Consider the following 55,285-nt stretch of genomic DNA (forward strand, 5'->3'; position numbering starts at 1 on the left):
GTTTCAGTCATGCGCGGGCCAGCCCGGTTTGCCCTGTGGGGGAATCTCTTCCATACTTTTTACGCGCCCGAAAACAGGATGAATTGATTCATTCTGTTAAACAGTCAACCTCTGAACACGGGAGATCAGGATGAAGCTCTATATTTATGACCACTGCCCTTTCTGCGTTAAAGCGCGAATGATTTTTGGCCTGAAAAACAAGCCGGTTGAGCTGGTAGTGATGCTCAACGACGATGAAGAGACGCCGAAACACCTGATCGGTCAGAAAATGGCGCCGATTCTGCAGAAACAGGATGGCAGCGCGATGCCTGAGAGCATGGAAATTGTGCACTATGTCGATCAGCAGGATCGCAAGCCGCTGATTACCGGCGCGCTGAATCCGGCGATAGCCGAGTGGTTGCGTCACATGAACAGCTACGTCAATAAACTGCTGCTGCCGCGCATCGCAGACGCCGCGTTTGCCGAATTCGCCACGCCGGAGGCGCGTGACTATTTCCGCACCAAAAAACAGGCCAGCATCGGTGATTTCGATACGCTGAAAAGCCACTCAGCCGGGCTGATTAAAAATGTCAGCCAGGATCTGCGCAAGCTGGACAAATTAATCGAACAGCCCAATGCGGTGAACGGCGAGCTGTCGGAAGATGATTTTAACCTCTTCCCGCTGCTGCGCTCGCTGACGCTGGTAGCGGGTATCGACTGGCCCGCACGGGTCGCTGACTACCGCGATAATATGGCCAAACAGACCCAGGTGAATCTGCTCTCCTCGATAGCCCACTAACCCTGCCCGGATGAGAGACGCTGCGGCGTTTCTCATCTCTTTCCTGATGACACCCGCCACGCATTCAGGCAGGCTATGGCCTGTTTACTGGCTCTGATATTCAGGATAAAGAACGATGAAAAAGGGTTTTTTCGGGCTGACAGCCCTGTTGATCGCACTGCTGGTGAGCGGCTGTAATCAACTGACGCAATACACGATCAGCGAACAGGAAGTGAATCAGGCGCTGCAGAAGCACAACAACTACGAGAAAGATATTGGCGTTTCCGGACTGGTTAACGCGCACATTGTGCTGAACAACCTGAGCAGTCAGATTGGTCGTGAAGATCCGGGTAAAGTGACACTCTCCGGCAACGCAAAAATCAACGTGACCTCGCTGTTTGGCCCGCAGCAGGCCGATATGCAACTGAAGATGCGGGCTCAGCCGGTCTATGACCAGCAGCAGGGTGCCATCTATCTGCGCGATCTGGAGATTGTTGATGCGCAGGTTGCACCGGAAAAAATGGCCTCCATCATGAAGACGCTGACCCCTTACCTGAATCAGTCGCTGAAAAGCTATTTCGATCAGAACCCGGCTTATACTCTCAGCGCTGATCGCAGTAAAGGTGAGTCGCTGGCGAAGAAGTTTGCCAAAGGGCTGGAAGTGAAACCCGGCGAACTGGTCATCCCCTTTACGCAGTAACCCCAATCTCCGCGCCCCTGGCGCGGTTTTTCTTTATCGGCATAAAAAGCAGGTGCAAACGGTTGCCTGAATCCTTATGCTTATACCCCGGCCAAAACAGCCCTTTTGTTTCCCTTCTGCCGGAGCTTCACTGATGACAGCACAACCTCAGCAACTTACCCTGCGTCGCCCTGACGACTGGCATATTCATCTGCGTGACGATGAGATGCTCAAAACGGTCCTGCCCTATACCAGCGCGGTGAATGGTCGTGCCATTGTGATGCCTAACCTGGTGCCGCCGGTGACCAGCGTGGCGGCAGGTGAAGCGTACCGCGACCGCATCCTGGCGGCGCTGCCGGCCGATCACGCCTTTACGCCGCTGATGACCTGCTATCTGACGGATTCGCTGGATCCCGATGAGCTTGAGCGTGGCTTCACCGCCGGTCTGTTTACTGCGGCCAAGCTTTATCCGGCGCACGCCACCACTAACTCCAGCCATGGCGTGACCAATATCGCATCGATCGCCCGCGTGCTGGAGCGGATGCAGAAGCTCGGTATGCCGCTACTTATCCACGGCGAAGTCACCGATGCGCATATCGACATCTTTGACCGCGAAGCCCGGTTTATCGAAACAGTGATGGTGCCGCTGCGCAGCCAGTTTCCGGCACTGAAAGTGGTGATGGAGCACATTACGACGCAGGATGCCGCTGACTATGTCGCTGATGCCGATGAGACGCTGGGCGCGACCATTACGCCACAGCATCTGATGTTTAACCGCAACCACATGCTGGTGGGCGGGATTCGTCCGCACCTCTACTGCCTGCCAATCCTTAAGCGCAACGTGCATCAGGAGGCGCTGCGCAAAGTGGTGGCCAGCGGGAATCCTCGCTTCTTCCTCGGCACCGACACTGCGCCGCACCTGCGTCATCTCAAAGAGGCCAGCTGCGGCTGTGCCGGCGTCTTTAATGCGCCGACGTCGTTGCCCGCTTACGCCACCGTTTTTGAAGAGCTGAACGCGCTGGCGCATTTTGAGGCGTTCTGTTCTGAGAATGGCCCGCGTTTCTACGGCCTGCCGCTGAATGAAGGGACGATTACCCTGGTGCGTGAACCCTGGCAGGTGCCAGAATCAATCGCGCTCGGCGGCCACTCCCTGGTGCCGTTCCTGGCAGGTGAAACCCTGAACTGGCGCATCGCATAATTTTCCTTGCCTCCGGCCCGCTGATACTGTAAATATATACAGTATCTTAACCGGAGGCTATTATGCGCGTTGAAATTACCGTATCCAATACCCGACCTCTTCCTGCTGGCGCGATTGAAGCGTTAAGCGATGAATTATCGCGCCGCATTGATGAACAGTTCCCTGACTCGACCAATCACGTCAAGGTACGTTACGCCAGTGCCAACAATCTCAGCGTGCTGGGCGGTGGAAAAGAGACGCGCGACCAGATCAGCGAAATCCTGCAGCAGACGTGGGAAAGCGCTGACGACTGGTTCATTACTGATTAACCGCCACTGTGCTTTTTTTCCGGGTGTCGCCACCCGGTTTTTTTATCTTTTCTCCCCTCTCGCACTTCCCCCTTCCAGCATCTAGACTCTTAATGATCAATGCCCTATCCTTGCGCTCGTCACGCATAACAGGAGGTGCGCACCATGACTACTGATAAACCGGAAGAGGCGATGACCTTTGGTGAGTTGTTAGCACTGATTGGTGATCAACAGCGTCGTTTAACGGTGCTGGAGAATGCTTTTTCCAGTCTGATTTTCTGTCTTGACGATCGTGCCAGTCAGCTGCTGGTGCACAATCTGTCGCTGGAAGCCCAAAATCAAAACCATGATGAACAGCTTCAGCAGCACTTTGCCCGTCTGGCAGAAACACTGCAAAAACGCGGCGGCGGCATCGTGCCGGAAACCCCGACACTCTGAGTACGCTCACGCGGCTCAACCCGCTTTTTTGCCTGCCCATTGAATAGTGATTAAAATGCCTGCCATCAGGCATTTTATTTTTTCCTCCCCGCCTTTCAAACGCAAATATTCTGTGAGAAGCTGACTCACGGCCTTTTAAAGCAGTGATTCCCTGGTTTACTGTTATAATTGTTTCGCTATTGAAATAAAAAAGCCGCATTGAACCTCACCATGCACTTCGTTTAACGAGTAATAAGGAGGTTATAATGGACAGAAGAAAAGACGTTATTCAGACTCATCCGCTGGTGGGCTGGGATATCAGTACCGTTGATAGCTATGACGCCATGATGATCCGCCTGCACTCGCTGTCGTCGCAGGATCAAAAAGAAGAAGAAGCGGATGTTGGCCCGACTTACTGGCTGACAACGGATGTGGCAAGGCAGTTTATCTCGATTCTCGAAGCGGGCATCGCCAAGATAGAATCAGCCGAGCAGATAGAACGACTCCTCAATAAGCATTAATTTCTGCCGCATCAAAGAGGCGCCCTCAGGGGTGCCTTTTTCGTTTCTGTTTCTGGTATGCTTTTGATTATCTGACTCTTAGAGCGTAGTTACCATGATTTATGATCTTATCGTCGTCGGCAGCGGCTCAGTGGGCGCGGCCGCAGGCTACTATGCCACTCAGGCGGGTTTATCGGTACTCATGATCGACAGCGCCCATCCTCCCCACACCCAGGGCACGCACCATGGCGAGAGCCGGCTGATTCGTCACGCCTACGGTGAAGGTGAACGCTATGTTCCCCTGGTCCTGCGGGCGCAGACGCTGTGGGATGAGCTGGAACAGCGTGCCGGTGAGCGCATCATGCATCGCAGCGGCGTACTCAACCTTGCGCCGATTCAGTCGCCTTTTATCCAGAACGTTATCGACAGCGCCGCCCGCTGGCAGCTCAACATTGAGGTGATGCAGCCCGATGAAGTGCGCAAGCGCTGGCCGCAGATCAATGTGCCAGAGGGGTATCTGGGTGTCTTTGAGCCGAAGTCCGGCTATCTGAAATGTGAACAGGCGGTTCGCAGCTGGATCCAGCTGGCGGAACAGGCAGGCTGTGCGCAGCTGTTTAACTGCCCGGTCTCAGAGCTGGGTCGCGATGGCGATCTGCAGCAGGTTACCACCCTCGATGGTGTCTACCGGGGCCGCAAAATGCTGGTCAGCGCTGGCACCTGGGTCGGTAAATTAGTCCCTGACCTGCCGGTCGCCCCAACCCGCAAAGTGTTTGCCTGGTATCAGGCTGATGGTCGCTACAGCGAAAATAATAAGTTTCCCGGCTTTACCGTGGAAATGACGGATGGCAGCCAGTTTTATGGCTTCCCGGCGGATAACAATGCGCTGAAAGTGGGTCGTCATGATGGCGGTCAGCTGATGCAGCAGCCTGAAGATCGTAAACCTTTTGGTGCGGTAGCCGCCGATGGCAGTGAAGCCTTTGGTTTCCTCCGTCAGTTCTTACCTGGCGTGGGTGTCTGTCTGCATGGCGAAGCCTGCAGCTACGATTTCAGCCCGGATGAAGACTTTATTATCGATACCCTGCCGGGTGAACCCGATCGCTTATTAATTACCGGCCTCAGCGGACACGGGTTTAAATTTGCCAGCGTATTAGGTGAACTGGCTGCGGAATTTGCCCGGAATAAACCGTTCTCCTTTGATCTGACGCCGTTCCGCCTTTCACGCTTCTGACTCTGATAACGGGTGGCATCAGGCGGGTGCCACCCGATTGACATTAACTGACGGAAACTGAACGTTACTGACATATCAGCCCTGTTTTATTTCGCCCTTAGGGTTAATTCACGCCTTTTTTAGTTGACGAACATCCCCTCAGTAAACAGTCATTCAGAAATATTGCGCATCTCCCGCCCTTTTTATTCAACCTTTTCACGATCGAAATTTAAATTTATAGAAGCGTAAGGACGATTGCTTTTATATTTCATAATGTGGATGCTTATTTCAGTTTATTTCTTCAAGAAAACTACATTATGTTATTACGCAATTCACCTCATCAGTTTGGACTGATTGCCGTGCTGCTGCACTGGTCAATGGCGCTGGCGATCTATGCCATGTTTGCGCTGGGATTATGGATGGTTGGCCTGGGCTACTACGACAGCTGGTATCACGACGCGCCGGAGATTCATAAAAGTATTGGCGTAATTCTGATGCTGACGCTGATGGTTCGCCTGCTGTGGCGCGTTATTTCACCGCCGCCCAGACCGCTGAGCAGTTATTCCCCGCTGGTGCGCATCAGTTCAGTGGTGGCGCATCTGTTGCTGTATACCCTGCTGCTGGCCATTCTGATCAGTGGCTATCTGATCTCCACCGCCGATGGCAAACCGATCGCTGTATTTAACTGGTTTAGCCTGCCTGCGCTGTTCAGCGGTGCAGGTGAACAGGCTGACCTGGCGGGCGATATTCACCTCTGGCTGGCCTGGACAGTTGTGATCCTGTCGGTACTGCATGGTCTGGCTGCGGTAAAACATCATTTTATCGATCGCGATATCACCTTTAAACGGATGTCAGGTTTACGCATCCCTTCTCCCTCTGAAAAGGATAAATAATATGTTCAAGAAGACTCTGCTGGCGATGACCGGTGCCAGCCTGCTGCTCGGTTCGATGACCGCCAATGCTGCGGACTATAAAATCGATAAAGAGGGCCAGCACGCCTTTATTCAGTTCCGTATTCAGCATCTGGGTTACAGCTGGCTTTACGGCACCTTTAAAGATTTCGATGGCAGCTTTACCTTCGATGAGAAGAACCCTGCCGCAGATAAAGTTAACGTCACGATTAACACCAGCAGCGTTGATACCAATCACGCTGAACGTGACAAGCATCTGCGCAGTGCTGACTTCCTGAACACCAGCAAAAACCCGCAGGCCACGTTTAAATCCACAGAGGTGAAGAAAGAGGGTGATGAGCTGAAAATTACCGGCGATCTTACGCTTAATGGTGTGACTAAACCGGTGACGCTGGAGGCGAAAATGCTGGGTGAAGGTAAAGATCCGTGGGGCGGCTACCGCGCTGGCTTTGAAGCCGAAGGGGAAATTGCGCTGAAAGATTTCAACATCACCAAAGATCTGGGGCCAGCGTCGCAGACCGTTCAGCTGATGATCTCGGTTGAAGGTGTGCGTCAGTAAAATACTACGCCGCCTGAAGCTGACTTCAGGCGGCGACGGTTATTTCTTCACTGGCGAGGGAATGGTCATGTTTAACAGGCCACGAGACTTGTTAAAGATCTTGTTGCCATTCTCACGTCCCGCCCGGCGAGCGCGCTGCTCTTCCGGAGAGAGTTTTGCCTCTTCCTGACAGATCGGGCTGCAGCAGTTCTCAAACTTCTCTGCACAGCTTTTGCACTGAATAAACAGCAGATGACAGCCATCATTCACGCAATTGACGTGGGTATCACAGGGTTCGCCGCACTGATGACAGTTCGACAGCACGTCGTCGGAGATCCGCTCACCCATCCGCTCATCAAACACAAAGTTTTTGCCTTTGAAGCGTACCGGTAATCCCTGCTCACGCGCGCGTCGGGCATACTCGATGATACCGCCTTCGATGTGATAGACATCCTCAAAGCCGTTATGCCGCATCCAGGCGCTGGCCTTTTCACAGCGGATGCCGCCGGTGCAGTACATCACGATCTTTTTGTCTTTCTTATCCTGCAGCATATCAACCGCCATCGGCAGCTGATCGCGGAAGGTATCAGCAGGCACTTCCAGCGCATTGTCGAAGCGACCCACTTCATATTCGTAGTGGTTACGCATATCCACGAACAGAGCGTCAGGATCGTCCAGCATGGCGTTCACTTCCGCCGCTTTTAGATACTGACCCACATCGCTGGCATCAAAGCTGTCGTCTTCAATACCGTCCGCGACAATGCGGTCACGCACTTTCAGACGCAATACCCAGAACGATTTCCCATCATCATCCAGCGCAATATTCATGCGCAAGTTGTTGAGCGCCGGATCAAAGTCGTACAGCCACGCTTTCATCTTTTCATACTGGCTGGCGGGCACGCTGATCTGCGCATTAATCCCTTCGTGCGCCACATAGACGCGGCCAAACACCTTGAGTGCCGTCAGGCCAAGGTAGAGCGCGTCACGGAATGCTTTAGGATCGGCAATCTGGAAATATTTATAAAAAGAGACAGTGGTGCGCGGCTCGGTTTCAGCCAGCATGCGCGCCTTCAGCTCTTTATTGGAAACGAGGTTATGTAACACTGGCATGGTGTTCTTTCCTGTTATCAATAGGAGAAATTTAGCGGGCACATGATACCTGATTTCACCGTGATGCAAAGGCCAGTGTCAGAAATGATCATTAATTGCTGTTTTTTCCGGCGCTCTCTGGAATGTTAACGCCTGCCTGCAGTAGCCTGTTCTGTCCGTGATATTTATACGCACGATAAAAACTGGCACAATAGCGAAAATCAATGAGATATCAGCACCGCACGGTGCGCGACGCAGGAAAAATAACTTTCACATGACCCAGTTGCCTCAGTTTTCACGAGAACTGCTTCACCCGCGCTATTGGCTGACCTGGCTGGGTGTCGCTTCTCTTTATCTTTTGGTGCTACTTCCCTATCCCCTGCTCTATATTCTCGGCTGCAATATTGGTCGTATTGGGATGCGCTTTATGAAGCACCGCGTCAGTGTTGCCCGGCGTAATCTGGAGTTAAGTTTTCCGGATATGCCGATCAATGAACGCGAGGCAATGGTTAAGCACAATTTCGAATCGGTTGGCATGGGATTGATTGAAACCGGCATGGCGTGGTTCTGGCCTGACTGGCGCATCAATAAATGGCATAAACCGTCGGGGCTGGAGCATATTCAGCAGGCCCGCGACAGTCAGCGCGGCGTGCTGCTCATCGGCATGCACTTTCTGACGCTGGAAATTGGTGCGCGCATGTTTGGTATCCATAATCCGGGCATTGGCGTCTATCGCCCTAATGACAACAAACTGATCGACTGGCTGCAGGTTAAAGGCCGGATGCGTTCCAATAAAAGCATGCTGGATCGTAAAGATCTCAAAGGCATGATCCGCGCCCTGAAGCACGGGGACATTATCTGGTATGCACCCGACCACGATTATGGCCCGCGCAGCAGCGTCTTTGTGCCTTTCTTTGGGGTGGAAAAGGCAGCCACCACCATAGGCACGCATCTGCTGATCCGCACCGGTAAACCGGCTGTCATTCCTTTCGTACCGCGTCGTCTGCCTGGTGGCCGGGGTTATGAACTGATGATACTGCCTGACATCAGCGGCGAATTTACGCTGGAAAGCGATGTAGCAACCGCAGCCAGAATGAATCAGGTGGTTGAAGAAGGCGTGCTGCTGGCACCTGAACAATATATGTGGCTCCACCGCCGTTTCAAAACCCGCCCCGAGGGCGAGCCGTCCCGCTATTGATCTGTTCGCGCTGAATGTCCGTCTGGCATTTAGCGCGTTTTACCCCACTCCCTGCTAAATAAATCAGTGTCTCATGACTCACTCTGCCTGTAAGCGAAACCGCAGGTCCGGCTATTAATAAACCCCCGTATTCTTTATATTATTACCCTCTGGTTAAAATTAAAGTTACTAATGAATTAATCGGCCGCGAGGCCGTATTCAGCCTGTTTTGCTTTTTATATATTAATATTACAGTGCTCGCTGTTAAATACATGATGGTACTGATTATCCTTTATGCCAGGCCGAATCCTATTTAGCCGCTCTTAATGGTGTCTCCCGGCTTATGAATCACTGAAAATTAACTTATTTTACAAGCTATTGCCGCACTGATTTGGCTTATATTCCATTTTACATTTTTTTAACAGCCTGATAGACCGTTATGGAATTTGAAGTCATTTAACCTTCCCGGTAATTTCTGTCGTGACAGTCAGACCTTTAACCGCTCTGACCAGAATTATAAAAAAGACAACACAGCAAACCTCTAATGGGACATATAATATGAACAAAGGTCTCTACTATTACGTCACAATGGGTACCGATCTGGACAATTACCATTATCTTCATCGTAAGGGGTGCAAACGTATGCCTGACAAAGAAGAGGTCATATTCATCGGCACTTTATATAATCTGAGTCAGGCACTCTCTATCGCCAGAATTAACTTTAAGAAAGTGAAGCCCTGCATAAAATGTTGTATCCGTTATTCAGCACCCGTGATTCACGACTCCGTTCAACCCGTACTGCACTTCCCGCAAAAGATGATCTGACCCTGACTGGCGGGAAATGGTTTATTTCCCGCCAGTTGCACCGGCCCGCCCTTTCCCTCCCCTGAATTTCGTCTATCCTTCACTGAAATCAAATGAATCTGCAGTTAATGAACCCGGTAAGGAGAAGATCGATGAGCATGTACAGTACGTTAGAGGAAGCGATTGATGCTGCACGTGAAGAGTACCTCGCTAACAACCCTGAGGTAGATGAAGAAGAAGCATCGATCAGCCAGTTTGGCCTGCAGAAGTATGTGATGCAGGATGGCGATATCATGTGGCAGGCTGAGTTCATGGCCGATGAAGGTGAAGCTGGCGAGTGTCTGCCTTTCCGCAGCGGTGAAGCCGCACAGGCCATTTTTGATGCTGACTTCGACGAAGTTGAACTGCGTCAGGAGTGGTTAGCGGAAAATACTCTGCACGAGTGGGATGACGGCGAATTCCAGCTTGAGCCGCCGCTGGACACCGAAGAGGGTGAAGCCGCAGCGCAAGAGTGGGAAGATGATAACAGCGACTCCGATCGCAGTTACTCGTAAGGACCGTGACTGGCATCCACCGGTAACAACAGGGTGTCAACCACCAGCGACAGCGGCAAATCGAGGATCGTTAAGACCCGCCACCCGCTGTCGCGTACATCCCACTGTACGCCCGGATAGTACTGATTACCGTGCCCCTGCCCGGGGATGGTGCGACTGATAATACTGCCGCATCCGCTTAAGCAGAGCACGGCTACGACGACAACCCCCGCCTTTAAGAACACTTTCACCACTGATATCCGCCATGAACAGCCGTTGAGATTGTCACGCGCTGCTCGCGGTGACTGCCAGCAATTAATTTATCAGCGAATCGCTGTTTTAATCCGATAAAAAAAGCGGCATCGCTGCCGCTTTTCAGATTACGCGTTTTTTGCCAGCGCGTTAGGGTTGAGGTTGAGTTTCTGATAACTCTCTACCCACTGATGATACTTGTCCGCATTTTCCCACAGTCGGGTATGCACACGGGCCAGCACCACCGGATCGCTGATCAACTGCAGCCGCTGTTCGCGACCCAGTTTATCCGGCGAATCGCTCAGCGCCTGATCCACACGACGGTCACGGGCATAGTCCAGTAACTGACTCTGGCGGTGGCGCGATGTTGCCAGTGCGGTTGCCAGTGCGTTAAAGGCAGGATGGAACAGGGCATGCATAAAGCCATTTTCCAGCGCGCGCTCACGGTTCAGCACCACATAGCGATCGGTATCCACCAGCTCCTGCGGCGGCGAGTACTCTTCCGGGATCAGGAACAGTTTGGCTTTCTTGCTCTTGATACCCAGAGTTGAGCGGCTCGACATCACCGAAACGAACGGTGACAGGATCAGTGAGAAGACAATCGGAGCCAGCCACCACAGGAAGTTAAGATCCAGCAGTCCCATACCCGTTGCCCACACCAGACCCAGTGCCATCTGCGAACCGTGACGTTTAAACGCCTCGCCCCACGGAGTGGCATCGTCATCACGCTGCGGTGAGTTCCACACCACTTCCCAGCCGAGGAAGGCACTGACGACGAACACGGTATGGAACAGCATACGCACCGGTGCCAGCAGCACCGAGAACAGCGTTTCCAGCACCAGTGAAGCCAGCAGGCGCAGAGGACCACCGTAGGCCTTCGATCCTTTAAACCAGATCAGCACCACACTCAGCATCTTCGGCAGGAACAGCAGCACCATGGTGGTGGAGAACAGCGCGATCGCCAGCTCCGGACGCCACTGCGGCCAGACCGGGAACAGCTGCCTCGGTTGCAGGAAGTAGGTCGGTTCCATCAGCGTATGTACCACCTGTAAGGCAGTGGAGAGCGCCAGGAACATAAACCACAGCGGCGCCGACAGGTAGGACATGACACCGGTCAGGAACACCGCACGGTGAACCGGGTGCATCCCTTTAACCAGGAACAGGCGGAAGTTCATCAGGTTACCGTGACACCAGCGACGGTCACGCTTCAGCTCATCCAGCAGGTTCGGTGGCAGCTCTTCATAGGAACCCGGCAGGTCATAGGCAATCCAGACGCCCCAACCAGCACGACGCATCAGCGCAGCTTCTACGAAGTCATGCGACATGATCGAACCGGCAAAGGAGCCCTCGCCCGGTAACGGAGCCAGTGCACAGTGCTCAATAAAGGGTTTCACGCGGATAATCGCGTTGTGACCCCAGTAGTGAGACTCGCCCAGCTGCCAGAAGTGCAGACCGGCCGTGAACAGCGGACCGTAGACGCGGGTCGCAAACTGCTGACAACGCGCATACAGCGTATCCATACCCGATGCTTTCGGCGACGACTGGATGATCCCGGCATTCGGGTTCGCATCCATCATGCGCACCAGACCGGTCAGACACTCACCGCTCATGACGCTATCGGCGTCCAGCACGACCATGTAGCTGTAGTTGCTGCCCCAGCGACGGCAGAAGTCATCGATGTTGCCGCTTTTACGCTTCACACGACGACGACGACGGCGATAGAAGATCTTGCCTGCCCCGCCGACATCCCGCACCAGTTCCATCCAGGCTTTCTGCTCGGCAATGGCGATATCCGCATCGTAGCTGTCGCTGAGGATGTAAACGTCAAAGTGTTCAGCGTTACCGGTGCGAACCACGGATTCCCAGGTCGCTCGTAAACCGGCATAGACACGCTCAACGTCTTCATTACAGATCGGCATAATCAGCGCGGTACGATGTTCCGGATTAAGCGGCTCATCTCCGACCGTTGAATACGAGATACTGTATTTGTCACGTCCAATCAGCAGCTGCAGGAAGCCCATCAGGGCCGTCCAGAAGCCAGCCGAGACCCAGCAGAAAAGTATGGCGAACAGGAACAGGATTCCGGTCTGCAACAGATAAGGCAGGATCTGCATCACGGACTGCTGCCAGTTCTGATTGATCATCTCCATCGGGTCCAGAAGCGTCCAGCCCTGATAAGGCAGAATACTCTTCATGTACCAGGTGGCGACCACGGTCTGGAAAAGGGTCAGGATCAACAGAATGTAGCGGCGAATGGAACCCACATGACGCCACTTCTCTTCGGCACGCCGCTCTTCCGCGTTGGTATAACGCGGAATCGTTTTGTGTCCGCGCAGTGAGTCCCAGGCGCGGGCGACCGGGTTGGTACGCCAGGCTTCCGGGAACATCAGTGAGCGTTTGACCTTCGGCATCGCCTTCAGCGTGGTGCGGTCGAGATAATCTTTACCCAACTGCTGACCGCCAGCCAGCGAATCGGGCCAGGCCATTTCAACCCGCGATGAGACCGATTTTAACGGCGCATCATCGGGACGATCACTGGCTGCGACATCCCTGCCCAGCGCATCATGGATGAAGTGGAACTCGCCGGCATTCTGCAATGAGACGCTCAGGCGAGCCTTCCCTGCCGCATCCAGCGGCAGAGATTCCACATAACGTTGAGGTGTAAAAGTCGATTTATTCATTGGCAGGTAACTGATAGCTCCAGGTTTCCGTCAATGTCTTGTCGCCGCTAACCAAGGCCGCACGCATTTCGGTGGACTGCTTGGCATCTTTCACACGCAGACGCAACACCAGACGCCAGCCTTTGGTGACCGGGTTATAACGTACGCTCTGCTCAACCACATCAGCATTTTTACCGACGCTGACCTGCGGTGCCACCTGACTGTTTTCCGCCATCTTGCTCATGTCTTTACCCACGAAGTCGATGGTGAAAGCCACGGTGCCATCCGGCTGACGCACCAGATTAGACTGCTTCACGTCACCCGCTGAACGCAGGGTATTTTTGACCCAGGCGGTATCATCAGAGTGCAGCTGGTTTTCGTCGCGCGAGAAGTGCAGACGATACTTGAAGTTCATCTCTTTGCCAGGCTCTGGCAGCGTCTCTGGCGTCCAGAACGCAACGATGTTGTCGTTGGTTTCGTCTGCCGTCGGGATTTCAACCAGTTCAACCCGGCCTTTACCCCAGTCGCCGATCGGCTCAACCCAGCCGCTTGGACGCAGGTCGTAGCGGTCATCGAGATCCTGATAGTTGTCAAAGTCACGCCCACGCTGCAGCAGACCAAAACCTTTTGGATTTTCGATCGTGAAGGTGCTCACCGCCAGATGACGCGGGTTATTCAGCGGACGCCAAATCCACTCCCCGTTGCCATTGTGGATAGAAAGACCATCAGAGTCATGCAGTGCCGGACGGAAGTTGTTTACCGTCGAAGGCTGGTTCTGACCAAACAGGAACATACTGGTCAGCGGTGCGATACCCAGTTTGCCGACGTTATCACGCAGGTAAACTTTAGACTGCACATCAACCGTTGACGCTTCACCCGGATGCAGCACAAAGCGATACGCACCCGCCGCACGAGGCGAATCGAGCAGTGCGTAAATCACCAGCTGTTTGTCCTGTGGTTTAGGACGCTGAATCCAGAACTCTTTGAAACGCGGGAACTCTTCACCAGACGGCAAGGCCGTATCGATGGCAAGACCACGCGCCGACAGGCCATAAACCTGACCGGCACCGATTACACGGAAATAGCTCGCGCCCAGGAAGCTGGCGATCTCATCGTTTTTACCCTTGTTGTTGAGTGGGTAAAGCACTTTGAAACCGGCAAATCCGAGGTTTTTCACCGCTTCCGCGTCATGTTTTACATTACCGAAATTGAAATAATCGGGGTTGTATTTAATCTCGCGCACCGCGCTGCCGGTCACTTCGCTGATCTGCACCGGGGTATCGAAATACATGCCCTGATGATAGAACTCCAGCTTGAATGGCGTGCGCAGTTTTCCCCAATACGCTTTATCGTGGTTAAACTGGATCTGCTGATAATCAGCAAATTTCATTTCACGAAATTGAGAGGGTAAATTGCTTTTAGGCGCTTCGAAGCTTTTCCCTGCCAACGCTTTGGCTTGTTTGGCTACATCATCGATGTTAAACGCCCAACTGTTATTGGCGTACAACGCCAGCAGAACTGCAGTACCAATCCAGCGTACCTTCATCAGTCCGGCTTTATTTTTTTCTTTAGTCAGCACATCCCCCCCTTTCGTGTGCTTAAATCAAACCCGTTTATCTTAAAGGATTATTCGGTTTTCCGACAGCTTATGCGCAACATTGTTCCCGCATTTCGTCTGGCATTACGCTACTTTTAGGACAATTAGACACTACGGATTCCACTGATAGTATACCTGGTTTATCCCAGGTAGAATTTTCACAGAGCATAATTCGGTTTCAGGGTGAAACCGGCCAAACGTACTAACGAACTGGAACTTTATGAGTACTGTAAAACCTGAACGTGAATACTTCCTCGACTCCATCCGCGCGTATCTGATGTTACTGGGGGTGCCGTTTCACGTTTCCCTCATCTACTCTACGCAGAAATGGGCAGTAAACAGTCATGAGGCGTCGTTATGGCTGACGCTGCTGAACGATTTTATTCATGCGTTTCGTATGCAGGTGTTTTTTGTCATCTCGGGCTATTTCTCCTACATGCTGTATCTGCGCTATCAGCCGCGTCGCTTCCTGAAAGTGCGACTGGAGCGTGTGGGGATCCCGCTCCTTACCGCCGTTCCGCTGCTCACGCTGCCGCAGTTTTTCATGCTGAAAGCGTGGACCGATAAGCTGGCTGACTGGCCCCGCTTCACGCCCTATCAGAAGTTTAATAACCTGGTGTGGGAGCTGATTTCGCATCTGTGGTTCCTGGTCGTGCTGGTGATGCTGACTACGCTGGGCATGGTGACGTTCCGCTGGCTGCGCGATCAGCATCGCACCATTGATTACTCCCGGGTTGGCTGGGGCACACTGACCGCTGGCGTGCTGGCGTGGGCTCTGGTGTGGTGTGTCTTCCGTCGTCTGGTATTTATTTTCCAGCCTGACTGGCTGATGGATGGCCTGTTCAACTTTATTGTGATGCAGACGCTCTTCTATCTGCCGTTCTTTATGCTGGGCGCGCTGGCGTGGAAGCATCCACCGCTGAAGCAGCTGTTTGTGCGGTTTAATCCGGTGATGTGGATCGGCGCGGTGGTGATGTTTGTCGCCTACTGCACTAATCAGCGTCTGAGCAGCGGCGATGGCTGGCTGTATGAGCTGGATGCGATTATCACGACGCTGATGGGCCTCTGCATGCTGAACGTCTGTTTCTGCTTCGGTCATAAACTGCTGAACGCTCATTCGCCGCGCATCATGTATCTGGTCAATGCGTCGCTGTTTATCTATCTGGTACACCATCCGCTGACGCTGCTGTACGGCATTTATGTCACGCCACGCATTGAAAATAACACCCTGGGCTTCTTCGTTGGCCTGCTGATGGTGTTTGGCATCGCGTTTCTGCTGTATGAGATTCACCTGCGCATCCCGCTGCTGCGGTTCCTGTTCTCCGGGAAATTTGAGCGCAAACAGGCCGGACAAGGGAATTGATGGTATTGCCTGAATACAGTTAACAACTCAAAGCGATGGGATTACACCCTCATCGCCTTGAGTCCAGCGAGCAGGCTCAGGGAGCCAGTGCCCTCCGCAAAGACGCAAAAGATGCCATCCATGGCAGGCTCAGCGCGGGCCATCCATGGCCCGCGATGCTTTGCTATGGGCACTGGCTCCCATCGCTTTACGTCCGGGAGTCGTCTGTGGTGAGCAATCTGTGGTTATGTGAGCCGACTGCGGGGAACACTCCAGGACTACAGGAGCCACTCAATCGGCAGTCGCCACACCAATCGCACCTGAAGCCGTTGCCACCATGAGCAGCCCGGCTCGTGCTTGTGCACAATCTGCTGCGGCTCATCCGGATACTCCAGCCAGTTGACCCTTCCCCACTTATCCAGCCTGAGCGTCCATGCCCGATCGCGCATGGACTGGCTGAAGCGCTGGTGCGTTTCTGCGGCCAGCGACGCACTCTCGATGACCAGCCCCATCTCGGTATTCAGCACCGCGGAGCGGGGATCGAAGTTAAATGAGCCGATAAACAGCGTCTTTTGATCCACCGAGAAGGTTTTGGCATGCAGGCTGGAGCCAGAATTACCGGTTAAACCCCGGTCGTGCGGGGCATCGGGCACGCCCGCCTGCGGTTTCAGCTCATAGAGCGCGATGCCATGCCGCAGCAGTTTCTTGCGCCACTTGGCGTAACCGGCATGCACAATCGACACATCGTTGGCCGCCAGCGAGTTGGTCAGAATGGCAATTTTTACCCCTTTGCGCCTTAGCGACAGCAGCTGTGCAACGCCAGCGCGGGTCGGCACAAAGTAGGCAGAGATGATATCGAACTGCTCCTGCGGCGTGCCAATCACCTCCAGCATCCGCTGCGGCAGCAGGCTTCTGGCGCGCGCTTTGCCCAGCCCTTTACGCGGATCGTCACTCAGCAGCCGCGCTTTTGCCCAGGTCAGGTCCAGCGTGCCCTCTTCCAGCTCCTGCAGCAGCGACGAATTTTCCAGCCGCTGAAGATAACGCTGCACCGGTTCGCTGTGACGCCATTCGGGTGGCAGACTCACACTGTCCTCTTCCGGTTCATCTTCATCCAGTACCTGCTGCAGCGGCGAGACCGGCTTACTTCGCCAGTAGCGCTCAAAATCCTCTGCGACCTCTTTTACCACCGGGCCAATGGCCATCACGTCGAGATCGGCAAACAGCGGTTCATTGCCGGTGCCGAAATATTCGTCGCCAATATTGCGTCCCCCCACCACGGTCGTGACGCCATCCACGGTAAAACTCTTGTTGTGCATGCGACGATTCAGACGGGCAAAATCGGTGAGATAACCCAGCGCACGCAGGGTACGAAACGAGAACGGATTAAACAGCCGCACTTCAATACCGGGATGGCGGTTGAGCTGAGCCAGCGTATCGTCCAGGCCCGGCGTATTGTTGTCATCCAGCAGCAGCCGTACCTTCACCCCGCGACGGGCCGCTTCCAGCACCGCGCTGAACAGCAACCGGCCAGAGAGATCGTTTTGCCAGATGTAGTACTGAATATCGAGTGAACGCTCCGCTTTTTGTATCAGCAGATAGCGGGCAGCAAACGCATCCAGCCCGTCGCTCAGCTGATGGACACCGCTCAGCCCCGGATGGCGCTGACATTCTGGCTCCAGCTGTGTTTCCAGCCAGCTGCTACGCTCCGATGGCGGGGAGAGCTCAAACGCTTGGGTCATGACAATTCCCTGTAAAATGCAGTTATTTTTATTATTCCCCGGCCCGGCCTCTGGCGCTATACCTCTGTTCCGAATGAGCAGGCGGTCACGGGCGTTTTTTAGTCTAGACTTAACCGGACGATCTGTGACCGGCATTAGCCCGGCAGGAGAGGAATATGTCTCATCAACCCCTTACAGATACCCGCCAGCGCTACCATCCCAGCCTGTTTCGCAGCTTTTTCCAGGGGAGTTTTCCCTGCTCCACCGCCTGCCGTACGCCGGGCAAACGGCTGGATATGGTCTTCAGCAGCGGCCACGATATGCTGCTGGAAAAAGATTATGCCGCGCTGGCTGAGCAGCACCTGCTCACCGCCCGCGACGGTGCGCGCTGGCACCTGATTGAAAAGATCCCCGGCCAGTATGACTGGCAAAGTTTTCTGCCGATGGTAGAAGCCGCGCGGCGTCAGCAGATGGAGATCATCTGGGAGCTGGCGCACTTTGGTTATCCCGATCATCTTAATATCTGGAAAGCCGAATTTGTGGAACATTTTAGCCGTTTCGCACGCGCGATGGCACACCTGATGCGCGATGAGGGCATCGAACGCCCCTTCTTTACGCCGGTTAATCAAATCTCTTTCTGGTCCTGGGCCGGGGCGGATGTCGCCTGGTTCAATCCCCATGCTGCGAATCGCGGTAAGGAACTGAAACGTCAGCTGGTGCGCGCCTCGCTGGCGGCGATTCATGCCATTCGCGAGGTCTATCCGGAGGCGCGTTTTGTCCTGACCGATCCGCTGGTACAGATTGCCCATCATCCCGATAATCCGGACAGCAAACCCTACGCCGACGCGCAGCATCAGGCGCAGTTCGAGGCCTGGGATATGCTGGCTGGTCGCGTCGATAAAGAGTTAGGCGGCAGTGAAGATTGCCTGGATATTCTGGGCCTGAACTACTATCCCGATAACCACTGGTTTTTCCCCAATCAGCCGATGTCGCTGGACGATCCGACACGTGTTCCGCTGCACATTCTGCTGGCGCAGTGCTGGCAGCGCTACCAGCGGCCGATGCTGATCGCCGAAACCGGCGCAGAGGGTGACGCGCGCGCGCCCTGGCTGCAGGAGATCAGTGAAAACGTGGCAGTCGCGCTGGATCAGGGTATTGCGGTGGAGGGCATTTCGCTCTATCCGGTGGTGGAGTATCCCGCCTGGGCAGATGACCGGCGTTCGCCAGGTCCGCTACTGGGCTTAGCCGATCCTAATGGCAATCGTAACCTGCATGAATCTCTGGCGCTGGTGTTACGCAGTCAGCAGATTAAGTTCGCCACGCGTAACGCGTAATCAGACATGCTGAGAGGCGGGCTTTTTGGGGTAACAGGAGCGAACGTCGAGAGAGGGATCGGCAGGATGACGTACGTCGGTCAGCCAGACCATGGTAAACAGGAAGGTGACCCCGATGAGACAGGCCGCCAGCAAACCGATAATTGCGATTAATTTGTCATCTCCGGAGTCCATCGCTTTCTCCTTATTCAATCCGTCGAATTCCTGTGCGTGTCAGCTCATCCAGAGCGTAATCATCAGGACAAAGATTATAAGCGTTACCGAGGTCACCGCAAGCACCACTATCGCAAAGTGCGCATCGTCAAGTGACTGGCGAATTGGCTCATCGTGATCGTCGGGTGGCGAGGGCAAAGACATAACAATCCTGTGAAAAAATAGGGGCCGCCGGAAGTGAAGCGGTGAGTGACAGTGTAGATGAAAGGCTGTTTATCGTCCGGTTCTTTCGTCCGAAAAATAAACTGGCCCGTGCCTGCACGGCACGGGCCGGAGATCAGACGCCGCGCCAGCGTCTGAAGATCAGTGAGGTGTTTATCCCACCAAAGGCAAAGTTGTTGCTCTGGATATAGTCGGTCTCCAGCTCTCGCGGCTCGCCCATGATGTAATCCATCTGACCGCCGTCGGCGGCTGGTTGCGTCAGGTTAAGCGTCGGCGCAAACCACCCTTCCCGCATCATCTCAATGCTCATCCAGGCTTCCAGCGCCCCGCAGGCACCCAGCGTATGGCCGAAATAGGACTTCAGTGAAGAGATCGGCGTTGATTCGCCAAACACCGCCGCCGTCGCCAGACTTTCGGCCATATCACCCCGCTCTGTGGCAGTACCGTGCGCATTCACATAACCGACCTCTGCGGCCGTGATACCGGCGCTTTGCAACGCCCGCTCGATGCAGATCTGCATGGTTTCCCGCTGCGGCTGCGTGATATGGGCGGCATCGCAGTTGGTGTGGAAACCGGTGAGCTCGGCGTAAATCGTGGCGCCACGCGCCAGAGCATGGTCCAGCGACTCAAGAATCAGTGTGCCGGCCCCTTCGCCAATGACCAGACCATCGCGCTGCTGATCAAATGGCGCAGGCGTGGTGTGCGGCGCGTCATTACGCTGGCTGGTGGCAAACAGGGTGTCGAACACCGCCGCTTCCGACGGACAAAGCTCTTCCGCTCCCCCGGCGACCATCACCGTCTGATAGCCGTGACGAATCGCTTCCCAGGCATAGCCAATCGCCTGGCTACCCGAGGTACAGGCGCTGGAGGTCGGGATCACCCGGCCGCGCAGGCCGAAAAACAGCCCGGCATTGACCGCTGTGGTGTGCGGCATCATCTGCACATAGGTGGTGCCGGTAATATTGTTGGTGTGCTTTTCCGTCAGCATGGTAGCGAACTCGCTGACCGGCCCGGTGCTGCCGGTCGACGATCCGTAGGCGATGCCCGTTTCTCCGCTGGTCAGCACAGGATGGTCAATCAGGCCCGCCTGGGTCAGCGCCAGTTCGGTCGCGCGCGTTGCCAGCAGCGAAACGCGACCCATGGCGCGGATACGCTTGCGGGTGTAGTGCGCAGGCAGTTCAAAGTTATCCACGGGCGCGCCGAGAAGCGTATGCAGCCCGTCGTAAATCTGCCACTCGGGCATAAAGCGCACCGCATTGCGGCCAGCACGGATTCGCGCCGACACCTCTGCCCAGGATTCACCAAAAGCGGTGACACCGCCCATACCGGTTACGACGACCCGCTGGATCACAGCATGCCTCCATTAATCGAAATCACCTGACGCGTCACATAACCGGCGATATCGGACATCAGATAGCTCGCCAGTCCGGCGACCTCTTCAGCCGCGCCCATGCGTTTCATCGGCACGATCTTCATCGCTTCCTCAATCACCTGAGGTTCCAGCCCCTCCATGCCGGTGTCAATCAGCCCCGGCGCGATGCAGTTAACGGTGATTTTGCGTTTAGCCAGCTCAATCGCCAGCGCCTTGGTGGCACCGATAATGCCCGCTTTCGCCGCGCTGTAATTGACCTGACCGCGATTGCCCATCATTCCGGAGACCGACGACAGGGTAATGATGCGGCCACCGCGGCGCAGGCCGATCATCGGCATCACGCAGGGCTGGATCACGTTGTAAAAACTGTCGAGGTTGGTGTGGATCACGCTGTCCCACTCTTCATCCGTCAGGGCGGGAAACGCCGCATCACGGGAGATACCGGCATTACTCACCACGCCATAGTAGGCTCCGTGTTGCTCAATGTCCGCCTCCAGCGCGGCGCGGGTGGCCGCCCGGTCAGCCACATCAAATCCCAGTACACGGCCGCTACCGCCTGCGGCTTCGATCTGCTGCAGGCACTGCTCAGCGCCTGCGCGATCGCGATTGAAATGCACGATAACCTGATAGCCATCCTGGGCGAGACGCAGCGCAATCGCGCGGCCGATGCCTTTACTGGCGCCCGTGACCAATACTGAATCTGTCATGGCTGATTTCCTTGTGACATTAATTGCTGTAACTCTGCTTCATTGGGTTGATAAGTGTTCAGACGACCGCTGGCAAGCCGTTGCGTGCCATAACAAATGTCGCCCTCAAAGCTGCCCATGCGGTCATCGCGCATCAGCAGCGTCATCCGGATATCCAGTGTCACATTCGCGGGAAAAAGCGGCTGCTCAGCCCGCCAGCCGCGTCCGCCCAGCAGCATACCGGGGGGGATCAGGGTTGCGCCGCCCTGCTTTGCATGCCAGCCCGACCAGACGCCGACGGTCTGCGCCATCATCTCGACGCCAAACCAGGCAGGCAGTTCGCCCTGGGGCGTCAGAAACGGTGCCAGTACGCCACCAGCACAGGTTGATACCTGACAGTGAACCTGGTCTTCATCAACGGCGATCAGCTGATCAAGCAGCAGCATCGGCGCAGCGTGCGGCAGCCAGCGTGCCGCGGGAGAATTAATGTCCATCAAGGCGTCCCAGAATCAGGCAGGTGTTGTTGCCGCCAAAGGCGAATGAATTCGAGGCGATGACCGGCCGTTGCAGCGCCTGCGGCTGTAACAGTAATCCGCAATCCGGCAGTGTCTCATCCTGCGCCGCCTCACTGAAATCCTGGGCGGGCAGCGGCAGATTGTTTTGCAGAATCAGCGCGCTGAGTGCGGCTTCGCACACGCCAGCTGCGCCGAGCGTATGGCCGGTCAGGTGTTTGGTCGAACTGCACGGCACCGCATTGCCAGACAGACGCGCAATGACAGCCGCTTCCATCTGGTCGTTCAGCGGCGTCGCTGTGCCGTGCAGATTGATATAACCGATCTGCTGCGGCAACAGATTTGCCTGTTGCAGTGCCATCCGCATCGCGCGTTCAGCGCCCTCACCCTGCGGATGAGGCGCGGACATATGCCAGGCGTCAGAAGATTCGCCCGCCCCAAGCAGCGCCAGCGGCTGCGGCTCGCGCGTCAGCAGCATCAGCGCAGCCCCTTCGCCAATCGAAATGCCGTCACGATCGCGGCTGAACGGCGCACAGCGACGCTCAGAAAGCGATTCCAGACTGTCAAAGCCGTTAATCGGCATCCGGCTCAGCGAGTCCGCCCCGCCCACCAGCGCGACATCCGCCAGCCCCGCCGCAATCAGCCGCTCGCCACTGATAATAGCGCGGGCGCTGGAGGAGCAGGCGGTGGAAATGGTATAGGCCGGGCCATCCAGCTGCAGGTAATGAGCCAGAAAACGTGACGGATCGCCCAGCTCCTGCATCTGATAGTGATAATCGGGCTGGCTGCCGCGAATCTGCTGATCGCCCTCATCCACGCCCGAGGTGCTGGTGCCCAGCACAATCGCCACTCTGCTGGCACCATAGCGGTCAACCGCCGCGTCGAGTGCCGGACGGATTTGCGCCAGCGCAGCCAGCAGCAGCTGGTTATTGCGGGTGTTGTGCGCGCAGAGGGCAGCAGGAATGGGTGGCAGCTCGCCTTCGACCCGGCCGAGCCAGCAGGCACGGTCACCGCTCAGCCAGCCATGACGCAGCTGCATACCCGGTGCCTGACCTTTCTTCAGGCTGTCTGCAATCTGCTGACTGTCATTACCCAGGGCATTCAGCATGCCGATGGCAGAGATGTAGATCATGAGGCGTCCAGATGTTGAATGCGGATCTGATAGCCAAAGGCATGCTGCTGAATGCTGATCGGCTGGCGCTGATTACCACGTTGCAGATAATCAATTTCGGTCACCAGCTGGTTATCGGCATCGATCAACCGTCGCTTTAACCCCTGATCCTGCAGCGTCCAGCCTGGCGGCAGCTGTTTTTGCCACACATCCAGCGGCCAGTAGCTGAGCATGATGTCCGCCAGCACCTGACTGGCAGGTGGCATCTGCGGCAGCGGCATCAGCAGCTGGGTGTGAATACCGCTGGCATCGTAGCGCAGGCTGAACAGGCGGATACCCACCGAAGAGAGCCCCGCGAGATCGATTTGCTGCTCATCGGCGCTGAGCAGCACCAGCAGTGACTGACTCTGACCTTTAACCTGCCCGGTCAGCAACTGCTGCTGCTGGAAGGCGGGACGGATGCCCGGCGGTGGCAGCGTCACTTTCACGCCCGGCTTCAGCCAGGCAGTGGGACGGCTGCTGTCGGGTGCATGGCCGGCACAGGCGCTGAGCAGCAGAGCCGTCAGCAGAAGAAAGGCGGCGCGGATCATCGTTTACTCCTTGATCGGGTGGGTCGCATCGCCAGCGGCGACAGCAGGAACGCGCTGAAGATACCGCTGCATAATACGGTGCCAAAACTGGCAATCGCGCTGGTGCTGCTGAATACCAGCATTCCCAGCGTCAGTAAGGTGGTGATCATCGCCAGCGATACCGCCAGCAACGAGGTCAGCGGCGTCCCCTGTGGGTTGCTGAAAAATAGCGTGTAGTTAATGCCAATGCCCAGCACCAGAATCAGCGCCAGCAGCGCAAACAGATTGAGCGATGCGCCGATCCAGCCCAGTGTGGCCAGTGCCATCGCCAGCGAGAGCAGCGACGGCAGCGCGCTGCGTAAGCCCGCCTTTAATCCCAGCCGCACGACAAAACTCAGGGTAATCAGCAGCAGCGCCAGCGCCAGTAAGCCGCTGAGGAGGGTGCGCCAGAAGCTGAACAGCGAGTCATAGCTGGATTTGCGATCGATCCAGCTGACGCCCGGATGCTGCTTAGCCAGCTCTGCGAGTGCGGCACTGTTTTTGACGCCGCTGGTGGGGATCAGAACGCCACTCTGCCCGTCCGGCAGCGTCAGCCACAACAGTCGCCAGCCTTCACTCAACGGACTCGCCAGCCAGGCATCCGGCGTCACCGGCATCGGGGTCAGATCCGGCTCGGCCAGCGCAATCCCCGCCTGCTGCAGGCGGTCTGTAATCGTCGGGGCAGCCTGCTTCAGCAGCTGAAGATCCTGCTGTTGCTGTGCCAGAGACTGCAGGGGCAGCAGACGATAGCGCTGCAGCCAGCCCTGCTGCTGCGCCTGGTGCAGATCCGGTGCCAGTTTTTCCAGCCGCTGCAGCGTCTGCTGTGCATCATCGCCCCAGACTACAAACCAGGTCTGATCGGCACGCTGGCCGGTCAGAGTAGCGAGCTGGCGATCCTGCTCCAGCAGTTGCGCAGGCGCACTTTGCAGATGCGCGATGTCATCATCTACCTTCAGCTGGGCGATCCCGGCCAGGGCGAAGATCGCCATCGCTACGGGTAATCCAACCTGCAGTCCGCGCTGACGACGCCAGGCCGCAAGCCAGCGCGCCAGTGGCACCATCAGCGGCACCGGGCGCACCGGTAATCCGCGAACCAGATACGGATAGATCAGAATCACCGTCAGGCAGGAGGCGCTTAAGCCGCTGGCGGCAAACACCGCCAGCTGACGCAGCCCCGGAAATGGGGCCAGCAGCATCAGCAGCCAGGCGATGGCGGTAGTCGCGAGCGCCAGCAGCAGCGTGCCGCGCACTTTACGCAGGCTCTGCCACGGCGTCTGCTGATCGCCGTGAACCATGCGCTCGGTGAGATAATAGAGCGTGTAATCCGCCGAGATGCCGACAATACTCAGGCTCATCACCAGCGTCATCAGATGCAGCTCGCCGAAGCAAAGCAGCGTCATCACCGTACCCGCCATTGCGCCGATCGCCACAGAGGTCACCGTCAGCAACAGCGGACGCAGCGAGCGGAACACCAGCAGCACCAGCAGGATGACGCCACCCAGCGTCACACTGCCCAGCGTTTTAACATCATGCTGCGCACGCTGGCTGGCGTTGTCGCTGAACAGCACCGTGCCCCGCGTCAGCAGTTTTGCGTGCGGCCAGCGGCTTTTAAGCTGTTGTTCCAGTGCGCTGAGCCGGGTCACCAGCGCATGACTTTGCTGCATACTGAAGGCGTTATTCGCCAGCTCGCCATGCAGGAAATACCACTGTTTACCCTGATCATCTTTTACGGTCAGCCAGCCATCATGCAGCGTCATGCGCCCGGCGTTTTGTGCCAGCGCCAGCTGCGAACCCCGCACCAGCATCATAGGATCGCCCTGCAACTCTTTGCTGCTGACGCCCGAGAAGGCTGAGAAGAGCTGCGCCAGCAGCCAGTCGGCCTGCGCCCCGCCGCCGTTCTGCAACCGGCTGCGCGTCGCCTCATCAATCAGGCCGTTACGGTGTTGCCAGGCAAAACGGCCCCACTGCTGCTGCTGCTGCGCATCAAGATCGCCCTGCACCTGTTTCAGGTCAGGCAGCGCACGCAGCTGAGCCAGCCACCAGGCGGCGACCTGGGGATCGTCCTGCTCGCCGGGTGAAACCAGCCAGACCATCTGGCGATCCAGGCGCTGCATAAAACCCTGCTGCAGCGCAGGCGGTGCCGTGCCCAGATTTTGCTGCGGCAGCAGTGCCAGCACGCTACTGTTAAGCTGGCTGCGCGGCAGCAGAAAAGCGAGCGCCGCCGCCAGCAGCAGACAGAGTGCGAGCCACAGGATAGCCAGCAGCCGATCGTTACGGCACGGCAAAACGCGCCTGCTCCTCGTCGCTTAACTGCGGCGGTTCAATACGGGTGTTGCTGAGCTGAATCTGGGTTTTATCGCCCTGCTTATCGTCCAGGTTGATGCTATCCAGGAAGGCGCTGCCCGCCAGCGAAATACGGTTGAAGATTTTGTTGAGCGGCGCGGCTTTAGGCGTCAGGTCCAGCGTCCAGGCTCCGTTGCCGCGATCGCTGAAGGCCACGCTGAAGTTTTCGTTCAGGACCTTCTGATCGGCCTGGAACAGCGCCCGCAACAGGTGATTGAACTGGAACATCTGCGGATTGCTGTCGGCGGTGATCACCTGAGGCTTCTGGCCGCTGAGGCTCTGCACCATGCGCCTGTCATCCAGCAGCAGCGTCATCACAAACGGCGTCTGCTGATGCCACCATAGCCCCTGCTCGCGGGCGATCAGCATCTGTCCGTGCGACACCAGCGGCTGACGCATCCCTGAAATGGTGCGCGTCTGGGTAAAATCTGCCCGGATCACCGGCTGGCTGGCAAAACGCTGCTGCAGCTGATCCAGGGTAACCGCGCTGGCGGCACTGGCCCACAGCAGCAGGCCGGTAAGCACTATTCTCAGCATCCTTTCACTCCTAAACGTTCCAGTAAAATGTCGGGCGAAACAAAGCAAAGAGCCTGACTCTCCTGCTCTACCGCCACCTGCAGCGTATGCGCTTTGGTGGTGATCTGACCGGCTGCGTTTCGCACTTCATAGTCGATGCGCAGGCGGTTCTCATACTCCGTAATCCGTGCGCTGACGCGGATCGTCTCTTCGCAGCGCAGTGGCTGACGGTATTTGACCCGGGTATCGACGACTGGCCAGACGTAGCCGCTGGCGGCCATCTCGGCATAACTGTAGTTAATGCTGCGCAGCAGGGCTTCGCGTGCCACTTCGAAATAGCGGAAATAGTTACCGTGCCAGACCACGCCCATCGGATCGCAGTCGTGGAATGAGACGGTCAGCACGACTTCAGCATGATGTTCAGTCATGGTCAGACTCCTTGTGGTGCGCCTGTTGATCAGGCAGCGTCCAGAAATCGAAAAAGTTGAACCAGTCGAGCGGCGCCAGCAGCGCGTAATGGGCCAGCCGTTCCGCGTAGCGATCGACCGCCTGTTGCAGCGCCTGCTGACGTTGTGCCCGTGGCAGCAGCAGCGGATCGGCAAACGGCTCGCAGTGGATATGCAGTTTACCCTGTTGCTGCAGGGCGAACATCAGCAGCACCGGACAGCGCAACGCGGCCGCCAGCACAAACGGCCCCTGCGGAAACGGTGCGGCCCGGCCCAGAAAATCGCTCCAGATTACCCGACGCTCGCCGCCGCGCTGCGGATTCACCGCAGTACGATCCCCGACAATCGCCACCCACTCGCCTGCATCCAGCTTCTGCTGCAGCAGGATCGCGGTATCCGGCCCGATATCGCTGACCGGCATCAGATTCACCCCGGCCTGCGGGGCGATGGTTTCCAGTACCGCCCGAAAACGCCGGGCGTTGTCGGTAAACACCAGCGCGTTAATCACCAGTCCGCTGACCTGCTGCGCCATCGCGCGACAGGCTTCGATGTCGCCGAGATGGGAAGCGAGGATCAGCTTGCCCTGCGTTGTGGGCGCGCGAATCACCGCTTCCGCGCCTGGCGCGAAATCGATATCCCGGCCCCAGCGCAGATCGCCGCGCCAGCTGGCGACTTTATCCAGCATCGCCCCGGCGAAGCGCAGGAAATGGCGATAGCTGTTAAGCCGGGGCGGTAACGCAACCTGCCGCTGCTGTGCGGCGGCGGTGACCTGCGCCAGCCATTGCCGGGATGCGCTTCGCGCGCGCTGACCGCTCAGCCAGTAGACCGCGACGACCGGCCAGAGCAGCAGCGTAAAGGGCAGCCGTCCACCGTAGCGATAGACAGCCAGCATAAAGCGTAATCCCCACTGTCCGCGCCGCTCTGTTTCCACAGACCAGTGCGCTGGCGCTTTACGCATCGACAGCAGACGCGGGATGCGCGGCAGCATGCCGAAGAACAGCCGGGTATGCATCCAGGAGATGCGCAGGTTGTCATAGAGCGCATCGAAGTGCGACAGGCCGCTGGCCGGATAGGTGACGCGGGTCGGGATAAAACGACTGCGGGTGCCCTGCCAGTAGAGCCGCACCATAATCTCGGTGTCGAAATCCATGCGCTGGCCGATGGCCCGGCGGTCGCACAGCGCCAGCGTCGCAGCCAGCGGATAGACGCGGAAGCCACACATGCTGTCGCGGATCGACATCGACAGCGTTTCGATCCAGACCCAGAAATGGGTAATGTAGCGACCGTAAAGGCGTGATTTGGGGATCGAGTCGTCATAGAGCGGCTGACCAGAGATCAGCGCATCGGGAAAGCGTTGAGCTTCCGCCAGCATCAGCGGCAGATCTTCTGCCTGATGCTGGCCGTCCGCGTCGAGCTGTACCGCATGAGTAAAGCCACGTGCCGCCGCAGCCCGCAGGCCGTGGATCACCGCCGCACCTTTACCCTGATTGCTGTCGAGCCGCAGCAGGCTGAGCTGCGGGGCGTTTAACGTCGCCAGCTGAAGCTGTGTCGCCGCATCGCTGCCGTCATCCACCACGATTACCGGCAGATTAAAGGGGGCCAGCCGCGCGAGTACCGACGCCATCATCGCGCCGTGATTGTAGCAGGGGATCACCACGCAGGGTGAAAATGCCGTGCTTAACACAGCGCGATCTTCCCGCTGCTGGCACTCTGCTCACCGCCGTCAGTCAGCAGGCTGTAACGGAAACTCAGGCGCGATTTTTCAGCGTCCCAGTCAATACGCAGCTGTAACAGCGAGTCGGGTGGCACCGGCTGCTGAAATTTGATGTTTTCAACGGCGGCAAACTGTTTGCCGGGCGCGAGCAGTGACACGCCGTAGTGCATTACCCAGTCAAGCTGAGCCACACCGGGCAGAATCGGCAGTTCCGGAAAGTGGCCCTGGAACCAGAACAGTCCGGCCTCAACCTGCAGGGTCAGCGTGACGCTGTCAGCCTGCAGCTCCCGGCTGCGTTCAATCGGCAACATGAAAAAGTTCCTCTATTTGCGGCCAGGCGCGTTTACTTTGGGTGGTGACCGGAATGGTGGTGACAATCCGCCAGTAGCGCGGCATCGCCAGCGGTTCGAGCCAGCGCTGCAGCTGCCGCTTCCATTGCTGCCTGCGCTGATGCAGTGCCGCCTCGTCCAGTGTGCTGTTTAGCGACAGCACGACGCCGATCGCCTGACGCTCATGACGCGTTATCACCAGCGCCGCGGCATCTTCGATTTCCGGCAGGTCGGTCAGACGACGCTCAATCTCGCTTAACGAGATACGCTTATCGCCAATTTTCACGATGCGGTCGTGACGTCCCGCCAGCTGAAATCCGCCATCCGGCTGCATAGTGAGCCGATCGTCGAGCGGCAGACCAGCGGCTTCAGCAATCAGCGGCGACCAGACCTGCCAGCGTTCGGGCATCATCTGCTCCAGCCTGACCGCCGGGAAACTGCGCCATGGCGCGTCGGCCCGATCACACTGACGCCAGGCCAGAATCCCGGTTTCGGTGCTGCCGTAGATTTCACTGACCGGACAGCCAAAACGCTGCCAGACCTGTTCTGCATCCGACCCACGCAGTGCGCCACCGGCAGAGACAATCAGTTCACAGGCGGGCGCGACAAGCGTGCTGTCCAGCCGGGATAAAAAGGCCGGGCTGCTGATAAAAGCATAGCGGCAGTCGCGCGGAAGCTGGGCCAGCTGTTCGCCGTAAAACAGCGGCTGAGCAGAAAACGGCAGCCTGAGCGTCATCGGCAGGAAAAGTCGGAAGGATAAACCATAAAGGTGCTGATGGCTGACCGAGGCGATGACCCGGCAGCCCCGCAACTGTTCGCCCCACAGCGTGCTGAGCCAGCGGCTCTCCTGTTCCATGACCGCCAGCGATTTCACGACCTGACGCGGCGCGCCGGTAGAACCTGAGGTAAAGAGTACCAGCACTGAAGACGCTGGCAGCGGCGGTAACGGCCCCTGCGCTTCTGCGTCGTCGCTCGTCAGCAGCGGCAGGCTGACCGTCAGCGGCATATCGCACAGCACGCCATCCAGCTGTTCCTGCATCTCATCCAGCAGGGCAGCGCGGCTGTGACCCGGCATCACCGGCGTTTTACCGGCGTACCAGCATGCCAGCAGCGCCACACAGAAACGGTAGCTGTCATCAAAGCAGAGTGCCCAGTTGCTGCCCGGCTGTGCCGCTAAGCGCTGGCTGAGGGCCAGCACCTGACGCTGCATCGCGCTGAGCATCAGCGGTTGATCGCCTCGCCAGGCGACCTCGCGTTCGTCTCCCGTCAGCCAGTCGGCCACCTTCATGCTTTTCGCCTCACGCGCTGACGAACCAGCCATTCCGTCCCCATCAGCACGCCGATTAACAGGTAGCTGATGCCGCCGTTCCACAGCGTCCAGAGACGCAGATCGCCATTCAGGCAGGTCCAGAGCGCCATACTGCCGTTGCCGATAAAAAACAGGCACCAGATTTGGGTGACGCGGCGGGTGTAAGGCACAGCGGCGGCAGGAAGTTCAGGCTCACGGAGCCGGGCAATACGCTCCACCAGCGGCATCGCGCTCCAGAGTGAAGCCCCAAAGACCAGCAGCATCGCCGCATTGACCGCCACCGGATACCACAGCAGCAGGTGCTGAGCGCGTAGCAGCTGGCTGCTGACACAGAGCAGCGCGCCGAGCAACGCCAGCCAGCCCATGACCGCACCTAAGGCATTTTGCTTACGACGCAACTGCAACCAGCGCAGGCCAAACAGCAGCGCCAGCAGCCAGAAGAGGCCCTGCCAGCGCGGCTGGGTCAGTGCCAGCCAGACCAGCAGAGGCCAGGCCAGCAGCGTAAGCAGATTGAGCAGGCGAAGAGTAGCAGCAGGCACGACGGATCAGGCGTCTTCGCGCATCAGTTGTTCTACAGCATCCACCACATCCTGCACGGTACGCACCGCGCGGAAGATTTCCGGCTTAATTTTACGGCCGGTACGCTTTTGCAGGTGAACCACCATATCAACGGCATCAATACTGTCGAGTTCGAGATCTTCGTACAGACGTGCGTCGGGATGGATATCCTCAGGTGCAATTTCAAACAGGCTGGTGAGCAGCGAAGCCACTTCCTGATAAATCTCTTCTTTGTTCATCATAAGATTGTCTCCGCTTTCAGCTGCGCTGTTGGTTGACGAACGCTGCCAGCGTCGCAACAGAGAAGAAGTGGGCACGCAGGGTTTCACTCTCCGCAGAGAGTGCTACGCCGTAGCGATTTTTTACTGCCAGGCCCAGTTCAAGTGCATCAATTGAGTCCAGCCCCAGTCCGTCGCCAAACAGCGCAGCGTCGGTTTCTATATCATCGGGGCTGAGATCTTCAAGGTTCAGCGTGTCGATAATCATCTGTTTGATATCGTTAATTAATGAATCCATACCGGTTTTCGTCTTACCTGTTCTGGGGGACCAGCGCCTGCTCTAAATGGCGGGTCAGGCGACGCGCGGCCAGTGGCTGCGCATCGGGATTGCTTTCACAAAACGACTGACTGTCGATTCGAGACTGTACTCGCACGGTAAACAGCGGTTTTACCGGCGGAATCTGATACCAGCGGCTCTGTTTATCGAGCATACGCTGGGTGCAGGTGATGTGAACCACGCGCAAATCGCATCCGGCGCGCACTGCGATATTGGCGGCGCCACGCTGCAGGGCCAGCGGCTGGCCGTAGCGGGTGCGGGTACCTTCCGGAAAGATCAGGATATTGTCGCCGCGCGCCAGTCGCTGCTGACTGTCCGGCAACAGCGTCTCCGCTTCACTGTTGATCAGATAATCGGCGGCGCGGATCACCCCACGCATAAAGGGGTTCTTCTGCAGATCGGCTTTCACCAGACAATCCATCTCCGGCAGCACCGAGGCAATCATCACATAGTCGATCAGCGACGGATGATTGGCGACAATCAGGCATCCGCGATCCTGTCGCAGCAATTCGGCGCCTTCAATGCGGTAGTCGTAAACGCCGGACATCCGGCAGAAACGCAGGAAGCAGCGAAAACTAAAGGCAATAGCGCGTCGGGCCAGCAGGCGGCGGCGCAGCGAATCACGTTGTACCAGCAGCAGCAGATTGAAACCAATCAGCGACAGCAGCAGCCCGCCAAGGCCAAACAGCGTAAAACTTATCGCCGTCATCACCAGACGCCAGCAATAGTTAACGCGGCTGCCCGCGTACTGCGCCGGTTGTGAACAATCAGCCATCATTTCTCTCCCAGTGCCATGTCAGGCGTTCGCCTGGCAGGCTGAAGGTGGGTGACGCCGCCAGCCACTGCTGGAGAAAGCGCAGACTCTGCGGCAGGCGTGTTTCAGCGCGCTCTTCGCCACCCGCGCGGCCCGTGCAGTGCAACTGTTCCCCCGCGCGCAGCAGCAGTGCCACCGCATAGGGGAAGTTCACGCGCTGTTCCGCAAGCCACGGCAGATAATAGTCAGGCACGACCCCGTCGAAATCGACCAGCAGCACCTGCTGATAGCCCGCCTGATGCAGGGCACTGACTTCAATCAACCCCTGCTGAAAAGAGTCAATGCCTGCTGCAATCGAGGTGGAGACAAGGGGCGCTTTGGCCGCAATGGTCAGGCTGCCAACTGCCGAGTTGTGAACCGACATGGCAAAATCCGTGGGCGACATAGACTGCTGATCCGCCAGCGTATGGAGGATGCGCAGATTACGCTCCAGCTCACCGTGGCGACTGGTAAAGACAATAGCGTCCACCGGCTGCCGCGCCATCAGTGCCAGACCGCATTCCACCGCCGCACGACTGCCGCCGCTCAGACGACGCGCTGTCATCATCGGTAAAAATTGCGGTTTCGCCATCGCCTCTGTGGAGTCAATAACGTTGCCCTGTTGCGCCCAGTCGTGCCAGGCCTCGCGCCCGTGTAATCCCGGAGCCAGAGCCTGCCAGTCGACCAGTGAGTAAGCGAGTTTCATCTCAACACTCTTTTCGTCATACGTGTGGAGTCGGCGTTCATCGGATCGTCACCCCTGCCCTGTGCAAAAAAAGTGCATACCGGAAAACCTCTGCCGATTCCGTATCAGGCCTTCACGGTAGAGGTTTGTTCAGTGAATCAGCAATAGCAGCTCATCTGATTTGTCGGCCGGTTTCCGGAGATCTTTATCTTTAGATCGTCTGTCGACAAATCATTGCGACAGCACACGCATTACTGAGCGGCCAGGGCCGACAGGCGTAACTGAATTTCCTGATCGAGACTGGTGACCCAGCGGTTGTACTTATTGTGGATCTCACCCTGTCCCGCGTTCAGGTTTTCACTGCTGACATAGTCGATACGGTAGTTCTGGCTGGTGTAAGTGATGCGGATGTTCGCGACGAGATCACGCTGCGCCAGACGGCCATTGATCACGCCAGGAGAAACGGGAGTCATCACCCATTTCCGGTTAATGCCCGCTTCAATGATCGCCAGTTTCATCTGGTTGTCGGTATAGCGCTGAGTGAGGGTCTGATTCACATTGTGAATCGGCGCAGTGCGTGCGCAGCCGGTTAATAACGCCGCAACAATGGTCAGCGCGAAAAAAGTTTTTTTATTCATGATGAATCCCTTCTTTTATGATTTTTATCAGTGAATTAAACGGATTTCTCGCCTGGCGCTCATTTAACTTTACGTGCGCTTTTCCGTCTGGCTGGTTTAAAACCCGCGCATGATACCATCGAATGTAAAGACAGGTAAGCAGAAGTATGCGCAGGTTTTTAGTGGGTATTTAGAGGATTAACGCGGGGCAAAGTGCGCAGTCGCTGCGACAGCGCAGAGGCCGATTCCGGCCGCAGAAACTCTGGCTACGGCTGGATCGGCCCGGGCAATTACGGTGTGGAGGCCGGTGTCCAGCCGCCACCGAGCGCGCGGTAGAGATCGATCTGCGCCAGCAGCAGGTTATTTTTAACGGTTACCCGATTCAGCTGGGTTGAAAACAGGGTTCGCTGCGCATCCAGTTCATCCAGATAGGAGGAGTAGCCGTTCTGATAGCGGTTGCGGGCAATGCGCAGTGCCTCTTTCACATAGGCTTCCTGCTTCTGCAGCTCCTGAAGCTGTGATTCACCTTGCCGGATGGCGTCTATCGCATCGTTAACTTCCGAGAAAGCGTTGCGCACCACTTTTTCATAGCTATAGAGTGCCTGATTGCGCGTCGCCATTGAGACATCAACCTGCGCCGTCAGCGCTTCACGGTTCAGCAGCGGTGCCAGGATGCTGCCGCCCACGCTCCAGAGCCGGAACGGATCGTCCGCGAGCTGGTGCAGCACCGAACTCTGGAGGGTGCCGGTGGCGGTGAGGTTCAGTCCCGGCAGCAGCTTAGCCCGCGACGAGGCCAGGCCGGCGTCTGCGGCCAGTAACTGACGCTGCGCCTGCACAATGTCCGGGCGGCGATTAAGCAGCTCAGAAGGCAGCAGCGATGGCATCTGCTGCGGTAAGATCTGGTCGAACTGCTGACGACGGGCAATGTTACGCGGATTCATGCCCACCAGGATGCTCAGTGCATTCTCCTGCTGCGTGATCTGATGCTGCAACTGCGGCATCTGCGCTTTGGCCGACTGATATTCCGAGGCGGCCTGCATCCACTCCAGCCTGGAGGTGTAGCCGGTTTCGAACTGACGCTGTGCCAGCTGCAGCGAATTGTTACGGGTCGCCAGCGTCGCTTCCGTCACCCGCAGCTGCTCATCCAGTGCGCACAGATTGAGATAACCCGACGCCACCGAACTGGCGATGGTCAGCTCCGCGGCGGACGCGGCGGCCTGCTGCGCGGCCAGGCTCGCCTGCGACGCCGAGATGCTGCTGCTGCGCGCCCCCCAGAGATCGACATTGTAGTTCGCCTGTAACAAGCCCTGGAAAACATCGGTTTCATACGGCTGGCCCGTCACTGACGAGAGCGTGCGCTCACGGGTCGCCGCTACCCCGGCGCTCAGGGTCGGAAAGTTATCGCCCTGCGTGGCGCGCAACTGAGCGCGATACTGGTCAACCCGGGATCGCGCCGTGAGGATGTCAGGATTATTGCGCAGCGCCTGCGTCACCAGCCGGTTAAGGTACTCATCATGAAACGCGCGCCACCACTCTGCTTCCGGCGCAGCCGTTGGCCCGACACTGTTGCGCCACGCCTCGGGGATCGGCAGAGAGGCCGGTGCCTTTTCAACCTGTGTGGCACAGCCGGTCAGTGCCAGCGTCAGCGCGCTGACCAGTAAGCCGCGTCGCATCATGGCGCACCCTCACCGGCGGGCTGGGCGGCGGTGTCGATATTGACTTCCACCGACATCCCCGGACGCAGCTGATGCATATCCTGATCGTTGATGCGGATGCGAACCGGAATGCGCTGCGCAATTTTAACGAAGTTACCGGTCGCGTTATCAGGTGAAATGGCGCTGAACTCCGAGCCTGCGGCCGGAGAGATAAATTCCACCTGACCGTTAAAGCGTTTGCCATCCAGCGCATCAACCCGAATTGTCACCGGCAGGCCAGGACGAATATGAGCCAGCTGGGTCTCTTTCAGGTTCGCGATGATCCATTTGTGGTTGGGCACCACCGAGGTCAGGCGCGTACCCGCCGTGACATAGGCGCCGGTGCGCACCGACAGCTGGCCCAGCTGGCCATCGTCGGGCGCGGTAATCCGGGTGTTCGCCAGATCGATCTGCGCCAGTTCCAGCGCGGCACGGGCGCTTTCAACATCGCCCTCCAGCGCGTCGCGGTTAACGATAACGGTCTGCAGATTCTGCTGAGCAACGGCAATCTGGGCGGCAGCCTGACGGACCTGCGCCTGCGCCTGGGCGTTGGCCGCGCGGGCGGCATCACGCTCGCGCACCGACAGCGATCCATCCGCCGTGAGATTTTCAACGCGCTTCAGATCGAACCCACCTTTCAGCGCCTGGGCTTTAGCATTCTCCAGCGCCGCTTTATTGCTCTCGATAGTCGCTTCCGCGCTGCGTCGCTGCTGCAGGTTATTGTTCAGTGCGGCCTGCTTCATCGCCAGCTGCGCCTGCGCCTGATGCACCCGCTGACGATAGATACGGTCATCAATCGTCATCAGCAGCTGCCCTTTTTTCACCGGCTGCAGATCGATCACCTCTACCGAGGTGAGATAGCCGTTGACCTGTGGACTGATAAAGGTCACCTGGCCGCGCACATAGGCATTCTCAGTGCTTTCTATTGCGCTGGTGAAGGGCCAGAGTTGCCAGGCATAGAGGATGACCAGTACGCCAATGATGACGATGCCGCTGCCTGCGGCGATTGAAAGAATACGGCGGCGATTCGCGCGTTCGCGTTCCGCCGCCTGAAGCTCATCCTGCTGACTCATTGTTTCTCCGTTGATTCCTGTAACGCGGCCAGCTGGTGCTGCTCACGCAGGTTAAATTGTGCCTGACGCCAGTCCAGATAACGACGCCGGGTTAAACGCCATATCACCCACATCAGGGTGACCAGTGCCAGCGCCGCGGTTAGCAGGTAGGTATCGTTATAAGCGAGCACGTTGGCCTGCAGCGTGGCGACCGTCTGTAACTGGCTGGTACTCTGCGCGCCGCGCAGCACGTCGTCACCCAGCAGCGAATTAAACAGCGCATTGTACTGGTTCAGCCGTTCGGTGACGTTGGGATCGAGCAGGGAGAGCTGATCGCCCAGCAGGCTGGAGTGATATTTTTCCCGCCAGACCTGAAACGTGCCCAGAATAGCCGAGCCGATTAACCCGCCCAGGTTCTGACTCATGCCGAACAGCACCACAAAACTCACCAGGTTTTTCGGCTGAGTCACCACGCTGCCTATGCCCATTAACATCGCCGGAGCCATGAAAAAGGCGCTGCTGAAGCCGAGCAAAAACTGACTGAAATACATTTCGGGGCCACGGGTCAATGGGCTGGATTGCGCATCCATCAGCGAGGCGATAATCATCACCACCAGCGAAGCAACAATCGGCCAGTTGAGATGATTGGGCTTGATGGTCAGCGCACTGGCGGCGATGCCCGCGATAACCCCGGCCATGATCGCCAGCGCCAGACCGCGCATCTGATCGTTCTGCAGCCCGATTTGCTGCAGAAAGCCGATTGCGCCGGTGTTCTGCTCCGCCAGCACAATACGGATCATGATCATTACAATGCCAAGCCGCACCATCATGCCGCTGCTCAGCCAGCGGGTGTTGATCAGCGGATTGCGGCGGTTATGTTCGATGACGATCGCCGCGACAATCAGCGTCAGGGCGATCGCGGTGCAGATACCGAGCCACGGCGTGGTGAACCACCATTCAATCCGGCCCAGCGTCAGTACGCCGCACAGCAGCGCCATGCCCGGTGCCAGCAGGATGAAGGTCAGGAAATCCATCTTCTCAAAGGTTTTGATGCGATCGCCCGGCGGCAGTTTAACCACCAGTACCCCGCCGAGCGCAATCAGCGCCAGACCGAGTTCAAACAGATAGAGACCGCGCCACTCGTTGAGCTGCAGCAATTCCGACGAGAATAGGCGCGCCAGCGGAATAGCCAGTTGCGACACCGTCAGGCCAATCACCAGCGCTTTAAGGCGATGTTTCGCCGGCCAGGCCTGAACCTGATAGAAGATACCTAAAGAACTGAGCGCCGCCGCCACCATGCCGTGGGCGGTGCGGACAATAATCGCCGAGTTGAGATCGTTGGCGAACAGGTGGAAAAACGCCACCAGCACATAGAGCACCAGAAACGCCTCGGTGAAGACACGCAGGCCAAACTGCTGCCGGAACTTCACCAGCAGCAGGTTAATGGAGATGTTCCCCATCACGTAGACGGCAGGCAGCCACGCAATCTCATTCGACCAGGCCCCAAAGGTGCCCTGCAGATTCACCAGATTTGCCGTGACCAGCGCATTACTCAGCGCACCCGTCAGGGAGATCAGTAAACCGATCAGACCAAACGCCACGCGTTTTGGCATCGAATGCAGCGGCGTCGAAGGTGAGCCCGGCATCATCGGTTTTTCGTGCGGTAACCACTCGCGTGCAGCGTAGGGATTTCGCTTTGCCACTGCTACATACTTCCCATACGGCTCAACAGTTGTTGCAGTACGCGTTCGGTCACGGCCAGATCATCGGGATCGATATCGGCCAGCATTTCAGTTCGGAGTGCATCAGCCTCGGTTTTGACTTTGGCGAACGCCTCGTTGCCCTTGTCAGTCAGCACCAGGTGACGTTTACGTCGATCTTCCGGTGGCTGTACCCGCGTCAGCAGTGACTGTTTTACCAGCCGATCCACCAGCGGCACCATGCTGGCATCTTCCAGCCCCAGCATCTGCGCCAGTTCGGTCTGCGTCATGCGTTGCGGTTCGCTGGCAATCAGACCGATGGCCATCCAGCTGCTCATGCTTAAGCCGCTATCTTTAAGATGACGATCTACCGCCAGGCGCCAGGCATGTGCGGTCAGATGCAGTAAGTGGGTAAAGGTACGCGTGTTCTGAGACAAATGTTAGCAGCCTAATAGTAAGAGATCTAATTGAGAGGTAACGTAATTATACGCAAAGCGAAACACGAATGAAAAGCGTCCGGTCTGTTAAAAATTAGTGGATCGCGGCAGAATGTCCAGAGGCCTCAACCGGGAGCCGGATAACATGAAACAGGCATCAGCAAACTGGATTGATCTGCGCCGTGACGCCCTCAGCGGTATTGAGGCTCTGCGCGCCCACTTTACCGGCCACGCCTATGATCCTCACTGGCACGACAGTTATCTGATTGGCGTGACCGAGCAAGGTGTACAGCAGTTTCATTCGCGGCGCAAACAGCATCAGAGCCGTCCCGGCACGGTCTTTATGCTGGAGCCGGAGGAGCTGCATGATGGTGATGCCATTAACGACAGCGGTTTTACCTACCGGATGCTCTATCTTTCACCGCAGCAGATTGCCCGGCAGCTCGCACCTGAGCAAACGGATGGCCCCCTGCCCCGCGAGCTGCGGTTTGCCGCCACGCTGCGTGACGACCGCCCGCTGGCCTATGCCGTCTGGCACGCATTTGATGCGCTGTGGCATAACCATCCCGCCATCATCAAAGAGGCGGCGATGGACCGGATGTTCAGTCAGCTCACCCCGCACCGCCATGGGTCCCTGCCCGCACAGCCCGCGGAGAAAGATGTCCGGCTGGCGCTGCAGGCGCGTGACTGGCTGATTGCCCACCATGCGGACAATCCTGGCCTGGCGCAGATGGCGCAGCACCTGCAGGTGGATCGCTTCCGGTTGTCGCGCCTGTTTCAGACACACTGGGGTTTGCCGCCCCACGCCTGGCTGGTGCAGTGGCGTCTGAGCCAGGCGCGTCGTCAGCTGGCGCAGGGCCAGCCAATTGCCGATGTGGCTGCCGCGCTGGGCTTCGCCGATCAGAGTCACCTTGGCCGCTGGTTTAAACGCGCCTGCCAGCTCTCCCCGGCCCGTTATCAGCACGCCTGCACAAATCTTCCAGACCTGGCTTGAGCCTCTTGCCACAATGCGTTTTTTTAGTCAGGAGAAGCGCAATGCAAGACCCACGATGTGTGATGATACTCAATGCCACGCTGCCGCCAGGCAAAGCCACCAATGCTGCCGCCGTGATGGCCTTAACACTGGGCCAGCGGCATCCGGCGCTGGTTGGTGACAGTCTGGAGGATGCGGAGAGTCGCCCTTCTCCCGGTTTGATCACGACCGGGATTCCGGTGCTGTCCGCCACAGACGAACAGCTCAGTGCATTGCGGGAACAGTGTGAACAGGCTGAATATGATCTGGTGCTGTTTCCTGAAGAGGGACAGTCCACCACCGATTATCAGGCGCTGAGCGCCGTGCTGCGGCAACAACCGCGTCAGCAGTGGCGTCTGCTCGGCATCGCCATCGTCGACGATAAAAAAGCCCTGCGTAAGCTGACGGCAAAACTGGCGTTGTTCAGCTGATTTTTTTGCGGGAAGCTGGCCACAGTTTCCCTTTTTACCTCTCCCGCTCGTCAATTCCGCCGTCTGTATAGGTTATTTGTACAGTTTTGGTTTCGGAATAATCCTTATAACCTGCTGATAAGCGTCAGATAGCATCTTTTGTTAAAGGATTCGATTGTACAGATTGCCCTTCATTGTATAACTTTACCGCCACGAGTTGTCTTATGACTCTGTAACGAATGATGCACTTGCGTCGCCTCTGAAGGTGTCAGTGGATTTCCACCTTCAGAGGTTATTTTTTGCTTGATCAATTTGTGACACTGGTACCATCGCATCTGTCCATGCGGTGGTTTTTTTGATCGCTTTTGTCCTGACATCCGAACCGGAATCGGGCTGTTCTGAAGGGCTTACACATGCAATATATTCTTCCCCGGACTAATCAGGAAATTGCTGATTATTTTAACCCTGCGGCGAATAAACCGGCCAGCGAGATGGAAATGCTGGGTATCCTTGTTGCAGAGATCCTGCAGTCAGGCATGCCAGTGAATAATAAAGCGATTATTTCCAAACTCATTCATCGGCTGGAACTGGAAAGTGACAGGGAAATGCTGGATATCTATCGACAGTTGCTCGACCTGGTCGTCCATAAAACCCCGGACGATTTCTCGCTGTAACGCGGACTCCACGGAGGGAGTCCCCCCCCTTTTTCTGGCATCTTCGCCAGTCGCCCGGTACTATCTGCCCCTCACCATTATCAAAATCTTCCCGCCCCTCGCGCGGGAGCAAAACAACTAAAGAGCCTGCAAACCTTTATGACTCAAACCAATGATGTTGCCGCAACCGATGTTGTGGCGGGCGATATCAGTGTGGGGCGCGTTCTGCGTTCGCCTGCGCTGCTGACCCGCGAATGCCTGGCCGGAGTCATTACCGCGCTGGCATTAATCCCTGAAGTGATCTCCTTTTCCGTTATTGCTGGTGTCGATCCGAAAGTCAGTCTGGTCGCGTCGGTGGTGCTCTGCCTGACCCTGTCGATACTCGGTGGACGCCCGGCGATGGTCACGGCCGCTGCCGGTTCCGTGGCGCTGGTGATCGGGCCGATGGTCCATCTGCACGGCGTGGAATATATTCTGCCTGCGGTCGTGATGGGCGGCGTGATTCAGATTCTGTTTGGCGTGGCCGGTCTGGCGCGCATGATGCGCTATATCCCCCGCTCGGTCATGCTGGGATTTGTGAATGCGCTCGGTGTGCTGATTTTCTTTGCTCAGGTACCGCACGTCTGGGGGCAGTCACCCCTGGTGTGGATCTTCTTTGCCGTGACCCTGGCTATCGTGCTGTTGCTGCCACGCCTGTTCAGAAGCGTTCCTTCTCCTCTTGTTGCGATTGTGGTGGTGACGGGTGTCGCGCTGCTGATGGGCTATCACATGCCGAACGTGGGCGATGAGGGGCCGATGAGTCCCGGCCTGCCTGGTTTTAACAGCCTGCTGGTGCCGCTTAATCTGCAGACGCTGCAGATTATCTGGCCTACCGCACTCAGCATCGCTTTTGTCGGGCTGATGGAGTCACTGCTGACCGCCAAACTGGTCGATGATCTGACCGATACCCCCTCCAGTAAGCGTCGTGAATCCTGGGGCTTAGGCGTGGCGAATATTCTGGCGGGATTTTATGGCGGTATCGCCGGATGCGCGATGATCGGTCAGACCATCGTCAATGTTGAGCTGGGTCGGGCGCGCAGCCGTGTTTCTACCGTAGCCGCCGGTCTGGTGCTGCTGTTACTGGTGACCGGGCTGAGCCGGGTTATGGCACAGATCCCGATGGTCGTGCTGGCCGGGATCATGATGGTCGTGGCGGTGAAAACCGTTAACTGGCATAGCCTGCAGCCCGCGACCCTGAAACGTATGCCGTGGTCAGAGACGCTGATTATGGTGCTGACGGTGGCGGTGACGGTCTGGACAGGTAATCTGGCACTGGGCGTGCTGGCTGGGGTCATTCTGGCGATGCTGCTGTTTGCCCGCCGCATTGCGCACGTGATTCATGCGGAACGTCAGCTGAGCGAAGATGGCGAATCGGTACGCTACGTGGTACGCGGTCCGCTCTTCTTTGCCAGCAGCAACGATTTGTTTGAGCATTTTGATTATGCGCATGACCCGAAAAAAGTGACTATCGACTTAACGCACGCTCAGATCTGGGATGCATCCAGCGTCGCGGCGCTGGATGGGATTGAATATCGCTATCAGCGCTATGGTGCAGAGGTGACCATTGAAGGGCTTGATCTACGCAGCACTGACTTCCATCAGCGTCTGACCGGTAATTTCGGCTAAGAAACTCCGTTCTGCTGCCTCACCGGCAGCAGAATTTACTCAGCCTTTTGCCGACGCGCACGGTATCGGCCCACCATGGTGATCAACGCCTGATAGATTAAACCGGCGTAGAGACTTGTCAGAATCGCCAGACCCGGTTCTTTGCCCTGCTGATGCCATGACATAAACCACATGAACACGCCCCACAGTACAGAGAACACCAGCCACCCGCGGACGAACTTCATAATGCCATTCATAACGACTCCTCTTAAATGAGGCGCTACCTTAGCGTGCTCCTGCCCGAAACGCATTGCCAGCATGTCCGGGTTGAGAGGCGTCTCAAAGAATGGTCACTCATTCGCGCTTCACGCCGGGCATTTCACCTTGTCCGGGCGATTTTGTGGTGATTCTCTATACTCTACGTTCCGCTTAACTGATCAGGGAATTACGATGAAACGTACTGCTTACCTGTTATCGACGCTGGCTATCCTTGCTACTCTCACCGCCTGTGCACCACCACCACCAGGCAGAGATGCCCCACCACCGCCAGGCAAAGACGCCCCTCCACCACCACCAGGCGGGCAGCAGCCGGTTGGCGCACCGGGCGGCGCTGGCCCTGCAGGACAACCGCAGGGATAATGTCTTTCAGCCAGTCTGCCCTGCAGGCTGGCTAATGCCGAAAGGCACAGCCGCAGGCTGACATCTCACCCGGTACGATTTTGCCAAAATGGGAGTGACGCTGCTCTATCTGCCCCTTTCCTCCGCGGCTTTCAGCCGTTTGCCCCAGCCAGCGATCTATCGCATTGGCGGTGATCTGCCGGATATCAGGTGACCAGCTGGTAAGATGCCAGGTAGGGCTGCGGGCTTCCTCGCTGTCTCCAAATCCTGCCACCGCCAGATGGACACCCTGACCGAAATCGCGGATTGCCTGCATCGCCCCAAACGCCAGCAGATCGCTTTCACAGAAGAGTGCCTGAATACGCTCAGAGGCCCGGGTCTTCTTCAGATAGTGCATCATCGCCTGCCAGGCGCTTTCACGATCGTCACCCTCCGCTGTCAGCCCGGCGTTCAACACCCTGCCCGCCGCCTGCAGCGTAGTGCTGTAACCCTGCTTTTGCGCACTTTCTCCGGGCTGGCTCTGCATAAAGCCAAACCGCTGATGCCCCTGCGCGAGCAGCAATTCTGCTGTCACTTGCCCCGCCTGCAGCGCATCCGCCTGCAGTTCAGGCTCAGCGTCGAACTCAAGTACCGGCAGATGACCGGCATGCGTCACCCTGCTGCCGGGTAAGACCAGCAGACCACGCAGCGCAAGAGGGGCTGACCGCCGGATGAGGGCGGTGAGTTCCTCCTGGGTCTGGCCACTCAGCAGCACGGTAACCATACCGCGCGCGTTGAGCTGGCGCGTAACTTCGTCCAGCACTTTCTGCTGATACGGATTGAACAACTGGCTGGCGACAACACCGATAACCGGGGGTAAAGCCGAACCCGTTGAGTCAGGCGTAGAAGATGTGATCATTGACGTGAACTTCTCTGCGACGGCAAACAATATCCATTACTTTACGGTAAACCAATCTGTTTCAACAGGTTATGGCGTTCGACACAGGCCGCAAAAATGCGTGAAATCGGATGTAACGGGATTGGTGGTGGCAGATGAGCCGGTGTAAACAGGAGACAGAAAATGGACCGGGCAGCAGGAGTTGAACCCGCATCGTCAACCCCTGAAGAGTTGCAGTAATACCTTTATACCATGCCCGAATGGCGTGCCGGGAAAGCCGCGCTGTGTGAACAAGGGTAGTGCCACTTTGCGATCAGGCAAGCGCAAGCGGCAGCGATTTTTTGCCCCTCTGTATGCAACCAAAAATGAGGTACCTGCGCCCGCCGGTGTTGATTATTCAACTAACCTTAAGAATCAGGCAGCCTGTTCCGGTCGGGACTGATGGCCAACACTACGCAGAGGTCAAGACTATGCCTTCAGGACAATTTTACGTGATTGATCAACCCGAACTGAATTTTACGGCCAATTATCATATTGATACGGTCAAGGACAAACCCTACCCATCAAGAATGGTACTGGAGATCAGGAAGCAGTCACAGCCCACCGAGGCCTTTGAGGCTGTCAGCATCGGACATGAGGTGACCTTTGTCTCGTCCAGCGGTGAGGCGCAGCGGATGGTGCTGATCAGTGATACGGAGGATGAACTGGTTTTCAGCTCTGAGGCGTGAGGCTGTTTCAGGCATTATGGTGAGATTGCCGTGTCAGTCACGCCAGATTACAGGCACAAAAAAACCGCCCTTGGGCGGTTACGACATTACTGCATATTACTTATTATTCTTTTTTCTGCGGCAGAAATATGGTGCCCGGGGCGGGACTTGAACCCGCACAGCCTTACAGCCGAGGGATTTTAAATCCCTTGTGTCTACCGATTTCACCACCCGGGCAGGGTGTAACTGGAGGCGCGTCCCGGAGTCGAACCGAGGTACACGGATTTGCAATCCGCTGCATAGCCACTCTGCCAACGCGCCTTAAACTGATGTGCCGTCAGGTTAACCTGACCTGCGAATCTGGAGCGGGAAACGAGACTCGAACTCGCGACCCCGACCTTGGCAAGGTCGTGCTCTACCAACTGAGCTATTCCCGCAATTTTCAGCAATTTCGTCGAACCTGCTGATTTTACTTATCTTCTGGCAGCCTGGCTGCCGTTCGATGCGATGCATTCTACTTAGATGGCGCAATGAGTCAATAAAATTATCCTCACAGCGCGTCCGTTTGCTGCTTTTTAAATCGTATCGATCACGGTTCGAGCAGATCGCCCCGTGCGGCGCTTAAATACTGGAACATCGACCAGAAAGTCAGCACAGCGGCAATGTATAACGCCACCACACCAATCGCCACGACGGTCGCATCCGGACGCCATAACAGTGCAAAAAGAGACAGCATTTGTGCCGTCGTTTTCACTTTACCAATCCAGGAAACCGACACGCTGCTGCGCTTGCCAATTTCCGCCATCCATTCACGCAGCGCAGAGATGATGATTTCACGGGCAATCATGGTCGCCGCAGGCAGAGTAATCCACCAGGCGTGGAAATGTTCAGCCACCAGCACCAGCGCGATCGCCACCAGCACTTTATCGGCAACCGGGTCGAGAAACGCCCCAAAGCGCGTCGTCTGCTTCCAGCGGCGCGCCAGGAAACCATCAAACCAGTCGGTAACAGCAGCAAAGATGAAAATCAGTGCGGTAGCCAGCGGCGCCCAGGTGAACGGCAGATAGAAAGCCAGCACAAAGAACGGGATGAGCACGACTCGAAACAGGGTGAGACACGTCGGGATGTTTAATTGCATATGCCGGTAACTGTCTGGATATAGGTAGAATTTAGCCTATGTTCCTACATTGCCCCCCCCGTTTCAATGCTAGTGTTTCAACGAGTAGTATATTTTTTCTGCCAGAGCGTGTGAGATACCGGGTACATTGGCGATCTCCTCCACCGACGCATTCATCAGCGGTTGCAGGCCTCCCATGTACTTAAGCAGTTGCTGACGCCGTTTCGGCCCCACGCCTTCGATGCTTTCCAGGGCACTGGTGTTCTTTACTTTGGCCCGTTTTTTACGGTGACCCGAAATAGCATGATTGTGAGCGTCATCACGAATGTGCTGAATCACATGCAGCGCAGGTGCATCTGGTGGCAGTGAAACGCCCTCGCCTTCCGCCTCAAAGAACAGCGTTTCCAGTCCGGCTTTACGATCGCTGCCTTTGGCGACGCCGAGTAAGATGGGCTGATTTTTATCCCACGGCACATCCAGCTCCGCGAAGACCTGTATCGCCTGCGACAGCTGGCCTTTACCGCCATCGATCAGGATCACATCCGGGATCTTATCTTCTTCAATCGCTTTACCATACCGGCGACGCAACACCTGGTTCATGGCGGCGTAGTCATCACCGGGTGTAATGCCGGTGATGTTATAGCGACGATAATCGGCGCGCAGCGGACCATTCTGGTCAAACACCACGCAGGAGGCGATGGTCTGCTCTCCCATGGTGTGGCTGATATCGAAACACTCCATGCGTTTAATCTTGTCGAGATCAAGAAACTCCGCGAGCGCCATCAGGCGCTGATGAATCGTGGAGTGCTGTGCCAGACGCGTGGTTAACGCCGTGGCGGCATTGGTGCGCGCCAGCTTGAGGTAACGGGCGCGATCGCCACGCGGCTTGCTCTGGATAGAAACGCGGCGTCCTGCCAGCTCGCTGAGCGACTCCGCCAGCAGTTCGCGCTCCGGCAGGGTAAAGTCCAGCAGGATGTCGCCAGGCAGCGTGCGTGCCTCGCTGCCCTGCAGGTAGAACTGCCCGACAAAGGTCTGCACGACCTCGGCCAGATCGGTATCCACCGGCACTTTCGGGAAGTAGCTGCGGCTGCCGAGTACTTTGCCCTGACGGATAAACAGCACGTGAAGACAGGCCATACCCGATTCATAAGCCACACCCATCACATCCAGGTCATCGCCCTGATTCGAGACAAACTGTTTTTCAGTGATGCGTCGCACGGCCTGAATCTGATCGCGCAGGCGCGCTGCCTCTTCAAAGCGCAGGCCAGTACTCGCCTCTTCCATGCGTTTGACCAGCTGGTTGAGGACCTGATCGTCTTTACCGGCCAGGAACAGGTGCACATAGTCGGTCTGCTCGGCATACTCCTCCTCACTGACCAGCCCGGCAACACAGGGGCCAAGACAGCGGCCAATCTGATATTGCAGACAGGGCCGGGAGCGATTGCGGTAGACGCTGTTTTCGCACTGGCGGATAGGAAAGACTTTTTGCAGCAGCCCCAGCGTTTCCCGCACCGCATAGCCGTTCGGGAACGGGCCAAAGTATTCGCCTTTGGCGTGCTTTGCACCACGGTGCATCGCCAGTCGCGGATGGGTATCGCTGCTGAGAAAGATGTAGGGATACGATTTATCGTCGCGCAGCAGAACGTTATAGCGCGGCTGATAGAGCTTAATGTAGTTATGCTCAAGCAGCAGCGCTTCGGTTTCGGTGTGGGTAACGGTGACATCGATGTGCTGGATATTGCTGACCAGCGCTTCGGTTTTGCGGCTGCCGACCTGAGCGCGGAAGTAGCTGGTCAGACGCTTCTTCAGGTCTTTGGCTTTGCCCACATAGATGACGGTGCCTGAGGCGTCATACATGCGGTAAACACCGGGTTTGCTGGTTACCGTACTCAGAAAGGCTTTGGAATCAAAAACGTCATTCACTACTGATTAACGGCTCCGCATTATAGAGGCCATGTCGAATGGCCAGATGCGTTAACTCTACATCGCCACTGATATTCAGTTTGCTGAACATTCGGTAGCGGTAACTGTTAACGGTTTTAGGACTGAGATTTAACTGCTCGGAAATTTCCGTCACCTTTTGTCCTCGGGTGATCATCAGCATAATCTGCAATTCCCTTTCCGACAAACAGCTAAAGGGAGATTCCGCCTTTTGCGGCTCAATCTGGCTCAGTGCCATCTGCTGAGCAATATCCGATGCGATGTAGCGCTGACCGGCATTCACCGAGCGAATCGCATTGATCACTTCCTGTGGCGCAGCCCCTTTACTGAGGTAGCCGGCTGCACCCGCCTGCATGACTTTCGCAGGCAGCGGATTTTCCGTGTGAATGGTCAGCATGATGATTTTGATATCGGGGTTGTAACGCACGATTTTGCGCGTCGCCTCCAGTCCGCCAATCCCAGGCATGTTCATGTCCATCAGGATCACATCAACCTGGTTGGCGCGGCACCACTTAGCCGCATCCTCGCCACAGTTGACTTCTCCGACCACGGCCAGACCTTTGACATCCTCCAGAATGCGACGGATTCCGGCACGGACAAGTTCATGGTCATCAACAAGAAGCACACTGATCAACGGGGAAACTCCAGAGGCTAAAAAAAGAGGAAGCAATTAGCGATTGCGAGGGGTAATCATACCCGCTTTTACCTCAAAAGCACATCAACAAAGCAAAACTGTCCAGCCTTTACATCATCATTTTTAGCCTGGCCCAGCCAGCGATAACAGGCATTTCTGGCAACAGGCAGGGCCGCGGGATAATCCGTAAACTCTCACCATTTCATGGCATTAACGGTCTTCGCTGCTGACCCCCGCTGCTGCTGGCTCGGGCGTTCTCTGGCCCGGCGATCGCTGTGATTACTTTCAGCGATTGATTAGTTGTACTGGACAAACCAGCGGTGACTGGCAAAGCGAACCGGCTGCCTCAGCAACTTACTGACCCTGTGATATACTCACGTACTGCTGTTCGGTCAGATTGCCGACACATTGTCATTCACTAAGGAGAAACGCATGAGCGATGAAGATTTTGCAACTTCGCAGGAAGCCCGGAAATTAGCCGATGAAATCGCGGGTCTGAAGATGATGATTACCCTGATCCTGAAAGGTATGGGCCAGGCGGATGCCGGCAAAGTGATTATCAATATGGAACGCTACGTACAGACGCTCGGCGACAAGCCTCAGGCAGAAGTCTTCAGCAATACCATTAAACAGATTAAAACAGCCTACCGTCAGTAAGCTTTTTTGCCCCCAGCAGCGGGGGCAAACAGATTAACTGTGCGCCTGCCAGTTAACCGAAACGCCCAGCGTTGGCAGCACCTCTTCCGGACTAAAGCGCCGTGTTCCCCGATACTTTTCAGCCAGAGCGGGCTGAACCACCGGAATACGGATCGCAAACAGATTATCTTCTGACAGAATGAGTCCCGGCGTCAGCGGCTTATAGACCACGCCGTGCCGTTCAAACATTTTCTCCAGCATGGGCGTTGCCGAGCTGATGATGTACTCCATGCCGTTCAGTTCCGCCAGCTGCACCGCGTGCCAGAGAATGTTCAGCGGCAGTTCAGCATCCACTTCCAGCCGAGCCGAAAAGCGCGACATCTCCCACACTTTCTCATGGCTGAACGGCAGTACCAGCCCTTCGCTCTGCTCAGGTTCGAACCAGGGCATCAGACGCGCACAGCCACTGATCCCCGCGCGCGCATTCCATGCAATTAGCCAGGTGACATCTGAACGATCGAAGCGATCATATTCCTGTCCCGGCGTGCTCAGGCGTGGCGGTATTGACCACCCTTCGCCGCGCGCAAAAACGCTGTAACGGTAGCTGCCGAGTTCGGCAAGCAAAGAGGATGGCATATCCTTTAATTGCGTTTGCACTATTTTCATCATGCGCCTCTGACATCCCCATGTTTGCAATGATTTCTTTGCGCCAGCCTGGCAAAGTCCCGGCGCAGGGTAGACAACAGACCTGTACAAAGGAACTGCCATAAGTAGCAGTTGTTTTATGTTCAAATCAGTCCGATTGCCGCTGCGTAGCAGGCAATCTGCGTTTTATTGGAAACATTAAAACGCTTTTGCATATTTTTTTGGTGAAAGTTAACGGTATGTTCAGAGATGGATAAAATAAGTGAAATTTCGACGGCCGTTTTTCCTTCGGCTGTCCATTTCAGAATTTCCAGCTCACGCTGACTAAACTCTTTTTTTAGTACCATCATTGCATCATCGCTAAAGCGTTCCAGCGTATCCAGGCTTAGTTCCGCTAAAAGGTGTAGTTTCACCTCCAGCTCAGAAAGACAGAGCTGGACAGAAATGGACTGTTGCGACGATATAGATAATATACCAAGGACGCGATTTGGTGCCATTGCAGAGCAAGAAAATCCGCTCTGCAGCCCATATTCTCTTGCCTCACGCCAAAGACTGACGGCGTCAGCAAACAGCTCCTGCGTCCACACCAGTCCTTTGCCCGGCCGCTGACATGACGTGAGCACCGGATCGACAGCGTAATAATTCTGCTTCTCATAACGTTTAACCCATAATTTGGGATAGGTGCTATGTAAATGAATACGCGGTCGGCTAAAAGGCACCGGATGCTGAATCATAAAGGCAAAATAATCGAAGCCAAATGATTCAGTAAATTGTTGCAATAACGGTTTGAGTTCAGAAGAATCCGTTAATGCCTGAAATTGTTCTTTCACCTCACTTCGCCAGGCGAAATAATTTTCAGTACTCATATTGCCTCAGCGTTAATTTCACTCGCTCTTCCGGTATTATTCATTCGGATTCATCGGATAAAATAAATTAGCAGAAGAAACTTAATTTATCGCAGGGGATGAATCATTCATAAATGTACAGCGTATTTAATCTTTCACCGCTGGAGCGGAGTGAAAACGTGTCCCTGCCACTACAATGTGAGGCCGATCACAGCAATTTCAATCACCCCAGGAGAATAAGATTTTTCTGATAGGATTTCAATCCCCGCCATTGAATGTAATTTTATCTCAGCTCTGAAGATTCTGCTTAAAATATCGAATAGCGCTGTTTACTGATGAGTAAATAATGCGTAAACAAGGCGTTAATTAGCGCCCCGCAAACGAAGCGGCAGAGCGGATCGACGGACATATTTTTCATCAGGAAATAAGGGCGGCTCTGAGATTGTTACCTTAAGTCCAGGCGTGGCCCGCATAGAGCGCAGCGTAAGTGCCTCTCCTCTTCACAGACCAACGGTTCAAAGCCTTTGCCCTGCGGCGTCAGGCGTCAGAATGGCCACACTTTTCAGCGCCTGTTTTTTAAACGAACCGACGTGCTGTCGAATAAGGATATTCTGTTAATCCCCTCCAGGGCGATACGCTCTGCTGAATCATGAGTATCCCGTCAGGATTTATCCGCCTGTCTGTCTGAGGGCAATCCGTGTCGACGATCACTATTTATAGCCTCAGTGCCCGAATGAATGATTCTGTTTTAATCAGTTAAATCACTTTATGGATAGTCACGCAACTGAATTATCTGAAAATAAATTACACCACACGTTCCGTTCATTTTCCTGATGAAGCCTTCATTATTTATACAATTAATCTGGCTTATTCTTTCCGGAGACGATGTGAAAGAATTTCATTATGCCGCCTGACGAAATCCTCCCCGTGACGCTGAAAAATTGCACAAGTGATTTATCCTGCCGGGGTCACTTTATTAAAATAGCTGGCACTAAAATAAGGTACCCGGTCAGTGTGCTGACCTGCTGTCAGACTATTTCAGCGGTGAATCCGCTTCAGCGACGATCGCTGGAATGCATTTGCCCTCTCCCTCAGCGCATTTCTTAATCAAACACGGTATTAATTCTGCCTGATGATTTACCGGCAGTAGCCCGCCCCTCGCATACCCAGATGAAAATGTGAGGCGTGCGCGGCGTTGTAGTCCGGGCCCAGCGCATTGCCGAATACCTCACAGCCGCCACGCCACAGCGTGTGAAGCATGGCCGCTTTTTCTTCCGGCTGTTGCCAGTGACGACTGACCTCAAGCCGCTGACCATCTGCCAGCTGAAAGCCGGTCACATCCCAGGCATCGGCAGTGGCATGCTCACTGAGCCGTCCCTGAGTACGGTGATAAATGTTACGACAGGCATAGCTGCCGACATGGGTAATTCGTACCAGTGGACTGTGCATATCCCTGGCGGTCTGTTCACGACTGCGCAGCGCATACATGGTGCTGGCGACCGCCATAGGACAGCTGGCGAGGAAGCTGCTACTGAGACTGACCGGGCCAAATTTCTGAATCCACAGCGGATGAGTAAGCGGACAGTTTCCCGTGACGGCGGGACGCTCGCTGAAGTTGACCCAGCCCGCCTGTTGCGCGCGGCGCATCACCGCCAGACAGGCGTCGGGGTCGCTGGTCAGCCTCTTCATCTTAATCTGCGTGATCCAGCCCGGCGGATCGGTCACAGAGAGCGGAGTAAAGGGATTGAATTGCGGCGGCAGATGCTGCTTAAGCCAGGGTAAGCTGACCCATCCCAGCGCGATTAACAGCAGAAACAGGATAAGCGTGCGCATAGTCCCCTTTGCAGCATGATGATTAGCAAAAGAAAAGTGTAGAAGCACATTCTCTTCTGTGCCGTGCGCCTGACACAACGTGATGAATCATTACGCAGACTGACGCAGGATTAACCAGAATGGCCGCCTGCTGTCACGTCTGAGCATGCCCCGTGTCACATCAGGTAAAAAACTGTTACCGGCTTTGGGGTGACTTCCTCTATCTTATCCGACTTGCCCCCCGGGCAGACGCCGTTACTAACAGCCAGCAGAGCTGACACAACATCAAGACAGGAAAGACAATTCTATGGTTGATCAATCTAAAGAAACCGCACATGCCCCCGACGGGCCCGATAAGCTCCAGCGCAGCCTGCACAACCGACATATTCAGCTGATCGCCATTGGTGGCGCCATCGGCACCGGCCTGTTTATGGGATCCGGTAAAACCATCAGCCTGGCTGGCCCCTCGATCATTTTCGTCTATATGATCATCGGCTTTATGCTGTTCTTTGTGATGCGCGCGATGGGAGAGCTGCTGCTCTCAAACCTTGAGTACAAATCTTTCAGCGATTTTGCCGCCGATCTGCTGGGTCCGTGGGCGGGCTATTTTACCGGCTGGACTTACTGGTTCTGCTGGGTAGTGACCGGCATCGCCGACGTGGTCGCCATCAGCGCCTACTTCCAGCTCTGGTTCCCGGGTTTCTCGATCTGGATGAGCGCCCTGCTCTGCGTGGTGATTTTTCTGGCACTCAACATTGCCACCGTCAGGCTGTTTGGCGAGATGGAGTTCTGGTTCGCCATCATTAAAATCGTCGCCATTGTTGCTCTGATCGTGACCGGCATCGTGCTGGTGTCAATTCACTATCCTTCACCGGGTGGCGGCACGGCAGCACTCAGCAACATCTGGGAGCATGGCGGGATGTTCCCGAAAGGGCTTAGCGGCTTCTTTGCCGGGTTCCAGATTGCCGTGTTTGCGTTTGTCGGTATTGAACTGGTGGGCACGGCAGCGGCTGAAACCCACGATCCGCATAAAGTCTTACCGCGCGCGATCAATGCGATTCCACTGCGTGTGATTATGTTCTACGTGCTGGCGCTGATGGTGATTATGGCGGTCACGCCGTGGACCCAGGTCATGGCCGATCGCAGTCCGTTTGTTGAGATGTTCGTGCTGATTGGTCTGCCTGCCGCCGCAAGTATCGTCAATTTTGTGGTGCTGACCTCTGCCGCCTCCTCAGCGAACAGCGGCATCTTCTCTACCAGCCGCATGCTCTATGGCCTGTCGCAGCAGGGTGTGGCCAGTCGCGCCTTTGGCCGACTCTCTGCCCGTTCGGTGCCCACCACCGGTCTGTTTTTCTCCTGCTTCTGCCTGCTGATTGGCGTGGCGTTGATCTACCTGATCCCGAACGTGATGAGGGTCTTCACGCTGGTGACCACCGTATCGGCCATTCTGTTTATGTTCGTCTGGACCATCATTCTGTGCAGCTATCTGGCTTACCGTAAAAAGCATCCGCAGCGCCATGCGGAATCGGCATTTAAGATGCCCCTGGGCAAGTTCATGTGCTGGGTCTGCATGGCCTTCTTCGCCTTTGTGCTGGTGCTGCTGACGCTGCAGGAAGATACGCGCCAGGCGCTGATGGTGACGCCACTCTGGTTTGCGCTGCTGGGTGTGGGCTGGATGCTGCGTAATCGTCGCAGCCGCTAATCGATAACAGCAGGAAAAAAGCCCGGTCACCTGACCGGGCTTTTTTTTTACAGCCGCTCGCCCAGCGAAGAGAAAATGACGGATAACGCGGGGCGTTCATAAGGTAAGCGCTGTGGTCGCACATCGGGCTGCTGAGGCGTGCCCAGACCAAAGGTAAAGGCATAGTTATCGCCTTCGCCCATGCGCAGATCGGCAATGGTCGTCTGCCCATCCTGCTCACGCAGAGCGTAAAAGCCGTGGCTGAACCAGGCGACACGTTCGGCATACCAACTGCCCCGGAAGGCGTCGAACAGTTCAGGATGACGCGGATACCACGTCACCTGCAGCGGACGTGAGGGTGATAACAGCGACCAGTATGCCTCGCCGTAGCGATCCGGCGTGATGATCACACTGCGCCAGACCAGCGTATTAAAAGCCGTCGGCGTGACCAGCACTTTACCGCTCGCAATGCCCTGCTCCGTCAGCGAATCACGAATCTGCCAGCCTGCGACGCCCTGAATCACCACACTCCAGACCAGATACAGTGTACTCAGCGTCAGTCCGAGGCGGTTCCCGCGCAGCCCCTTATCACCGCGACGCCAGAGCGCCACGCCCAGCCCTGTCAGCAGTGGCAACGTATAGAGGGGATCGACGATATACATACTGCCAATGGCATAGGGATAATCGGTGATCGGCAGACCGAACTGGGTGCCATAAACCGTCATCAAATCGAGTAACGGGTGGGTAATCAGCGCCAGCCAGATCGCGGGCCACCAGAGCGGCCATGTCACCCGCTGCCGGAACAGTCCGGCGACGAGCCAGGGCCAGTGTGAGCCAGAGCAGCGCATGCGTTTCGGTGCGATGCAGCGTCATGTTGCGTATCGCATCGCCGTGGTCAATAAAGACATCGAGATCGGGTAAAGTGCCGCAGACGCCGCCCACCAGCGCGGCCTGCCAGACGGGCACCCGACGTCCCATCACGGCGACACTCACCGAGGCACCCAGGACGAATTGCGAAACAGAATCCATTGATTAACTCCGTCACTGAACGGTGAGTGTGTCCTGCATTACCGAACGCGAATCCCTTCAATAATCATGCGCTGAACGTTATCAACAGTCTGGTCGAAAAAGGCCGGATCGCTGAGCGTCTGGCCGGTGACGGCTTCAACCTGGGTGGCAAAATCGGCGTAGTGCTGCGTGGTGGCCCACAGCATAAAGATCAGATGCTGTGGCTGAACGCCCGCCAGCCGTCCCTCATCAATCCAGCGTTCAATAATGGCCGCCTTGTCATCCACCAGCTGCTTGAGATCGCCCGCCAGCTCCCCTTTCAGCAGCGGCGCGCCCTGCAGCATCTCCAGACAGAACAGCCGGGAAGCCTGAGGATGATCGCGCGACACTTCCAGCTTCAGCCGGATATAGCGCCGGATGGCGACCAGCGGATCCTGATCGTGCGCCAGCGCGCGCAACGGTGCCAGCCAGACATCCAGAATCTGTTTGAGCACGGCCACGTAGAGCACTTCTTTAGAAGGAAAATAGTAGAGCAGATTGGTTTTAGAGACATCGGCCAGCTCGGCCACCTTATCGAGGCTGGTGCCGTGAATGCCAAACTGTGAGAAGAAGGTTAATGCCGCTTCCAGTATG

Annotated in this window: 59 protein-coding genes, 3 tRNA genes and 1 pseudogene (1 of these 63 only partly in view); 22 read left to right on the forward strand and 41 right to left on the reverse strand. The window is 56.4% G+C overall.

Annotation, left to right across the window (positions count from 1 at the left end):
• Positions 1-130: 130 nt before the first annotated feature.
• The 9 genes from grxB (at position 131) to PU624_RS15645 (ending at position 6,515) form a co-directional block, all read left to right on the forward strand.
• Positions 131-778, forward strand: a complete 648-nt coding sequence (gene grxB / locus PU624_RS15605; protein WP_283545717.1) for a glutaredoxin 2 — start codon at positions 131-133, stop codon at positions 776-778.
• A gap of 115 nt (positions 779-893) precedes the next feature.
• Positions 894-1,457, forward strand: coding sequence for a lipoprotein (locus tag PU624_RS15610; RefSeq protein WP_283545718.1), 564 nt, complete (start codon positions 894-896; stop codon positions 1,455-1,457).
• Positions 1,458-1,590: 133 nt separating this feature from the next.
• A complete protein-coding gene (pyrC, locus tag PU624_RS15615; protein WP_283545719.1) occupies positions 1,591-2,634 on the forward strand; it encodes a dihydroorotase in 1,044 nt (347 codons plus the stop codon).
• A 62-nt stretch (positions 2,635-2,696) separates the two neighbouring features.
• Positions 2,697-2,942: a DNA damage-inducible protein I gene (gene dinI / locus PU624_RS15620; protein ID WP_003849907.1), complete on the forward strand. Its 246-nt coding sequence runs from the start codon at positions 2,697-2,699 to the stop codon at positions 2,940-2,942.
• A 144-nt stretch (positions 2,943-3,086) separates the two neighbouring features.
• Complete coding sequence (locus PU624_RS15625) at positions 3,087-3,359, forward strand: hypothetical protein (protein ID WP_090962284.1); 273 nt, start codon at positions 3,087-3,089, stop codon at positions 3,357-3,359.
• Between the two features lie 245 nt (positions 3,360-3,604).
• Positions 3,605-3,859, forward strand: coding sequence for a biofilm formation regulator BssS (bssS, locus tag PU624_RS15630; protein WP_003849911.1), 255 nt, complete (start codon positions 3,605-3,607; stop codon positions 3,857-3,859).
• A 94-nt stretch (positions 3,860-3,953) separates the two neighbouring features.
• On the forward strand, positions 3,954-5,066 hold the full coding sequence (solA, locus tag PU624_RS15635; protein ID WP_283545720.1) for an N-methyl-L-tryptophan oxidase: 1,113 nt from the start codon (positions 3,954-3,956) through the stop codon (positions 5,064-5,066).
• Between the two features lie 296 nt (positions 5,067-5,362).
• Entirely contained in the window at positions 5,363-5,938 is a 576-nt protein-coding gene (locus PU624_RS15640) for a cytochrome b (protein WP_283545721.1), read from the forward strand.
• Between the two features lies 1 nt (position 5,939).
• Positions 5,940-6,515 (forward strand): YceI family protein, encoded by a 576-nt coding sequence (locus PU624_RS15645; protein ID WP_283545722.1) that lies wholly within the window; start codon positions 5,940-5,942, stop codon positions 6,513-6,515.
• A 39-nt stretch (positions 6,516-6,554) separates the two neighbouring features.
• On the opposite strand, the gene trhO is transcribed toward PU624_RS15645, so the two are convergent.
• A complete protein-coding gene (gene trhO / locus PU624_RS15650; protein ID WP_283545723.1) occupies positions 6,555-7,604 on the reverse strand; it encodes an oxygen-dependent tRNA uridine(34) hydroxylase TrhO in 1,050 nt (349 codons plus the stop codon).
• A 253-nt stretch (positions 7,605-7,857) separates the two neighbouring features.
• Here trhO and PU624_RS15655 point away from each other — a divergent pair, with 253 nt between their 5' ends.
• From PU624_RS15655 to PU624_RS15665, 3 genes are all read left to right on the forward strand, one after another.
• Positions 7,858-8,781, forward strand: a complete 924-nt coding sequence (locus PU624_RS15655) for a Kdo(2)-lipid IV(A) acyltransferase (RefSeq protein ID WP_283545724.1) — start codon at positions 7,858-7,860, stop codon at positions 8,779-8,781.
• Positions 8,782-9,318: 537 nt separating this feature from the next.
• A complete protein-coding gene (locus PU624_RS15660; RefSeq protein ID WP_283545725.1) occupies positions 9,319-9,585 on the forward strand; it encodes a hypothetical protein in 267 nt (88 codons plus the stop codon).
• Between the two features lie 131 nt (positions 9,586-9,716).
• Positions 9,717-10,118: a MysB family protein gene (locus PU624_RS15665; RefSeq protein ID WP_283545726.1), complete on the forward strand. Its 402-nt coding sequence runs from the start codon at positions 9,717-9,719 to the stop codon at positions 10,116-10,118.
• Here the strand turns inward: PU624_RS15665 and PU624_RS15670 are convergent.
• From PU624_RS15670 to PU624_RS15680, 3 genes are all read right to left on the reverse strand, one after another.
• Positions 10,109-10,348 (reverse strand): YceK/YidQ family lipoprotein, encoded by a 240-nt coding sequence (locus tag PU624_RS15670; RefSeq protein WP_283545727.1) that lies wholly within the window; start codon positions 10,346-10,348, stop codon positions 10,109-10,111. The genes PU624_RS15665 and PU624_RS15670 overlap by 10 nt on opposite strands.
• Positions 10,349-10,477: 129 nt before the next feature.
• On the reverse strand, positions 10,478-13,030 hold the full coding sequence (gene mdoH, locus PU624_RS15675; protein WP_283545728.1) for a glucans biosynthesis glucosyltransferase MdoH: 2,553 nt from the start codon (positions 13,028-13,030) through the stop codon (positions 10,478-10,480).
• Positions 13,023-14,558: a glucan biosynthesis protein G gene (locus tag PU624_RS15680; RefSeq protein WP_283548009.1), complete on the reverse strand. Its 1,536-nt coding sequence runs from the start codon at positions 14,556-14,558 to the stop codon at positions 13,023-13,025. The genes mdoH and PU624_RS15680 overlap by 8 nt, the downstream gene beginning before the upstream one ends.
• A gap of 268 nt (positions 14,559-14,826) precedes the next feature.
• On the opposite strand from PU624_RS15680, the gene mdoC reads away from it, so the two are divergent.
• Entirely contained in the window at positions 14,827-15,969 is a 1,143-nt protein-coding gene (gene mdoC / locus PU624_RS15685) for a glucans biosynthesis protein MdoC (protein ID WP_283545729.1), read from the forward strand.
• A gap of 257 nt (positions 15,970-16,226) precedes the next feature.
• On the opposite strand, the gene PU624_RS15690 is transcribed toward mdoC, so the two are convergent.
• Positions 16,227-17,687, reverse strand: coding sequence for a phospholipase D family protein (locus tag PU624_RS15690; protein WP_283545730.1), 1,461 nt, complete (start codon positions 17,685-17,687; stop codon positions 16,227-16,229).
• A 155-nt stretch (positions 17,688-17,842) separates the two neighbouring features.
• Between PU624_RS15690 and PU624_RS15695 the strand changes: the two genes are divergently transcribed.
• Complete coding sequence (locus tag PU624_RS15695; RefSeq protein WP_283545731.1) at positions 17,843-19,000, forward strand: glycoside hydrolase family 1 protein; 1,158 nt, start codon at positions 17,843-17,845, stop codon at positions 18,998-19,000.
• On the opposite strand, the gene PU624_RS15700 is transcribed toward PU624_RS15695, so the two are convergent.
• The 23 genes from PU624_RS15700 to PU624_RS15810 all read right to left on the reverse strand — a co-directional run bounded on the left by PU624_RS15700 (position 19,001) and on the right by PU624_RS15810 (position 38,412).
• Complete coding sequence (locus PU624_RS15700; protein WP_283545732.1) at positions 19,001-19,174, reverse strand: hypothetical protein; 174 nt, start codon at positions 19,172-19,174, stop codon at positions 19,001-19,003. It lies immediately after the preceding gene.
• 39 nt (positions 19,175-19,213) lie between these two features.
• Positions 19,214-19,357, reverse strand: coding sequence for a hypothetical protein (locus PU624_RS15705; RefSeq protein ID WP_165439225.1), 144 nt, complete (start codon positions 19,355-19,357; stop codon positions 19,214-19,216).
• 133 nt (positions 19,358-19,490) lie between these two features.
• Positions 19,491-20,726 carry a beta-ketoacyl-ACP synthase gene (locus tag PU624_RS15710; RefSeq protein WP_283545733.1) on the reverse strand — a complete coding sequence of 412 codons (1,236 nt, stop codon included), beginning with the start codon at positions 20,724-20,726 and terminating at the stop codon, positions 19,491-19,493.
• Positions 20,723-21,454 carry a 3-ketoacyl-ACP reductase FabG2 gene (locus tag PU624_RS15715; RefSeq protein ID WP_283545734.1) on the reverse strand — a complete coding sequence of 244 codons (732 nt, stop codon included), beginning with the start codon at positions 21,452-21,454 and terminating at the stop codon, positions 20,723-20,725. The genes PU624_RS15710 and PU624_RS15715 overlap by 4 nt, the downstream gene beginning before the upstream one ends.
• On the reverse strand, positions 21,451-21,927 hold the full coding sequence (locus tag PU624_RS15720) for a hotdog family protein (protein WP_283545735.1): 477 nt from the start codon (positions 21,925-21,927) through the stop codon (positions 21,451-21,453). The genes PU624_RS15715 and PU624_RS15720 overlap by 4 nt, the downstream gene beginning before the upstream one ends.
• A complete protein-coding gene (locus PU624_RS15725; RefSeq protein WP_283545736.1) occupies positions 21,917-23,077 on the reverse strand; it encodes a beta-ketoacyl-[acyl-carrier-protein] synthase family protein in 1,161 nt (386 codons plus the stop codon). The genes PU624_RS15720 and PU624_RS15725 overlap by 11 nt, the downstream gene beginning before the upstream one ends.
• A complete protein-coding gene (locus tag PU624_RS15730) occupies positions 23,074-23,646 on the reverse strand; it encodes a DUF3261 domain-containing protein (protein WP_283545737.1) in 573 nt (190 codons plus the stop codon). Before PU624_RS15730 ends, PU624_RS15725 begins: the two co-directional genes overlap by 4 nt.
• A complete protein-coding gene (locus tag PU624_RS15735) occupies positions 23,643-25,949 on the reverse strand; it encodes an MMPL family transporter (RefSeq protein ID WP_283545738.1) in 2,307 nt (768 codons plus the stop codon). Before PU624_RS15735 ends, PU624_RS15730 begins: the two co-directional genes overlap by 4 nt.
• Positions 25,936-26,544, reverse strand: coding sequence for an outer membrane lipoprotein carrier protein LolA (locus tag PU624_RS15740; protein ID WP_283545739.1), 609 nt, complete (start codon positions 26,542-26,544; stop codon positions 25,936-25,938). Before PU624_RS15740 ends, PU624_RS15735 begins: the two co-directional genes overlap by 14 nt.
• Positions 26,538-26,951 (reverse strand): acyl-CoA thioesterase, encoded by a 414-nt coding sequence (locus PU624_RS15745; protein WP_283545740.1) that lies wholly within the window; start codon positions 26,949-26,951, stop codon positions 26,538-26,540. The genes PU624_RS15740 and PU624_RS15745 overlap by 7 nt, the downstream gene beginning before the upstream one ends.
• Positions 26,944-28,653 (reverse strand): glycosyltransferase family 2 protein, encoded by a 1,710-nt coding sequence (locus PU624_RS15750; RefSeq protein ID WP_283545741.1) that lies wholly within the window; start codon positions 28,651-28,653, stop codon positions 26,944-26,946. The genes PU624_RS15745 and PU624_RS15750 overlap by 8 nt, the downstream gene beginning before the upstream one ends.
• Entirely contained in the window at positions 28,647-28,994 is a 348-nt protein-coding gene (locus tag PU624_RS15755; RefSeq protein WP_283545742.1) for a 3-hydroxyacyl-ACP dehydratase FabZ family protein, read from the reverse strand. The genes PU624_RS15750 and PU624_RS15755 overlap by 7 nt, the downstream gene beginning before the upstream one ends.
• Positions 28,981-30,300 carry an AMP-binding protein gene (locus PU624_RS15760; RefSeq protein WP_283548010.1) on the reverse strand — a complete coding sequence of 440 codons (1,320 nt, stop codon included), beginning with the start codon at positions 30,298-30,300 and terminating at the stop codon, positions 28,981-28,983. Before PU624_RS15760 ends, PU624_RS15755 begins: the two co-directional genes overlap by 14 nt.
• Entirely contained in the window at positions 30,297-30,860 is a 564-nt protein-coding gene (locus PU624_RS15765; protein ID WP_283545743.1) for a COG4648 family protein, read from the reverse strand. Before PU624_RS15765 ends, PU624_RS15760 begins: the two co-directional genes overlap by 4 nt.
• 6 nt (positions 30,861-30,866) lie before the next feature.
• Complete coding sequence (locus PU624_RS15770) at positions 30,867-31,121, reverse strand: acyl carrier protein (RefSeq protein WP_283545744.1); 255 nt, start codon at positions 31,119-31,121, stop codon at positions 30,867-30,869.
• Between the two features lie 16 nt (positions 31,122-31,137).
• Positions 31,138-31,395 carry a phosphopantetheine-binding protein gene (locus tag PU624_RS15775; protein WP_179896116.1) on the reverse strand — a complete coding sequence of 86 codons (258 nt, stop codon included), beginning with the start codon at positions 31,393-31,395 and terminating at the stop codon, positions 31,138-31,140.
• A 13-nt stretch (positions 31,396-31,408) separates the two neighbouring features.
• Positions 31,409-32,209 (reverse strand): lysophospholipid acyltransferase family protein, encoded by an 801-nt coding sequence (locus PU624_RS15780; protein ID WP_283548011.1) that lies wholly within the window; start codon positions 32,207-32,209, stop codon positions 31,409-31,411.
• On the reverse strand, positions 32,202-32,933 hold the full coding sequence (locus PU624_RS15785) for a beta-ketoacyl synthase chain length factor (RefSeq protein WP_283545745.1): 732 nt from the start codon (positions 32,931-32,933) through the stop codon (positions 32,202-32,204). The genes PU624_RS15780 and PU624_RS15785 overlap by 8 nt, the downstream gene beginning before the upstream one ends.
• A gap of 230 nt (positions 32,934-33,163) precedes the next feature.
• Positions 33,164-33,550 (reverse strand): hypothetical protein, encoded by a 387-nt coding sequence (locus tag PU624_RS15790; RefSeq protein WP_283545746.1) that lies wholly within the window; start codon positions 33,548-33,550, stop codon positions 33,164-33,166.
• Between the two features lie 269 nt (positions 33,551-33,819).
• Entirely contained in the window at positions 33,820-35,202 is a 1,383-nt protein-coding gene (locus PU624_RS15795; protein WP_283548012.1) for an efflux transporter outer membrane subunit, read from the reverse strand.
• Positions 35,202-36,296, reverse strand: a complete 1,095-nt coding sequence (locus PU624_RS15800; RefSeq protein ID WP_283545747.1) for an HlyD family secretion protein — start codon at positions 36,294-36,296, stop codon at positions 35,202-35,204. The genes PU624_RS15795 and PU624_RS15800 overlap by 1 nt, the downstream gene beginning before the upstream one ends.
• Positions 36,293-37,978 carry an MFS transporter gene (locus PU624_RS15805; RefSeq protein WP_283545748.1) on the reverse strand — a complete coding sequence of 562 codons (1,686 nt, stop codon included), beginning with the start codon at positions 37,976-37,978 and terminating at the stop codon, positions 36,293-36,295. The genes PU624_RS15800 and PU624_RS15805 overlap by 4 nt, the downstream gene beginning before the upstream one ends.
• A 2-nt stretch (positions 37,979-37,980) precedes the next feature.
• Positions 37,981-38,412 carry a MarR family winged helix-turn-helix transcriptional regulator gene (locus PU624_RS15810; RefSeq protein WP_090962378.1) on the reverse strand — a complete coding sequence of 144 codons (432 nt, stop codon included), beginning with the start codon at positions 38,410-38,412 and terminating at the stop codon, positions 37,981-37,983.
• Between the two features lie 145 nt (positions 38,413-38,557).
• Here PU624_RS15810 and PU624_RS15815 point away from each other — a divergent pair, with 145 nt between their 5' ends.
• The 4 genes from PU624_RS15815 (at position 38,558) to PU624_RS15830 (ending at position 42,152) form a co-directional block, all read left to right on the forward strand.
• Positions 38,558-39,406: an AraC family transcriptional regulator gene (locus PU624_RS15815; RefSeq protein WP_283545749.1), complete on the forward strand. Its 849-nt coding sequence runs from the start codon at positions 38,558-38,560 to the stop codon at positions 39,404-39,406.
• 41 nt (positions 39,407-39,447) lie between these two features.
• On the forward strand, positions 39,448-39,855 hold the full coding sequence (locus PU624_RS15820; RefSeq protein WP_283545750.1) for a DUF2000 domain-containing protein: 408 nt from the start codon (positions 39,448-39,450) through the stop codon (positions 39,853-39,855).
• 392 nt (positions 39,856-40,247) lie between these two features.
• A complete protein-coding gene (locus PU624_RS15825; RefSeq protein WP_013357391.1) occupies positions 40,248-40,508 on the forward strand; it encodes a biofilm/acid-resistance regulator YmgB/AriR in 261 nt (86 codons plus the stop codon).
• Positions 40,509-40,646: 138 nt separating this feature from the next.
• Positions 40,647-42,152: a SulP family inorganic anion transporter gene (locus tag PU624_RS15830; RefSeq protein WP_283545751.1), complete on the forward strand. Its 1,506-nt coding sequence runs from the start codon at positions 40,647-40,649 to the stop codon at positions 42,150-42,152.
• 35 nt (positions 42,153-42,187) lie between these two features.
• On the opposite strand, the gene PU624_RS15835 is transcribed toward PU624_RS15830, so the two are convergent.
• A complete protein-coding gene (locus tag PU624_RS15835) occupies positions 42,188-42,388 on the reverse strand; it encodes a DUF6404 family protein (protein WP_283545752.1) in 201 nt (66 codons plus the stop codon).
• 193 nt (positions 42,389-42,581) lie between these two features.
• Here PU624_RS15835 and PU624_RS15840 point away from each other — a divergent pair, with 193 nt between their 5' ends.
• The gene (locus PU624_RS15840) at positions 42,582-42,770 is read left to right on the forward strand and encodes a hypothetical protein (protein ID WP_283545753.1); all 189 of its coding nucleotides are present in this window, start codon (positions 42,582-42,584) and stop codon (positions 42,768-42,770) included.
• 31 nt (positions 42,771-42,801) lie between these two features.
• Here PU624_RS15840 and PU624_RS15845 read toward each other — a convergent pair whose 3' ends face one another.
• Complete coding sequence (locus PU624_RS15845; RefSeq protein ID WP_283545754.1) at positions 42,802-43,647, reverse strand: substrate-binding domain-containing protein; 846 nt, start codon at positions 43,645-43,647, stop codon at positions 42,802-42,804.
• A 470-nt stretch (positions 43,648-44,117) separates the two neighbouring features.
• On the opposite strand from PU624_RS15845, the gene PU624_RS15850 reads away from it, so the two are divergent.
• Complete coding sequence (locus tag PU624_RS15850; protein WP_283545755.1) at positions 44,118-44,354, forward strand: hypothetical protein; 237 nt, start codon at positions 44,118-44,120, stop codon at positions 44,352-44,354.
• A 129-nt stretch (positions 44,355-44,483) separates the two neighbouring features.
• On the opposite strand, the gene PU624_RS15855 is transcribed toward PU624_RS15850, so the two are convergent.
• The 6 genes from PU624_RS15855 to uvrY all read right to left on the reverse strand — a co-directional run bounded on the left by PU624_RS15855 (position 44,484) and on the right by uvrY (position 48,025).
• Positions 44,484-44,570 (reverse strand) — tRNA-Leu (locus PU624_RS15855).
• Between the two features lie 10 nt (positions 44,571-44,580).
• Positions 44,581-44,654 (reverse strand) — tRNA-Cys (locus PU624_RS15860).
• A 40-nt stretch (positions 44,655-44,694) separates the two neighbouring features.
• A tRNA-Gly gene (locus tag PU624_RS15865) sits at positions 44,695-44,770 on the reverse strand.
• Between the two features lie 152 nt (positions 44,771-44,922).
• Positions 44,923-45,471 carry a CDP-diacylglycerol--glycerol-3-phosphate 3-phosphatidyltransferase gene (pgsA, locus tag PU624_RS15870; RefSeq protein ID WP_090962392.1) on the reverse strand — a complete coding sequence of 183 codons (549 nt, stop codon included), beginning with the start codon at positions 45,469-45,471 and terminating at the stop codon, positions 44,923-44,925.
• A gap of 69 nt (positions 45,472-45,540) precedes the next feature.
• A complete protein-coding gene (uvrC, locus tag PU624_RS15875) occupies positions 45,541-47,373 on the reverse strand; it encodes an excinuclease ABC subunit UvrC (RefSeq protein WP_283545756.1) in 1,833 nt (610 codons plus the stop codon).
• On the reverse strand, positions 47,366-48,025 hold the full coding sequence (gene uvrY / locus PU624_RS15880) for a UvrY/SirA/GacA family response regulator transcription factor (protein ID WP_010246608.1): 660 nt from the start codon (positions 48,023-48,025) through the stop codon (positions 47,366-47,368). The genes uvrC and uvrY overlap by 8 nt, the downstream gene beginning before the upstream one ends.
• 432 nt (positions 48,026-48,457) lie before the next feature.
• On the opposite strand from uvrY, the gene PU624_RS15885 reads away from it, so the two are divergent.
• The gene (locus PU624_RS15885; protein WP_003849983.1) at positions 48,458-48,682 is read left to right on the forward strand and encodes a DUF2594 family protein; all 225 of its coding nucleotides are present in this window, start codon (positions 48,458-48,460) and stop codon (positions 48,680-48,682) included.
• A gap of 33 nt (positions 48,683-48,715) precedes the next feature.
• Here PU624_RS15885 and PU624_RS15890 read toward each other — a convergent pair whose 3' ends face one another.
• The 3 genes from PU624_RS15890 to PU624_RS15900 form a co-directional block, all read right to left on the reverse strand.
• A complete protein-coding gene (locus PU624_RS15890; RefSeq protein ID WP_283548013.1) occupies positions 48,716-49,327 on the reverse strand; it encodes an acyl-homoserine-lactone synthase in 612 nt (203 codons plus the stop codon).
• 122 nt (positions 49,328-49,449) lie between these two features.
• Positions 49,450-50,172: an autoinducer binding domain-containing protein gene (locus tag PU624_RS15895; RefSeq protein ID WP_283545757.1), complete on the reverse strand. Its 723-nt coding sequence runs from the start codon at positions 50,170-50,172 to the stop codon at positions 49,450-49,452.
• Positions 50,173-51,288: 1,116 nt separating this feature from the next.
• The gene (locus tag PU624_RS15900) at positions 51,289-51,984 is read right to left on the reverse strand and encodes an extensin-like domain-containing protein (RefSeq protein WP_283545758.1); all 696 of its coding nucleotides are present in this window, start codon (positions 51,982-51,984) and stop codon (positions 51,289-51,291) included.
• Between the two features lie 286 nt (positions 51,985-52,270).
• Between PU624_RS15900 and cycA the strand changes: the two genes are divergently transcribed.
• Complete coding sequence (cycA, locus tag PU624_RS15905; RefSeq protein ID WP_283545759.1) at positions 52,271-53,665, forward strand: D-serine/D-alanine/glycine transporter; 1,395 nt, start codon at positions 52,271-52,273, stop codon at positions 53,663-53,665.
• A gap of 47 nt (positions 53,666-53,712) precedes the next feature.
• On the opposite strand, the pseudogene PU624_RS15910 reads toward cycA, so the two are convergent.
• A pseudogene (locus tag PU624_RS15910) lies at positions 53,713-54,673 on the reverse strand (metal-dependent hydrolase).
• Between the two features lie 38 nt (positions 54,674-54,711).
• A protein-coding gene (gene rutR, locus PU624_RS15915) for an HTH-type transcriptional regulator RutR (protein WP_283545760.1) crosses the window boundary here: on the reverse strand, positions 54,712-55,285 show its 3' portion. The gene runs 62 nt beyond the window's last position; only the last 574 of its 636 coding nucleotides appear in the window; its start codon lies beyond the right edge, outside the window; it ends in the stop codon at positions 54,712-54,714.

It is taken from the genome of Pantoea sp. Lij88, from assembly GCF_030062155.1.
Lineage (GTDB): Bacteria > Pseudomonadota > Gammaproteobacteria > Enterobacterales > Enterobacteriaceae > Pantoea.

What these genes read in the sequence shown, in the direction of transcription:
- grxB (WP_283545717.1), top strand. Translation starts at nt 131, where the DNA reads ATGAAGCTCTATATTTATGACCACTGCCCTTTCTGCGTTAAAGCGCGA.
- PU624_RS15610 (WP_283545718.1), top strand. Translation starts at nt 894, where the DNA reads ATGAAAAAGGGTTTTTTCGGGCTGACAGCCCTGTTGATCGCACTGCTG.
- pyrC (WP_283545719.1), top strand. Translation starts at nt 1,591, where the DNA reads ATGACAGCACAACCTCAGCAACTTACCCTGCGTCGCCCTGACGACTGG.
- dinI (WP_003849907.1), top strand. Translation starts at nt 2,697, where the DNA reads ATGCGCGTTGAAATTACCGTATCCAATACCCGACCTCTTCCTGCTGGC.
- PU624_RS15625 (WP_090962284.1), top strand. Translation starts at nt 3,087, where the DNA reads ATGACTACTGATAAACCGGAAGAGGCGATGACCTTTGGTGAGTTGTTA.
- bssS (WP_003849911.1), top strand. Translation starts at nt 3,605, where the DNA reads ATGGACAGAAGAAAAGACGTTATTCAGACTCATCCGCTGGTGGGCTGG.
- solA (WP_283545720.1), top strand. Translation starts at nt 3,954, where the DNA reads ATGATTTATGATCTTATCGTCGTCGGCAGCGGCTCAGTGGGCGCGGCC.
- PU624_RS15640 (WP_283545721.1), top strand. Translation starts at nt 5,363, where the DNA reads ATGTTATTACGCAATTCACCTCATCAGTTTGGACTGATTGCCGTGCTG.
- PU624_RS15645 (WP_283545722.1), top strand. Translation starts at nt 5,940, where the DNA reads ATGTTCAAGAAGACTCTGCTGGCGATGACCGGTGCCAGCCTGCTGCTC.
- trhO (WP_283545723.1), bottom strand. Translation starts at nt 7,604, where the DNA reads ATGCCAGTGTTACATAACCTCGTTTCCAATAAAGAGCTGAAGGCGCGC.
- PU624_RS15655 (WP_283545724.1), top strand. Translation starts at nt 7,858, where the DNA reads ATGACCCAGTTGCCTCAGTTTTCACGAGAACTGCTTCACCCGCGCTAT.
- PU624_RS15660 (WP_283545725.1), top strand. Translation starts at nt 9,319, where the DNA reads ATGAACAAAGGTCTCTACTATTACGTCACAATGGGTACCGATCTGGAC.
- PU624_RS15665 (WP_283545726.1), top strand. Translation starts at nt 9,717, where the DNA reads ATGAGCATGTACAGTACGTTAGAGGAAGCGATTGATGCTGCACGTGAA.
- mdoH (WP_283545728.1), bottom strand. Translation starts at nt 13,030, where the DNA reads ATGAATAAATCGACTTTTACACCTCAACGTTATGTGGAATCTCTGCCG.
- mdoC (WP_283545729.1), top strand. Translation starts at nt 14,827, where the DNA reads ATGAGTACTGTAAAACCTGAACGTGAATACTTCCTCGACTCCATCCGC.
- PU624_RS15690 (WP_283545730.1), bottom strand. Translation starts at nt 17,687, where the DNA reads ATGACCCAAGCGTTTGAGCTCTCCCCGCCATCGGAGCGTAGCAGCTGG.
- PU624_RS15695 (WP_283545731.1), top strand. Translation starts at nt 17,843, where the DNA reads ATGTCTCATCAACCCCTTACAGATACCCGCCAGCGCTACCATCCCAGC.
- PU624_RS15700 (WP_283545732.1), bottom strand. Translation starts at nt 19,174, where the DNA reads ATGGACTCCGGAGATGACAAATTAATCGCAATTATCGGTTTGCTGGCG.
- PU624_RS15705 (WP_165439225.1), bottom strand. Translation starts at nt 19,357, where the DNA reads ATGTCTTTGCCCTCGCCACCCGACGATCACGATGAGCCAATTCGCCAG.
- PU624_RS15715 (WP_283545734.1), bottom strand. Translation starts at nt 21,454, where the DNA reads ATGACAGATTCAGTATTGGTCACGGGCGCCAGTAAAGGCATCGGCCGC.
- PU624_RS15720 (WP_283545735.1), bottom strand. Translation starts at nt 21,927, where the DNA reads ATGGACATTAATTCTCCCGCGGCACGCTGGCTGCCGCACGCTGCGCCG.
- PU624_RS15725 (WP_283545736.1), bottom strand. Translation starts at nt 23,077, where the DNA reads ATGATCTACATCTCTGCCATCGGCATGCTGAATGCCCTGGGTAATGAC.
- PU624_RS15730 (WP_283545737.1), bottom strand. Translation starts at nt 23,646, where the DNA reads ATGATCCGCGCCGCCTTTCTTCTGCTGACGGCTCTGCTGCTCAGCGCC.
- PU624_RS15740 (WP_283545739.1), bottom strand. Translation starts at nt 26,544, where the DNA reads ATGCTGAGAATAGTGCTTACCGGCCTGCTGCTGTGGGCCAGTGCCGCC.
- PU624_RS15745 (WP_283545740.1), bottom strand. Translation starts at nt 26,951, where the DNA reads ATGACTGAACATCATGCTGAAGTCGTGCTGACCGTCTCATTCCACGAC.
- PU624_RS15755 (WP_283545742.1), bottom strand. Translation starts at nt 28,994, where the DNA reads ATGTTGCCGATTGAACGCAGCCGGGAGCTGCAGGCTGACAGCGTCACG.
- PU624_RS15760 (WP_283548010.1), bottom strand. Translation starts at nt 30,300, where the DNA reads ATGAAGGTGGCCGACTGGCTGACGGGAGACGAACGCGAGGTCGCCTGG.
- PU624_RS15770 (WP_283545744.1), bottom strand. Translation starts at nt 31,121, where the DNA reads ATGATGAACAAAGAAGAGATTTATCAGGAAGTGGCTTCGCTGCTCACC.
- PU624_RS15775 (WP_179896116.1), bottom strand. Translation starts at nt 31,395, where the DNA reads ATGGATTCATTAATTAACGATATCAAACAGATGATTATCGACACGCTG.
- PU624_RS15780 (WP_283548011.1), bottom strand. Translation starts at nt 32,209, where the DNA reads ATGGCTGATTGTTCACAACCGGCGCAGTACGCGGGCAGCCGCGTTAAC.
- PU624_RS15785 (WP_283545745.1), bottom strand. Translation starts at nt 32,933, where the DNA reads ATGAAACTCGCTTACTCACTGGTCGACTGGCAGGCTCTGGCTCCGGGA.
- PU624_RS15790 (WP_283545746.1), bottom strand. Translation starts at nt 33,550, where the DNA reads ATGAATAAAAAAACTTTTTTCGCGCTGACCATTGTTGCGGCGTTATTA.
- PU624_RS15795 (WP_283548012.1), bottom strand. Translation starts at nt 35,202, where the DNA reads ATGCGACGCGGCTTACTGGTCAGCGCGCTGACGCTGGCACTGACCGGC.
- PU624_RS15800 (WP_283545747.1), bottom strand. Translation starts at nt 36,296, where the DNA reads ATGAGTCAGCAGGATGAGCTTCAGGCGGCGGAACGCGAACGCGCGAAT.
- PU624_RS15815 (WP_283545749.1), top strand. Translation starts at nt 38,558, where the DNA reads ATGAAACAGGCATCAGCAAACTGGATTGATCTGCGCCGTGACGCCCTC.
- PU624_RS15820 (WP_283545750.1), top strand. Translation starts at nt 39,448, where the DNA reads ATGCAAGACCCACGATGTGTGATGATACTCAATGCCACGCTGCCGCCA.
- PU624_RS15825 (WP_013357391.1), top strand. Translation starts at nt 40,248, where the DNA reads ATGCAATATATTCTTCCCCGGACTAATCAGGAAATTGCTGATTATTTT.
- PU624_RS15830 (WP_283545751.1), top strand. Translation starts at nt 40,647, where the DNA reads ATGACTCAAACCAATGATGTTGCCGCAACCGATGTTGTGGCGGGCGAT.
- PU624_RS15835 (WP_283545752.1), bottom strand. Translation starts at nt 42,388, where the DNA reads ATGAATGGCATTATGAAGTTCGTCCGCGGGTGGCTGGTGTTCTCTGTA.
- PU624_RS15840 (WP_283545753.1), top strand. Translation starts at nt 42,582, where the DNA reads ATGAAACGTACTGCTTACCTGTTATCGACGCTGGCTATCCTTGCTACT.
- PU624_RS15845 (WP_283545754.1), bottom strand. Translation starts at nt 43,647, where the DNA reads ATGATCACATCTTCTACGCCTGACTCAACGGGTTCGGCTTTACCCCCG.
- pgsA (WP_090962392.1), bottom strand. Translation starts at nt 45,471, where the DNA reads ATGCAATTAAACATCCCGACGTGTCTCACCCTGTTTCGAGTCGTGCTC.
- PU624_RS15885 (WP_003849983.1), top strand. Translation starts at nt 48,458, where the DNA reads ATGAGCGATGAAGATTTTGCAACTTCGCAGGAAGCCCGGAAATTAGCC.
- PU624_RS15890 (WP_283548013.1), bottom strand. Translation starts at nt 49,327, where the DNA reads ATGAAAATAGTGCAAACGCAATTAAAGGATATGCCATCCTCTTTGCTT.
- PU624_RS15895 (WP_283545757.1), bottom strand. Translation starts at nt 50,172, where the DNA reads ATGAGTACTGAAAATTATTTCGCCTGGCGAAGTGAGGTGAAAGAACAA.
- PU624_RS15900 (WP_283545758.1), bottom strand. Translation starts at nt 51,984, where the DNA reads ATGCGCACGCTTATCCTGTTTCTGCTGTTAATCGCGCTGGGATGGGTC.
- cycA (WP_283545759.1), top strand. Translation starts at nt 52,271, where the DNA reads ATGGTTGATCAATCTAAAGAAACCGCACATGCCCCCGACGGGCCCGAT.